The sequence below is a fragment of the Streptomyces sp. NPDC057445 genome (assembly GCF_042802855.1).
Taxonomy (GTDB): Bacteria; Actinomycetota; Actinomycetes; order Streptomycetales; family Streptomycetaceae; genus Streptomyces.
The window spans coordinates 1-57,257 of record NZ_JBHVDH010000015.1 but is presented as its reverse complement, the minus strand read 5'-3'; the positions used below and the strand labels follow the sequence as shown (position 1 = coordinate 57,257).

Genomic DNA, 57,257 nt, shown 5'->3' with positions numbered 1-57,257 from the left:
GAGTGCTGCCCGGGGCGGTGTCCCACACGCGGCCATCGCGCGTGCGGAACACCGCCCGCCCGGGCAGCCGGTCAGTACTTCGGCCCGACGTGCGCGTCCATGAGCTCGACGGAGGCGCGTCGGGCGACGGAGATGTTGTACGGCCTTCCGCCGCGCGTGCACAGCTTCCACTCGACCCCGAGCTTGTCGAGGGTGTCGGTGTAGAGCTGCCGGACGTCGTCCGAGACATTCGTGAACCAGTAGCGCGGGTATTCGTACCGCTTCCGGACGCCGCCCACTATGCGGGTGGTCCAGTTCATGCTCCTGCACCCGTCGGAGTGGACGAGCCCGCGGACGAACTCCCAGGAGTGGGCGTCGACGATCTCCTGCTGCCAGGGTTCGAGGACGATGGGGCGTTCGTGCTTCTTGCCGGGGCCGTGCTGGGGGAAGTAGCAGGGCCAGTGCCGGCTGTAGCTGGTCACGGATACGCAGCCCTGCTTCTGAACGTCGTATGTCCTGGCTCCTGGGAGGGAAGCGACAACTGCCTTTCGGCACTGTTCGATGAGCCCCGGCCACGCGTCGGCGCAGAAGATTCGGAGGACGTAGCCGTCGCGGCGTTGCGGACTGATGCAGCCGTCGCCCAGGTAGAGGCCGAGGAGGTAGGAGTATGCCGCCGGATCTTCCGGAACCGCCTGGTCGGGACCGCATCTTGCGCACGGGGCGACCTGGGTGAGCATACGGGGGAGCGGTTCGATACGAGTGAGCCAGCCACGTATCGCCCAGCGCGAAATGCCGGTCTGTTTACTCACGGAGTTCAGGCTGCGGCCTTGAGCCACGAGTGCCACGGCCTTCTTGCGGGTCTCCAGGTCGTACATATGGCCGAGCTTCGCGCCTCCCTGCGTTGCTCGGTCGATAACCGCGGGTAGCTCACGCGGTCAGGTGAATTCCGGTCGACTTGCAGTGACCTTGGAATCGAAGGAAAAGTGCCCCGGGTCGGACTCGAACCGACACTGTATGGGTTTTGAATCCATTGCCTCATGCCAATTGGGCTACCGGGGCTCGCGGATTCGAAGGTTTTCCCCGACCCGCTGCCCGTCCACCTTACCGCAGCTGGGTAGGCTCATGGGGAGCAGTACCTGCCCCGCACCGAGGAGCCCCAGTGACCGCCCCCGAGTCGCCCCAGCCCGTCGCCGACGACGACAACAAGTCGCACGTCCCGCCGCTGACGACCCGTGTCGTCATCGCCGAGGACGAGGCACTCATCCGCCTCGACCTCAAAGAGATGCTCGAGGAAGAGGGGTACACGGTCGTCGGTGAGGCCGGGGACGGTCAGAAGGCCGTCGAGCTCGCCCGGGAGCACCGCCCGGACCTCGTGATCCTCGACGTGAAGATGCCGGTTCTCGACGGGATCTCCGCGGCGGAGAAGATCGCCGAGGAGTCGATCGCCCCGGTTCTGATGCTGACCGCGTTCTCGCAGCGGGACCTGGTCGAGCGGGCCCGGGACGCGGGGGCCATGGCCTATCTGGTGAAGCCGTTCAGCAAGAGCGATGTGGTGCCTGCCATCGAGATGGCGGTGTCGCGGTTCGCGGAGCTGAAGGCGCTGGAGCAGGAGGTCGCGGACCTCTCGCAGCGGCTGGAGACGCGGAAGCTGGTGGACCGGGCGAAGAGCATTCTGCAGACGCAGTACGGGCTGACGGAGCCGGCGGCGTTCCGGTGGATCCAGAAGACGTCGATGGACCGGCGGCTGTCGATGCAGCAGGTGGCAGAGGCGGTCATCGAGGACGCGGAGGAGAAGAAGGCGGCGAAGGGGCAGTAGCCCCTCGGTGCCCGGCGTCTTCGTCGGAGCGTGTACGTGCGAGAGGCCCGCACCCCGTCGGGGGTGCGGGCCTCTCCCGTGGATCCGTGAGGATCAGTCCTCGCCGAGGTAGGCCTTGCGGACCGACTCGTCGTGGAGGAGGTCCCGTCCGCTGCCGGACAGGACGATCTTGCCGATCTCCATGACATGACCGTGGTCGGCCAGGGAGAGCGCGGCCTGGGCGTTCTGCTCGACGAGCAGAATCGTGGTGCCCTGGGACTTGAGCTCGGCGATGGTCGCCATGATCTTCTGCATCATGATCGGCGAGAGGCCCATCGAGGGCTCGTCCAGCATGAGGAGCTTGGGCTGGGACATCAGAGCCCGGCCCATTGCGAGCATCTGCTGCTCACCGCCGGACAGGGTTCCGGCGGCCTGCTTCCGGCGTTCACCCAGGATGGGGAAGAGGTCGTAGGCGCGCTGGACGTCCCTGGTGATGCCTTCCTTGTCGTTGCGGAGGAAGGCGCCGAGGAGCAGGTTGTCCTCGATCGTCATGCGCGGGAAGATGTGCCGCCCCTCGGGGGAGTGGGCGAGTCCGAGCGAGACGATCTGGTGGGCGGGGACCTTGCGCAGCGACTTGCCGTTGAACTTGATCTGTCCGCCGACGGGCTTGAGCAGGCCGGACAGTGTGCGCAGGGTGGTGGTCTTGCCGGCGCCGTTGGTGCCGATGAGGGTGACGACCTCGCCCGCTTCGACCTTGAACGAGATGCCCTTGACGGCCTCGATCTTTCCGTAGGCGATGCGCAGGTCCTCGACCTCGAGCAGTGCGGTCATCAGTCGTTCTCCTTGCCCGAGCCGGAGGCCTTGGCGGCGTCACTGTCGCTGTCACCGTCGGTCGAGGCTTGGGGCGCGTCGTCCTTTGCCTCGTCCGGCGTTTCGGCCTCGTCCGGGGCCGGGTCGGCGTCGGCCTCGGCGTCGTCGTCACCTTCGGCGTCGGCGTCGGCGTCGGCCTCGGCGTCGGCCGCACCGGCCGCGACAGCGACCCCGGCGGCTGCCTCCGCCTCGGCGACCTCCGCCGCCTCCGCCTCACCGGGCTCACCCTCGAAGGGCTCACCGAGGTACGCGGCGATGACGCGCTCGTCGCTCTGCACGGTCTCGCTGTCGCCCTCGACGAGCTTCTGGCCCTGGACGAGTACGGCGACCCGGTCGCAGAGGTTGAAGATGAAGCGCATGTCGTGCTCGATGACGAGGACGGCGATGCCCATGTCCCGGATCGCGAAGACCAGTTCCTCGGTGGCCCGGGTCTCCTGCGGGTTCATGCCCGCGGTGGGCTCGTCGAGGAGCAGCAGTCCGGGTTCGCTCGCGAGCGCCCGGGCGATCTCCAGCTTGCGCTGCTCGCCGTAGGGCAGGTTGCGGGCGAGGTGCTCGGCCTTGGGGGCGAGTCCGACGAACTCCAGGAGTTCCATGGCCCGCTTGCGCGAGGACGCTTCGGCCTTGTGGAAGCCGGGGCCGCGCAGCAGGGCGGACCAGAGGCCCTCCTTGGTGCGGGTGTGGCGTCCGACGAGCACGTTCTCCAGCACGGTCATGTTGCTGAAGAGCCGGATGTTCTGGAACGTGCGGGCGATGCCGGCGGCCGTGACCTTGAAGGACTTCGGCGGCAGCACCGTGCCCTTGTACCTGACCTCACCCTCGGTGGGGATGTAGAGGCCGGTGAGGCAGTTGAAGAACGTGGTCTTGCCGGCGCCGTTGGGGCCGATGAGACCGACGATCTCGCCGCTGTTGACCGTGAGGTCGACGGAGCGTACGGCGGTGAGGCCGCCGAATCGCATGGTGACGCCGCGCGCGTCGAGGACCGTCTCGCCGGTCGGCGTCGGGGCGGTCGCCTTCGTGGTGGTGTCGGTGGTCATGTTCAGACACCTGCCTTGGTGAGGGTGGCGGGCGCTTCCTCGTTCTCGTGGAACTCGAGCTGGCGACGACGGTTGGGGATCAGGCCCTCGGGGCGGAAGCGCATCAGGAGGATGAGCGCCACACCGAAGGCGAGGAGCTGCTTGTCACCGAGGAACTGCAGCTTGTTCGGGATGAGGTAGAGCAGTGCGCCGCCGACGAGCGGACCGCTGATGGTGCCCATGCCGCCGAGGACGACCGCGGCGAGCAGGAAGGCCGAGTTGGGCGGCACGACGTGGGCGAACTGGTACTGCTCGGGCGTCACGGTGTAGGTGACGTGGGCCTGGACCGCGCCGGCGAGGCCGGCGAGGGCGGCGCCGAGGGCGAAGGCGATGAGCTTGACGCGGAAGCCGTTGATGCCCATGGCTTCTGCGGCGGTCTCGTCCTCGCGGATGGCGACCCAGGCGCGGCCGATGCGGGATTCGGAGCTGCGCCGGAAGACGATGACCACGACGAGCGTGACCAGCAGCATGAGCAGGAAGTAGTTCGCGAACCGGCCGATGGTGAACCCGGCGATGGTGTGTTCGGCACCGAAGTCGAAGCCGAACATGCTGAGGTTCGGGATCGACGAGATGCCGTTGGAGCCGTTGGTGATGTCCGGGCCGGAGGTCCCGTCCATGTTGTTGACGGCGATACGGAAGATCTCACCGAAGCCGAGCGTCACGATGGCGAGGTAGTCACCGCGCAGCCGCAGGGTCGGGGCACCGATGAGGACGCCGAACACCATGGATGCGGCGGCGCCGACAAGGATGGCGGCCCAGAACGGCAGGTGGAGGCCGAACGGTGACGACGGGGAGCCGGAGACCATGGCGGCGGCGTAGGCACCGACGCCGAGGAAGGCGACGTATCCGAGGTCGAGCAGGCCCACGAGGCCGACGACGATGTTCAGTCCCAGTGCGACGGTGGCGAAGATCAGGATGTTGACGCCGATGGTCGCGTACTGGTCGTCCGACTGGGTGAAGGGGAAGGCCGCGGCGGCGGCGAAGGCACCGACCATGGCCACGTTGCGGTGGCGGGCGGCGATCGCCGAGACGCGCTGGGCGAGTCCCGCCTTGCTGAGGGCCGCGAAGCCGAAGCAGGCGGTGATGAAGAAGCCGATGAACAGCTCGTCGTACTCGGTGCCGATGCCGTAGGTGAAGACAGCGAGTCCGAGTGCGAGCACCGCGCTGAGAATGAGGATCTCGACCCAGCCGGGGAGCTTTCGTGCCGGGGTGAGGGTGCCGCTCGCGAAGGCGGCCTTGACCACCGTCCACTTGTTGGCGGCGTTGTGCTTGAACTGGTCCCAGCCGGTGTCCTCGGGGTCGGCGGGCTCGGTCGCCGGCCGCTCGAACGGCAGGGCGAGTGCGCCGACGAGTGCGACGAGCGAGGCAGCGGCGGCCACGAAGCCGCCCGGCTCGAGGTTGACGAGGCCGCCGAGCTGGGTGCTGATCGCGAGGACCGTGTACCAGGCGGTGGCGAAGGTGCCGAGGGCGGCGACCTTGATGGCTGCGTCGGCTCCGGCGGGGGCGAGCCAGCGGGTGCCCTTGACTCCGTACGACGCGAGGCCGAACAGGGCGGTGAGAGCGCCGCCGATGAGGACGAGCCACTGCAGCCCGCCCGGGTAGCCGTAGACCGTGAGGTTGCCGGGGAACGCGGCGGTCCAGGTCCAGGACATGAAGGCGGAGACGACGGCGAGTGCGCCACCGGCCGTGGCGGTGGCCCGGGCGATACGCGGGGGCAGGGCGATGAGGCCGGTGCTCGCCTCGGCCGCGGGGGTGCGCGGGGTGTCCGCGGTGGTGGTCTCAGTAGTCATGTTGATCACGCCCTGTCCGCCACGCGCTCGCCCAGCAGACCCTGAGGCCGGAAGAGCAGCACGAGGATGAGGAGTACGAACGCCCAGACATCGGCCCAGGCCTGGCCGCCGAGCTGCTGCATGCCAGGGACGTCGGCGACGAAGGCGGTGGCCATGGTCTCGGCGATGCCGAGGACGAGGCCGCCGATCATGGCGCCGTAGATGTTGCCGATGCCGCCGAGAACTGCGGCCGTGAAGGCCTTGAGGCCGAGCAGGAAGCCCATCCGGAAGTTGACCTCGCCGTACTTGAGGCCGTACGCGACGGCCCCGATCGCGGCGAAGGCGGCACCCAGGGCGAACGCGACCACGATGATGCGGTCGGTGTTGATGCCCATGAGCTTCGCGGTGTCCGGGTCCTGGGCGGTCGCCTGCATGCCGCGTCCGGTACGGGTCTTCATGACGAAGTAGCCCAGGACGGCCATGGATATGGGGGCCGCGATCAGCAGGAAGACGTCACCGGTCTGGATGGTGACGGAGCCGATGTGGAAGGGGCCGCCGGGGATCTCCGGGAAGGAGAGGGAGGACTTGGCTCCGGGGTACCACGCCCACACCGCCTGCTGCAGGGCGAGGGAGAGGCCGATGGCCGTGATGAGCGGTGCGAGCCGTGGCGCGTTGCGCAGCGGCCTGTAGGCGAAGCGCTCGGCCCCGACCGCGATGGTGGTGGCGACGAGGATTGCCCCGATGAGCATGAGTGGCAGGGCCACCCACATGGTGGTGCCGGCGGGGAGCGCCAGCCAGACCGTGAGGGCACCGAAGCCACCGGTCATGAAGATCTCGCCGTGGGCGAAGTTGATGAGCTGGACGATGCCGTAGACCATCGTGTAGCCAATGGCAACCAACCCGTACATCGATCCGAGTAGCAGGCCGTTGACCAGCTGTTGCGGCAGTTCGTGCACCGCAGGTCCTCCGAAGTCTTTCGCCGGATATGACACCGCGCGGGGCGCTTGGTGCAGCGCCCCGCGCGGCCAGGATGTGATGCGGAGTGGAGATCAGCCGGTGAACGTACCGGACTTGACGGGGGCCCAGGCGGCGCCCTTGTACTGGTAGACGGTGAGCTGCTTGTTGGTGGCGTCGCCGAACTCGTCGAACGAGACCTTGCCGGTCACACCGTCGAAGGAGACGCTCTTCATCGCGTCGAGGACCTTGACGCGGGCGTCCTTGGACTCGGGAAGCTTTCCGTCGTTGTCCTCGACGGCCTTCTTCACGGCCTCGATGATCGCCCAGGCCGAGTCGTAGGAGTAGCCGCCGTAGGCCTCGAAGGCCTCCTTGTAACCGGCCTCCTTGTAGTTCGCGACGAACTCCTTGGCGGACGGCAGGGTCTCGACGGGCGCGCCGACGGAGGTGGCGAGGTCGCCCGCACCCTCCTTGCCGGAGAGCTTGATGAACTCGGCGCTGTAGATGCCGTCACCGCCGACCAGCGGGATCTTGGCGCCGGCCTTCTTGATCTGCTTGCTCAGCGGGCCGGCCGCCGGGTACTCGCCGCCGTAGTAGACGACGTCGGCACCCGAGTTCTTGATCTTGGTGGCGACCGCGGAGAAGTCCTTGGTCTCCGGGTTCACGTGGTCCTCGCCGGCGACCTTGCCGCCCAGCTTGGTGAACTCGGCCTTGAAGGTGGCCGCGAGGCCGGCGCCGTAGGTCTTCTTGTCGTCGACGACGAAGACCTTCTTCTTCTTGGCGTCGTTGAAGAGGTACTGCGCGGCGAAGGGGCCCTGGATGGCGTCCGTGGTGGCCGTACGGAAGTACGAGTTGTACGGGCGCTTCTTGGTGCCGCTGTTCCAGTCCGGACCCTGGGTCAGGGCCGGGTTGGTGTTGGCGGGGGACACCTGGACGAGCTTGGCGTCGTCGAAGACCTTCTGCATCGACTCGGCGACGGAGGAGTTCAGCGGGCCGACGACCCCGAGGACGTCCTTGTTGGCGACAAGCTTGGTGGCGTTCTGCTGACCCGAGGAGGGCTGCGCCTGGTCGTCGAGCGCCTCGACCTTGAAGGTGACGCCCTTGACGTACTTCTTCTCGTTGGCCTGCTTGGCCGCAAGGTCCACGGAGTTCTTGATGCCGAGTCCCAGCGCCGAGAGGTCGCCGGTGAGCGGCGCGTCGACACCGATGACCACGGTGGTGTCGCCACCGGCCGCAGAGTCTCCGCCCTTGTCGTCGCGCGAGCCACAGGCGGTAAGGGTGAGTGCCCCCGCAGCAAGTGCAGCGGTTATGGCTATGAGCGAACGTTGACGCACGAATCTGGTCCTTTCACCTGGCACGGTGTCTCCCTTTGGAGCACCGAGTCGAGCGCTGGAGCCTTACTGGCAAGGATTCCGGTGGCGCGGTGACTGGCCGTGACTCTAAGCGGGTAAATGGGAATTCAGCACTGGTCTGGGCAATGCTGTGACGCTCTTGTTATCCCGAACGGATTTGCGGCATGGAGTGCATGACTGTTCCTGGTTTTTGGTCATGACAGCCGTGGTGGTTGCTCGCAGTAGTCGGTCACGACCCTGGCCAGGTCCCGCGCGTAGCGGTCGCCGAGGATGAAACTCTGGTCCTGTTTTGCGCGGAGATTACGGAGCGTTACATCGAGGAAAGGAAGGGCGGCATTCCGGGGCGCCATTCCGCAATCGCCCACTTTGATCACGATCGACACACTGCGGGCGGACCCGGCCTTCACCGCGAAGGGAGGGCTCGGGGAGGCGGTCAGGCCCAGGGCTCCGGAGGGCTGCCGGATGCTCTCGACCGTGACGGGCGGGCCCTGCCCGGTGGTGACGAGTACGGAGAAGCGCAGGGTCCCGTCCGTGCGGCCGAGGGCCCCGGTGGCGCCCTCGTACGACACGGAGACCACCTGTGCGGGCCAGGGGCCGGGGTCGGGGCGGGGCCGGGTGGCGTACAGCCAGAAGGCACCGGCGCCAACGGCCGACAGCGCGAGAACGGCCGTCAGTGTGCGGCGGTGACGCGCCGTGTGCGGGGCCCACGGTCCGGCCGGTCCACGGCGGTGAGGCGGCGGGGGATTCTCCGCCGCCCAGGTGCCCTCGCCGGGCTCGACGGGACCGACGCCGCTCATTGCCAGGGCCCGTCGCCGGGAACGCCGTCACGGTAGTGCTCCGCACAGCGCTCACGCGCCTGACGGTTGATCAACTTCGCTGCTCCGGCTGTGCCGTTGTGCCTCTTCCTCTCGGCACGGGCGGCGTCCAGGGTGTCGCGCAGGATTTCGTACTGAGCGTCGGAAAGACCCATCGACTGGTAGTCGCCGTAGCCGCTGTCGCCGCCGGCGAGGAGCTGGTGCCCCCACCGGCTGACGATGCGGGTGCACAGGTCCTGGGGTGAGGTCGTACGCGGCGAGGGCGCGGGCCGGGGGGTTTCCCCCGGGTGCGGATCCGCGCAGCCGGCCGACGTGGTCGTCAGTGCGGCGGCCAGCGTGAGCGAGTACAGAAGGGTGCGCCGCATCCGAGGCGGCGCAGCCTTTGTCATGCATCGACGCTAGACCCGGCCGGGCGTCTCCGGCAACGGGCCGGATCCGAGGAGTCGTCCGGACCCCGCCGCCGGGACGGGTGTGGCCGCCGGGGCCGCGTCGGGCCTCCCGGGTGCCGTGTCCGGCGACGAGGAACGAGGGGTCGTCCAGGCCTGGGGGCCGAGCGCGGCGAGCGCCGGGTTTCGGCGGCGGCCTTGTCCGGCCGGGCCCGCACGTCCTGGTCGAGCGAGAGTGAACGGCACAGCGGCAGATGGGGCAAGAGGGCGGGGGGTCACCGGTGTTGCGCTCTGGTGCGGCCGCGGCGCGCGCGGTGGAATGTGTGCGCGCTTCCCGCGTGATCGTCACACATCCCGGCCCTTGGAGGCAGGCACGATGGCGAGACCCTCCCGACTACGCGCGGCCCACGAGGCCTGCACCCGCACGTCGTTCAGATGGGCCACGGCCGCGCTGGCCGTGTCGTTGCTGGCGGCGCTGCCGGTCCCGGCGGCGCATGCGGACACCCCTGCGCTCAGCATCGTGGGCAACGAGACCCAGCCGGTCTTCTCCCGGGCCGACGCGGTGTACCAGCAGGTCGACGTCGAGACCGAGGTGGACAGCGACGGCGACGGCCGGCGTGACACCGTGCGGATGAGGATCCTGCGCCCCGAGGAGACCGACGCCGGTCTCAGGGTCGCCACCATCATCGAGGCGAGTCCTTACTGGGCCGGCGGCAACGACGTGCAGAACCACAACGTCGACGTGGACGAGGACGGGCTCCCGACGGGCAGGCGCCTCGCGCCGGGGGAGCGTGTCCCCGGGCTCGCGGGCACGGACGCACGATCCGGGTCGTCGGCACCGGCCGCCCCGGCCGCCCTGCCGGGATCGACCGCGCCGTCCGGTCCTTCCGTCCCCTGGTCCGGTTACACGGACAACTACTTCCTGCCGCGCGGCTACGCGGTCGCACAGGTCGACAGCCTCGGAACCGGCGGTTCCACCGGCTGCCCGACCTCCGGGGGACGCAACGAGACCCTCGGCGCGAAGGCCGCCGTCGACTGGCTGAACGGCCGCGCCAGAGGCTGGGACCCGGACGGGCGGCCGGTCGGCGCCGCCTGGTCGACCGGCGACACGGCGATGATGGGCATCTCGTACAACGGCACGCTGCCCACGGCCGTCGCGACGACCGGTGTCGAGGGCCTCAAGGCGATCGTGCCGATCTCCGGGATCTCCTCCTGGTACGACTACTACCGCGCCGGCGGCGGTGTGGTGGCACCCGGCGGCTATCAGGGCGAGGACACCGACGTCCTCGCCAAGTACGTCCACACGCGCGCGGACCGCGAGATCTGCAAGCCCGTCATCGACCGGCTGACCGCCGAACAGGACCGGGTGACCGGGGACTTCAGCCGCTACTGGAAGGAACGCGACTACCTCGGTGACGTGCACAGGATCAAGGCCGGTGTCTTCGTCGTGCACGGCGGCAACGACTGGAACGTGAAGACCCGGCACTTCGGCCGGCTGTGGGACGCGTTGAAGAAGTACGACGTGCCGCGCAAGCTGTGGCTGCACCAGGCGGGCCATGTCAATCCCATGCCGCTGCGCATGGAGGAGTGGCTGAGGCAGCTTCACCAGTGGTTCGACCACTGGTTGTACGGACTGGACAACGGCGCCCTCACCGCGCCCCGGGTCGAGGTCGAACAGGCGGACTTCAGCTGGCGGCAGCAGTCGGAGTGGCCCGCCCGCGGCACCCGGGATCTCACCCTGCGGCTGAACGACGACGGCCTGTCGCCGCTGCCCGGGATGCCGGTGCGGCGGACGGTGACGGACACGGGCCGCACGGTGCCCGCGGAACAACTGGTCGCCGCTCCCGATACGTCCCGTCCCGACCGCCTCGCGTATACGACCGGGCCGCTCACGTCCGATCTCCGGGTCAACGGTGTGCCCGAGGTGTCGGTCCTGGCCTCGCTGGCCGGATCGTCACCGTATGTCACCGCGCTGCTGGTCGACTACGGCACCGACACCCGCGCGGTCGCCGGGACGGTCGCCGACACCTCCCAGCAGGTCTGCTACGGCGAGGGCATCCCCGGTGACACCGGATGCGCCTTCAGGACCCGGCACCGGACAGAGACGTCCGACTTCAAGATCGTGTCGCGGGGCTGGCTGGACATCCGCAACCGGCACTCCGTCGAGTGGCAGAGCAAGGTCGTCGAGGGCCGGGAGTACAGCCTGCGGTGGGGGATGCAGCCGCAGGACCACGTGTTCAAGAAGGGGCACCGGCTGGGTGTCGTGCTGATCTCGACCGACCACGACTACACCCTGCGGTACCCGGCCGGGACGGAGCTGTCCGTCCGGGCCGGGGTCAGCAGCATCACACTGCCCGTCAGCAGGTGACGCGCGCCCGTCAGGCCGTGGCCCCCGGGACGTTCTCCGCGTCCTGCGGGCGGACGTCACGCAGCATGCAGGTCAGACGGGCCGTGCAGACCCGCTTGTCCTGCTCGTCGGTGATCACGATCTCGTAGGTGGCGGTGGAACGGCCCCGGTGCACCGGGGTGGCCACTCCGGTGACCTGGCCGGAGCGGACACCCCGGTGGTGGGTGCAGTTGAGATCGACACCCACCGCGATCTTGGAGGTGCCGCCGTGCAGCATCGCGCCGACCGATCCCAGCGTCTCGGCGAGCACCGCGGAAGCCCCGCCGTGCAGGAGTCCGTAGGGCTGCGTGTTGCCCTCGACGGGCATCGTGCCCACCACGCGCTCCGCGGCGGCCTCGGTGATCTGCACGCCCATGCGGGTGCCGAGCGTCCCGGCGGAGAACAGGGCGGGCAGGTCGACGCCGAGCGAGGCGTACTCGTCGATGACCTCCTGCGGGAACTTCACGCTGGTCTGCTCGCCCATGGGCCCGGCTCCGTTCGTGTTCGTACGTCTTCGTACGTCGTCTGGTCGTTCTGTCGTTCCTCAACTGCCTGAGCAAACGCTTAGGCGGACGGTGATTGTTCCAGACGTACGATCACGGACTTGCTGGCGGGGGTGTTACTGGTATCAGCGGTGGCGTCCAGGGGCACCAGGACATTGGTCTCCGGGTAGTAGGCGGCGGCGCAGCCGCGGGCGGTCGGGTAGTGCACCACCCGGAAGCCGGGCGCCCGGCGCTCCACCCCGTCCTTCCACTCGCTCACCAGATCCGTGTACGCGCCGTCCGCGAGGCCCAGCTCGCGGGCGTCCTCCGGATGGACGAAGACCACGCGACGGCCGCCCTTGATGCCGCGGTAGCGGTCGTCCAGGCCGTAGATCGTGGTGTTGTACTGATCGTGGGAACGCAGGGTCTGCAGCAGCAGCCGGCCCTGAGGCACCACGGGGTACTCGACGGGGGCCGCCGTGAAGTTGGCCTTGCCGGTGGCGGTCGGGAAGCGGCGCTCGTCGCGCGGGGCGTGCGGCAGCGTGAAGCCGCCCGGCCGCGCGATCCTGGCGTTGAAGTCCTCGAAGCCGGGGACCACGCGCGAGATCCGGTCGCGGATCGTCGCGTAGTCCCTCTCGAACTCCTCCCACGGTGTCCGCGACCCCGCGCCGAGGACCGCGTGCGCCATGCGTGCCACGATCGCCGGCTCGGAGAGCAGATGCGGACTCGCCGGGGGGAGATTGCCGCGCGAGGCGTGCACCATGCCCATCGAGTCCTCGACGGTCACGAACTGCCTGCCGCTCTCCTGCACGTCCCTGTCGGTGCGGCCGAGCGTGGGCAGGATCAGCGCGCGCGTGCCCGTGACCGCGTGCGAGCGGTTGAGCTTCGTCGAGACATGCACGGTGAGCCGGGCCCGGCGCATCGCGGCCTCCGTGACCTCCGTGTCCGGTGTGGCCCCGACGAAGTTGCCGCCCATGGCGAAGAAGACCTTGGCCTCCCCGTCGCGCAGCGCACGGATGGAGCGCACGACGTCGAAGCCGTGGTGGCGCGGCGCCTTGATGCCGAACTCCCTCTCCAGGGCGTCGAGGAAGGCGGGCGCCGGCCGCTCGAAGATGCCCATGGTGCGGTCGCCCTGCACGTTGGAATGGCCGCGGACGGGGCAGACCCCGGCGCCGGGGCGGCCGATGTTGCCGCGCAGCAGCAGGAAGTTGACGACCTCCCTGATGGTCGCGACGGAGTGCTTGTGCTGGGTCAGGCCCATCGCCCAGCAGACGACGGTCCGCTTCGACGCCAGCACCATCCGCAGTGCCTGCTCCATCGAGGCCCGCTCAAGTCCGGTCGCCGCCAGTGTCTCGTCCCAGTCGGCAGCCTTCGCGGCGGCCGCGAACGCGTCGTATCCGTGCGTGTGTTCCCGTACGAACTCCTCGTCGACGGCGCCGTCCGTCTCCAGGATCAGCCTGTTGAGCAGCCGGAACAGGGCCTGGTCGCCGCCGATGCGGATCTGGAGGAAGAGATCGGTGAGGGACGCGCCCTTGAGGAGGCCGAGCGGCGTCTGCGGGTTCTTGAACTTCTCCAGCCCGGCCTCGGGCAGCGGATTCACCGAAATGATCTTCGCGCCGGATCCCTTGGCCTTCTCCAGCGCCGACAGCATCCTCGGATGGTTCGTACCGGGGTTCTGTCCGGCCACGATGATCAGATCGGCCTGGTGGAGATCCTCCAGCGACACACTGCCCTTGCCGACGCCGATCGTCTCCGTGAGTGCAGAGCCCGAGGACTCATGGCACATGTTCGAGCAGTCGGGGAGATTGTTCGTGCCGAACTCGCGGGCGAAGAGCTGCAGCAGGAACGCCGCCTCGTTGCTCGTCCGCCCCGACGTGTAGAAGAGCGCCTCGTCGGGAGAGCCGAGCGCCGTCAGCTCCTCCGCGATGATCGCGAAGGCCCGCTCCCAGGTCACCGCCTCGTACCGGTCGGCGCCCGCCGGGAGATACATGGGCTGGGTGATACGGCCCTGCTGGCCCAGCCAGTATCCGCTGCGGGCGGCGAGGTCGGAGACCGGGTGCGCGGCGAAGAAATCGGGCGTGACCCGGCGCAGGGTCGCCTCCTCGGCGACCGCCTTCGCCCCGTTCTCGCAGAACTCCGCCGCGTGCCGTTCGTCACCCTCCGGCCAGGCGCAGCCCGGGCAGTCGAACCCGTCCTTCTGGTTCACCTTGAGGAGTGTGCGCGCGGTGCGCACCAGCCCCATCTGGTTCTGCGCGATCCTGAGGGTGTGCCCGATGGCGGTGAGGCCGGCCGCGGCCCGCCGGGGCGCCTCGACCTGCGGTGCGTCCTGCACCGGGTCACCTGCGGGCGGCTTGCTGGCCATCTGCTCCCCTTCGAGCGCGGGATCGAGTCGTAGACAGCGAATCCTGTCACGCGCCGCCGACAACGAGCCCCCTTCCTCCACCGCGAGCGGCATTGTCGGTGGTCCGTGGCAGGATCGTGTGCGTGGCAGAGACAGCATCGAAGAAGACCCCAGACGAAACCCGTCCCCGCCTGCTCCTCATGGACGGGCACTCCCTGGCGTACCGGGCGTTCTTCGCGCTGCCCGCGGAGAACTTCACGACCGCGAGCGGTCAGACGACCAACGCCGTCTACGGCTTCGCGTCGATGCTGGCGAACACGCTGCGCGACGAGGCGCCCACACACTTCGCGGTGGCCTTCGACGTCTCCCGCAAGACATGGCGCTCCCAGGACTTCCCCGAGTACAAGGCGAACCGCTCCGCGACCCCGGACGAGTTCAAGGGCCAGGTCGAGCTGATCGGCGAGCTGCTGGACACCATGAACGCGGTGCGCTTCGCGGTGGACGGCTTCGAGGCGGACGACGTCATCGCCACCCTCGCCACACAGGCCGAGGCCGCCGGCTTCGAGGTGCTGATCGTCACCGGTGACCGGGACTCATTCCAACTGGTCTCCGACCACGTGACCGTGCTCTACCCGACCAAGGGCGTCTCCGAGCTGACCCGCTTCACCCCGGAGAAGGTCCAGGAGAAGTACGGGCTGACCCCGCGGCAGTACCCGGACTTCGCCGCCCTGCGCGGCGACCCGTCCGACAACCTGCCGGGCATCCCCGGCGTCGGCGAGAAGACCGCCACGAAGTGGATCAACCAGTTCGGTTCGTTCGCGGAGCTGGTCGGGCGTGCCGACGAGGTCAAGGGCAAGGTCGGGCAGGCGCTGCGCGACCACCTCGAGGCCGTCAAACTCAACCGTCATCTGACCGAGCTCGTGCGGGACGTCGAGCTGCCCAGGTCCGTCGCGGACCTGGAGCGCGCCCCGTACGACAGGACGGCGCTGAAGGGTTTCCTGGAGATCCTGGAGATCCGCAACCCGAGCCTGCGGGAGCGGCTGCTCGCGGTCGACCCGGGCGCGGAGGAGGAAGACGCCCCCGCCCCGGACGCCGGAGTGGAGCTGGACGGTGCCGTCCTGGGCGCGGGTGAACTGACGCCGTGGCTGGAGCAGCACGGCGGGCAGACGCTCGGCGTGGCGACCGTCACCGCATGGGCGCTGGGAGTCGGCAGCGTCAGTGAGATCGCGCTGGCAGCTGCGGGGACCCCCACGGATGCCGATGGCCATGGCGGAGGGAAGGCCGCCTGGTTCGACACGACCCAGCTGGACGAGGCCGACGAGCGGGCCTTCGCCGCCTGGATCGCCGACCCGGCGCGGCCGAAGGTCATGCACAACGCCAAGGACGCGCTGCGGGTCTTCCCCGAGCACGGCTGGGACATCGCGGGCGTCACCATGGACACCGCGCTCGCCGCCTATCTGGTCAAGCCCGGCCGCCGGTCCTTCGCACTGGACACCCTGTCCGTCGAGTATCTGCACCGTGAGCTGGCGCCGGCCGCCGCCGACGGACAGCTGGCCTTCGGCACCGACGAGCAGGCCGAGGCCGACGCCCTGATGGCACAGGCCCGTGCCGTCCTCGACCTGGGCGAGGCGTTCGGCGAGAAGCTGAAGGACGTCGGTGCGACCGAGCTGTTGCACGATGTGGAGCTGCCCACCTCCCTGCTGCTGGCCCGGATGGAGCGGCACGGCATCGCGGCCGACCGCGCGCATCTGGAGGCGATGGAGCAGCAGTTCGCCGGAGCCGTGCAGCAGGCCGTGAAGGAGGCGCACGCCTCGGTCGGCCACGAGTTCAACCTCGGCTCGCCCAAGCAGCTCCAGGAGGTCTTCTTCGGTGAGCTGAACCTGCCGAAGACCAAGAAGACCAAGACCGGTTACACCACGGACGCCGACGCCCTGGCCTGGCTCGCCGCCCAGACCGAGCACGAGCTGCCGGTGATCATGCTGCGCCACCGTGAGCAGGCCCGGCTGCGCTCCACGGTCGAGGGCCTGATCAAGACCATCGCGGCGGACGCCCGGATCCACACGACCTTCAGCCAGACGGTCGCGGCGACCGGACGGCTCTCCTCGACCGACCCGAACCTGCAGAACGTGCCGGTGCGCACGGACGAGGGGCGGGCCATCCGCCGCGGTTTCGTCGTCGGCGAGGGCTACGAGGCGCTGATGACCGCCGACTACAGCCAGATCGAGCTGCGTGTGATGGCTCATCTTTCCGAGGACGAGGGCCTGATCGAGGCGTTCACCTCCGGCGAGGACCTGCACACGACGGTGGCATCCCAGGTGTTCGGCGTGGGCCGGTCGGCGGTCGATGCGGAGATGCGCCGCAAGATCAAGGCGATGTCGTACGGACTGGCCTACGGCCTCTCGGCGTTCGGCCTGTCCCAGCAGCTGAACATCGAGGCGGCAGAGGCGCGGGCGCTGATGGACACGTACTTCGAGCGCTTCGGCGGGGTCCGCGACTATCTGCGCCGTGTCGTGGACGAGGCCAGGGCCACGGGCTATACGGCGACGATGCTGGGCCGCCGCCGTTACCTCCCCGACCTCAACAGCGACAACCGCCAGCGGCGCGAGGCAGCGGAGCGCATGGCGCTCAACGCGCCGATCCAGGGCACCGCGGCGGACATCGTCAAGGTCGCGATGCTCCGCGTCGACGACGCCCTCCGGGCAGCCGGGCTCACCTCCCGCATGCTGCTGCAGGTCCACGACGAAATCGTCCTGGAACTCGCACCTGGCGAGCGCGACCAGGTCGAGCAGATCGTCCGCCACGAGATGTCGGCGGCGGTGGATCTGCGGGCACCGCTGGATGTGTCGGTGGGCGTGGGCCCGGACTGGGAGTCCGCGGCGCACTGAGCCACGCCGGGGGCCGACCCCGGCCGTCGGTGCCGGCCGTCGGCGCCCCGGCCCGCTACCGGGGGGCGTGCCCGGTAGGTCCGTCCTCAACGGGCCTGGCGCGCCCCTCGGGCTCGACGCCTCGGGTCGGCATCCGTCCCGGCCCCTGCGGCCCGGCGCGATGCCACCCCTTGCGGGGCCGACCTCCACGGCCCCCGGCCTCACGGCGGGCCGTGGGCCGGAAATCCGCCCACCGGGGCGAGCCACCTGCGCCAACCGCACCCGGGACGCCTGGGGGTCGTGTCCGGGACAGCAAAGCGTGATGGGTGGCGCCAGGTACCGGTGCACCTCCCGCGACCGTGCACGCGCCGTGATCACGCCGCCCCGAACGCGAGCCCCGGAGCGGCCCGGGGGCGGCGACCGGTCCGGTGCCGGTGAGCCTTGTGCCCTGGGCCTGTCCGGCGTTCGGGGACGGGCACTCGGGCGGTGCCTGCGGTACGGGCGGCCCCGTCACACCACATGCCTCGCACGGGCCGCGTCCGTGTCCGGCTTCGTGTCCGCCTCGAGGACCGCCGTCGCCGACCGTCGCATCCGGACGCGCACCGCCGCGCCGTACAGGAGGATGCCCGCCGCCAGGCCCGCGCCCGCGCCGAAGCAGGCGGTCGGGACGATGTCGAGGGGTGAGTCGATACGGCCCCAGTACAGATACCAGCGCACACACCGGTGCGCAGTGCCGGCGAGCACACACCCGACGATCAACGCCGCCGCGGCCCACCGCTCCCCGCGGCCGAGCACCGGCACCCCCGTAGGCACCGGCAACGGCATCCCCACCGGCACGCCCACCACCTCCGCACGCGCCGGCGCCCCCGTCGGCATCCGCCGCAGCGACGAGGCCATGAACCAGACGACACCGACCAGCGCCAGCGCGGAACCGCCGTACTGCGTGTACGTATAGAGGGGGAAACCGGCCACGACTTCGCTCAGCACCGGCAGCATCCGGACACCCCAGCGGTCGAAATGGGTGAACGCGTCCCAGACCACATGCGTCGTCGCGCCCAGTACCGCCGAGACGTAGAACCAGAGCACCGCGACCGCCGGCGGCCGGTCGCTCCAGGCGCGGCCCCGCACGAACGCGTACACCCGCCCCCGCCATCCCCCCGGCAGCAGTGCCACCAGCGGCTCACGGACGATCAGCCAGAGCCCCACGAGCACGCCGCTGATGACGGCATCGACCGTCAGCACCCCCACGGGTGCGTGTGTCACGCTGCCGAACTCCATCGCCGAGGGGCGGACACTTGCCGCGAAGTACGTCATGTCCGGAGCGAACGAACCCGCGACGAGCGCCGATGCGAACAGCGGACCGCGTGCCGTGCCGTTCCTCCGGATACCCGGCAGCACCGCCGCCGCATGGCTGAGTGTGAACGGCATGTAGTGCCCCCAGTGACCGTCTTCGAACAACGCGGCCCAGTATGCGCGATGCTGACCGTCCGCCACGCGAACGGGACGCCCGGCAGGTCGCGTGCTGCGGCGGGATGACCGGTTGGTGAACAACGCCCCGGAGCGGCCGGGGGGCCGGTGTCACGGCGCCCGTCGTTGCCGTAGTGTCACCTGGGTCATGCGCGGGGAGCGCGAACAGCCGTCCAGGGGGAGGGGACAGACGTATGGCAGCGCAATTCGGCCGTCGGCTGCGCAAGGGGGCGACCACGACAGCGGTGGCTGCGGCAGCGGTGGCAGCGCTCTCCGCATCTCAGGCACCGGGTGTCATGCCCGCAACCGCCGGAGGCGACGGCGACCCCGCGGGTTCGGGGTCCTCCACCACCCCGTCTTCGAACTCGGCCACCGGCGACTCCCCGTACTACACGGATCTGCCCCCGCTCAACACGCCGAACAAGCCGGGCGCTTCGACCGACCTCCCGGTGGTGACAGGTCCGGCGGATGCGGGCATTCCGGCCACGGTTCTTGATGCCTACAAGCGGGCCCACACATCCCTGGCCGCCTCCGACCCCGCCTGCCGGCTTCCCTGGCAGCTGCTTGCCGCGATCGGCAAGGTCGAATCAGGGCAGGCGCGGGGCGGACGTGTCGACGGAAACGGCACGACGACCTCGCCGATCCTCGGCCCGGTCCTCAACGGCGTCGGTTTCGCCGACATCACGGACACCGACAACGGCGCCTACGACGGCGACGCCACCCACGACCGTGCCGTCGGCCCGATGCAGTTCATCCCCTCCACCTGGGAGGGCTGGGGCCAGGACGCCAACGGCGACGGCCGCAAGGACCCGAACAACATCTACGACGCGGCGCTCGCCGCCGGTAAGTACCTGTGCGCCGACGGCCGCGATCTGTCGCAGCAGGCCGACATGGACCGGGCGGTCCTGAGCTACAACCGTTCCCAGGAGTACCTGCGGACGGTGCTGTCGTGGTTCGAGTACTACAGCCGCGGCAGCCACGAAGTCCCGGACGGCGCGGGCGTCCTGCCGGTCGACCGCAGCGACAACCATGTGTCGCCGGACACCGCGCCGACCGCCCCCGTCACTCCCGGTCCCCGCCCCGGACCCTCGAAGCCCGGTGGAAAGCCCAGTCCGACCCCGCCCCCCACGACGACTCCGCCGCCGTCCAAGCCTGCGCCCGGAGGCGACACGGGAGCGCCGACGCCTGCCCCGTCGCCCACCATGGGCGTGGCGCGCGTCAAGGACGCGGGCAGCGGAGCGCTCACCGCCACCGCGGGCGAGGAGTTCGCCGGGCGGGTCAAGGTCCGTGCCGAGAACCGCATCGGCGCCGGTGTCGCCAAGGCCGAGCTCACCTTCGAGATCGTCGGTGACACCGACTCCCGCTTCAGCGGTGGCCGTACCAAGGCCGTCGCCACGACCGGCGCGGGCGGGATCGCTGTCGCGCCTGTCCTGAAGGCGGGCGAGAAGGCCGGGAACTTCACGGTCCGGGTCACCGTGTCCGGCCGCGTTCTGCCCGGCCTCGACTACGACGCGACCGTCACTCCGCACCAGGCCGACGCGCTGGCCAGGACCGGCGACAAGGAGCTGACGGCCGCGCCCGGTACCGCGTTCGCCGACGCGGTAGAGGTCAAGGCCACCCTCAAGGGTGCCGCCGCCGCGGGAGTGGCGGTCACCGCCACCATGATCACCACCGGCGACGACCCGGTCGAGAACACCAAGGGCCCGTACTTCAAGGACGCCGACGGCAAGACGGTCCGCACTCTGACCGAGCTCAAGACCGGCGCCGACGGTGTGCTCGTCCTCCCGAAGATCTACGCGGACGACCGGTCCGGCATCTTCCTGCTCCGTCTGACCACGGCGGGCGGCGCGACGCTCACCGTCGAACTGAAGGTGGCCTCCCCGGCCGTTCCTACCGACCCGGCCGCTCCTACCGACCCGACCGCTCCGACCGACCCGGCCGCCTAGGCACGCATCGCGTCCACGGCTCCACGGCACCGTCCCTTCACCACCCGGTGAACGGACGGTGCCGTGTCGTGGGCGGTGCTCCGTCGCGTGCGGTCCGACGGTTCCCATCTCGCGGTGCAACGTGTTCTCATCTCGCGGTCGCGTTGCTACGGTGCCCCCGCCATGACGTCTGACGCCACATCAGATCCGCGTCCCCGGGAGGCCGACCATGCGCGCCCTCGTCGCCGCCGCCATCGGACTGGCCCCGGTGGTCCTCCTCGTGCTGCTCCTGTCGTGGCTCGACGTGCCACCGGGCGAGACCTCTCCCCGGCCTCTGCTCACCACCGTCCCCGGCCCCAAGAAGTAGCGGGAGGACCAGCCGCCCATGCGCCGCCGAGCGAGCCTTGTGCTCCTGTCCTTCGCCGTCTTCCTCGCCGCACTGGCGCCGGTCCTGCGCTGGTACGCCTTCCCCCGGCTGGCGAAGATCCCGGCCGGCCAGTATCAGGAGATGGTGCTGGAGGCGAAGCCCGCGACCCTGCTGCAGTACGACACGATGCAGGCGAAGCAGGTGGAGAAGGTCACCATCGTGCAGACCCTCAAGGGCAACGTCGAGGAGTCGGAGAGGATCGAGCGGGACGCCGGCCGTGACGTGGTGGTGTGGGACTCCCTTTCCTACGTCCAGGGCCCCGACGGGAAGACGGTCTCCCAGATCCCCGAGCGCTATGTCTTCGACGCCCACACCCAGGCACCGGTGCACGCGACAGGCGAGATGGTCGACGGTGACGCGGTGAGGCGCGAGGGCATCGAGTTCAAGTGGCCCTTCCTGACCGAGAAGCGGGACTACGAGTACTTCGACGCCCAGACCCGTACGTCGGCGCCGATCCACTACAGGGGGACGAGAACGTTCCGGGGCCTGGAGGTCTACTACTTCGAGCAGACCATCCCGTGGACGAAGGTCCCGTACCCGAAGAAGATGCCGATGCCCGGCATCGACGCGACCACGCTGGAGAAGCAGACGGGCACCACGCGCTGGTACACCACCAAGCGGATGTTCTGGGTCGAGCCGGTCACCGGTGCCCCCGTCAACGGCGAGGAGATCCACACCGAAGAGCTCCGCGGCGGCTCACTGCTGGGCGGCCGGGAGAAGGTCACCGCGTTCTCCGGGCATGTGAGGATGCGCGAGGACTACGTCGACCACACCGTCGCCCTCGTCACCTCCAACCGCACGCTCGTGCTGCTGCTCGTCTCGTATCTGCCCTGGGGCTTCGTGACCCTGGGGCTCCTCCTGCTCGCGCTCTCCCTCTTCCTGGAGGCGCGCTCCCGGCGGCCGGACGGCCCTGCCGAGGTGCGCAGCGAGCCGGAGCCGGTCAGCGCCTGACCCCGCGCGTGGGCTCGGCGGACGTCGGGTCCTCGGGCCAGGGGTGCTTCGGATAGCGTCCGCGCAACTCCGCCCGTACGGCCCGGTATCCGTCGCGCCAGAAGGACGCGAGATCCGCCGTGACGGCCGCGGGACGCCCGGCGGGGGACAGCAGATGCACCAGCACCGGCACGCCCGCGACGGCCGGTGTCTTCGACAGCCCGAACAGCTCCTGGAGCCGGACGGCCAGTACCGGCTGCTCGCCCCTGTAATCCACCCGGACACGGGAGCCGCTCGGAACCTCGATGCGTTCCGGCGCGAGTTCGTCGAGGCGGGCCGCATCGCCGCTCGCCCACGGAAGCAGCCGCCGAAGCGCCTGGCCCGCGGCCAGGCGACCCAGGTCGGCGCGGCGCCGGGCACGGGACAGCTCCGGCTCCAGCCATTCGCCTGCCCGGTCCAGCAGGGCTCCGTCCGACACGTCCGGCCAGGGCTCACCCAGGACCCGGTGCAGAAAAGCCAGCCGCTGCCGCAGAGCCTGCGCATCCCGCGACCACGCCAGCAACCCCGGCCCCTCGCGGCGCAGACCTTCCAGGAGAGCGACCCGTACGAGCGCCGGGTCCGGCTCCTTCAGGGGTCGCACGGACAGCTCCACCGCTCCCAGCCGTTCCACGTGCCGGGCGACGACGTCGCCGTCCTCCCAGTGGGTCTCCTCACCCGTGGCGTGCAGAGGGGAGGCGGCGATACGCGCGGTCCCCTCGTCGGTCACGGCAGCCAGACGCACCCGCGCGGACGCGGCATGCGACGGCCGGTCCGCGACGGCCACCGCCAGCCACGGCGCGCTCCGCAGCCGGGACCCTTCGCCGAGCTCGGCCCCGGTTCCGGACGCCATGAGGAACGCCTGCTTCCCACGTGCCCTGGCGACCCGCTCGGGGAAGGCGAGCGCGGTGACGAAACCGGCGACGGTGTCATCGGCCGTACGGCCCCCGGCGCCGGCCGTGACCGGCGCGGACCGCCCCTCGCGGGGGCCGGACACCGTCCCGGCCGGGGCCGTGTCGCTCAGCGCGCGTGCCAGCCGCCCCGCCTCCGCCCGCCAGCGCGCCCCGTAGGCGTCGCCACCGCGACGGGCCGTGCGCCAGGCGGCGGCGAGGTCGTCGCCGTACTCCCGCGGGGGCTCCTCGCTCAGCAGGGCCACGACCTCGGCCGCCCGGCGTGCACCCACCTCCGTGGCGCCGTCCAGCAGCGCGCGGGCAAGGCGGGGATGAACGCCGAGGCGTGACATCCGCACGCCCCGGTCCGTCGCGCGGCCGGAGGCGTCGACGGCGCCGATCGCGGAGAGCACCGAGCGGGCAGCGGCCATCGCGCCGTCCGGAGGAGGGTCCAGCAGAGCGAGTCCGGACGCCGAGGGGTCGCCCCAGCAGGCCGCCTGGAGGGCGAACGCGGTCAGATCCGCGACCCGGATCTCCGGGGCGGGGAAGCGCGGCAGCCGGGTGTCCTCGGCCTGCGTCCAGCAGCGGTAGACGGCACCGGGCGCCTCACGCCCGGCCCGGCCCGCTCGCTGGCGGGCCGCCGCCTGGGAGGCCCGTACCGTCGTGAGCGAGCCGAGGCCCCGGGCGTGGTCGGTACGCGGCTCCCGGGCGAGGCCCGAATCCACGACGACGCGCACGCCCGGAACGGTCAGGGAGGACTCCGCGACCGATGTCGCCAGCACGATCCGGCGGCCCTGCCCCGGCGAGAGCACCGCGTCCTGCACCGACGCCGGAGCCCGCCCGTGCACCTGCAGCACCTCGGCGTCCACGCCCGACAGCAGTCCGGCGACCCGGGCGATCTCCCCGACGCCGGGCAGGAAACACAGGACGTCCCCCGTCCGCTCGGCCAGTGCGCGCCGCACCACCGACGCCACATGCCCGAGCAGCGCCGGGTCCACCTTCATCCCGTGCGGCGGACGCACCGGCCGGGCCGGCGGGGCCCACACGACCTCCACCGGGTGCGCCACGCCCGCGGCTTCGACCACGGGCGCGTCACCGAGCAGCCGTGCCCAGCCCGCCGCGTCGGTCGTCGCCGACGCCGCCACCAGCCTGAGGTCGGGCCGCAGGGCCGCCCTCACGTCCAGCAGGAACGCCGCCACCGTGTCCGCGTCCAGATGACGCTCATGGCACTCGTCGAGGATCACCACGTCGACGCCCGCCAGTTCCTGGTCCCGCTGGAGCCGCTGGAGCAGCACACCGGTGGTGACGACTTCGACGACCGTGTCCCGGCCGGTCACACGCTCCCCGCGCACGGAGTAGCCGACGCGTCCGCCGACCTGCTCACCGAGCAGCCACGCCATCCGCCTCGCCGCGGCCCGGGCCGCGATCCGGCGAGGCTCGGCGACGACGACCCGCCCGCCCCTCGCCCGGCCGCCGCCCCTGGACGAAGCACCTTGCGCTCCCGTCCCCGACAGCCCGGCCAGGGCCAGCGGCACGAGCGTCGTCTTGCCGGTCCCGGGCGGCGCGCACAGCACCGCTGCCCCGTGCTCGTCCAGCGCCCGCTCCAGCGCGGGCAGGGCGGTGCGTACGGGCAGCCGTTCCAGGGCGTCTTCGCGGATCACCCCGCTAGTCCCTCCCCGGGCCTTCGGCCGCGGGGATCCCCGTCCCGCTCCGCTCGCAGACGAAGACCGCCGTCCCCGGGATGAGGTTCCCGCGCAGCGGCGACCAGCCGCCCCACTCCTGGACGTTCCAGGCCGGCCACTCCGGCTCGACCAGGTCCAGCAGCCTGAAGCCCCCGGCCACCACGTCCCGCACCCGGTCGCCGATCGTCCTGTGGTGCTCCACGTAGACGGCACGGCCCTGCTCGTCCTGCTCGACGTACGGCGTGCGGTCGAAGTACGAGGCCGCGACGCTCAGCCCCTCCGGCCCCGGCTCGTCCGGGAACGCCCAGCGGATCGGATGCGTGACCGAGAAGACCCAGCGGCCACCCGGCCGCAGAACCCGCCGGACCTCGCGGAACACCCTGACCGGGTCGGACACGAACGGAACCGCGCCGTACGCCGAGCACGCGAGATCGAAGGAGGCGTCGGCGAACGGCAGCGCCCCGGCGTCCGCCTCCACCAGAGGGAATCCGCCGCCGATGCGCAGGGCGTGCTGCAGCTGCCGGTGGGACAGATCCAGGGCCACCGGCCGCGCCCCCTGCGCCGCCAGCCACCGCGAGCACTGCGCCGCGCCGGCGCCGATCTCGAGGACGTCCAGTCCCGTCAGGGACTCCGCCGGGCCGAGGAGGCGCGCGTCCGCCTCGTCCAGTCCCTCCGGACCCCAGACGAAACGGTCGTCGCCGAGGAACGTTCCGTGCTCGCTCTGGTACTCGTCCGCGTTCCGGTCCCACCAGCCGCGGCTCGCCCGGCTGCTCTCCGCGTCCCCGGTGTCACGCCGGGTGGCCTCCGGCTCCGTCTCCGGTCCGGCGCCCGTTTCGTACTCTTGGATCATCTCGCCCGTCGTTGTACGTTGCTCGAGCCTCGCCCGGACGTGTCGCCGACGTGTCGTGGAAGGGCGAGGCGCGGCCATTGTGGCCTCGGGAAACCTTAGTTGTGCCGGGTATGGGCCATTCCGCCCCGGGTGGGGGCCTTCGCGCATTGACCGTGCCCTGCCGCCCCCTTATGCTAAAGGTTGCGCTGCGGGCTTGCGCGCCTCAGACGGAGCAGGCCGCGCTCGCATCTGTTGTATGTCCCCTCGGTTTTCGAGGCGCCATTCCTTGTCGGTTTGGCGCTTCCTTGGCTGTCCGGCTTCTTCAGCTGCGATATCGGGCTCTCGGCGTAGCAGTACCTACGACTTCAATGTCCGTACCGGAGCCCTTTCCCACATGACGAGCAGCACCGAGACCACCGCCACCACCCCGCAGGTTGCGGTCAACGACATCGGTAACGAGGAAGCCTTCCTCGCCGCGATCGACGAGACGATCAAGTACTTCAACGACGGCGACATCGTCGACGGCGTCATCGTGAAGGTCGACCGGGACGAGGTCCTGCTCGACATCGGTTACAAGACCGAAGGTGTCATCCCGAGCCGCGAGCTCTCGATCAAGCACGACGTCGACCCGAACGAGGTCGTCAAGGTCGGCGACGAGATCGAGGCCCTGGTTCTCCAGAAGGAGGACAAGGAAGGCCGCCTGATCCTCTCGAAGAAGCGCGCTCAGTACGAGCGTGCCTGGGGCACCATCGAGAAGATCAAGGAAGAGGACGGCATCGTCACCGGCACCGTCATCGAGGTTGTCAAGGGTGGTCTCATCCTCGACATCGGCCTCCGTGGCTTCCTGCCGGCATCTCTCGTCGAGATGCGCCGTGTCCGCGACCTCCAGCCCTACGTGGGCAAGGAGCTCGAGGCGAAGATCATCGAGCTGGACAAGAACCGCAACAACGTGGTCCTGTCCCGCCGCGCCTGGCTCGAGCAGACCCAGTCCGAGGTTCGCCAGACGTTCCTCACCACCCTGCAGAAGGGTCAGGTCCGCTCCGGCGTCGTCTCCTCGATCGTCAACTTCGGTGCCTTCGTGGACCTGGGTGGCGTCGACGGTCTGGTCCACGTCTCCGAGCTCTCCTGGAAGCACATCGACCACCCCTCCGAGGTTGTCGAGGTCGGCCAGGAAGTCACCGTCGAGGTTCTCGACGTCGACATGGACCGCGAGCGTGTCTCCCTGTCGCTGAAGGCGACGCAGGAAGACCCGTGGCAGCAGTTCGCCCGCACCCACCAGATCGGCCAGGTCGTCCCGGGCAAGGTCACGAAGCTGGTTCCGTTCGGTGCGTTCGTCCGCGTCGACGAGGGCATCGAGGGTCTGGTCCACATCTCCGAGCTGGCCGAGCGCCACGTGGAGATCCCGGAGCAGGTCGTCCAGGTCAACGACGAGATCTTCGTCAAGGTCATCGACATCGACCTCGAGCGTCGCCGGATCTCGCTGTCCCTGAAGCAGGCCAACGAGTCCTTCGGTGCCGACCCGGCGTCGGTCGAGTTCGACCCGACCCTGTACGGCATGGCCGCGTCCTACGACGACCAGGGCAACTACATCTACCCCGAGGGCTTCGACCCGGAGACCAACGACTGGCTCGAGGGCTTCGAGACCCAGCGCGAGGCTTGGGAGGGCCAGTACGCCGAGGCGCAGCAGCGCTTCGAGCAGCACCAGGCCCAGGTCATCAAGTCCCGCGAGGCCGACGAGGCCGCTGCTGCCGAGGGTGGCGCCGCCGCTCCGGCCGCCGCGCCGACCGGTGGTTCGTACTCCTCGGAGTCGGACGACAACTCGGGCGCCCTGGCCTCGGACGAGGCCCTGGCTGCCCTTCGCGAGAAGCTGGCGGGCGGCCAGAGCTGAGGCTCTGACCCCACGCAAAGCTGACAGCAGCTGAGCGAGGCCCGCTCCCCCTCCGGGGGGAGCGGGCCTCATCCATGTCCGGGACCTCGTCCGCACTCCCGTGCCGGGGCTCGTCCGGAATCGCTGCCCGGGGCCGGCCGGTGAACCGGCGCGGATGACCACCGCGTTCCGGGAATGAGCGTGCCTGCGGTGATGTTGGTATCGATGAATCGGAGGAGGGGCGGTAATGGTGCTTGATCCGCAGGGTCTGTACGAGTGGGAGCCGAAGGGCCTCGCCGTCGTCGACATGGCGCTCGCGCAGGAGTCGGCCGGTCTGGTCATGCTGTACCACTTCGACGGTTACATCGACGCGGGGGAGACGGGCGAGCAGATCGTCGAGGCGCTGCTGGAGTCGCTTCCGCACCAGGTGGTCGCCCGCTTCGACCACGACAGGCTCGTCGACTACCGTGCCCGCCGCCCGCTGCTGACCTTCCGGCGCGACCGCTGGACGGACTACGAGACCCCGGCGCTCGAGGTCCGCATCGTCCAGGACGCCACGGGCGCGCCTTTCCTCCTGCTCTCCGGGCCCGAGCCCGACGTCGAATGGGAGCGGTTCGCGGTGGCCGTCCGGCAGATCGTCGAGCGTCTCGGCGTCCGCCTCTCCGTGAACTTTCACGGCATCCCCATGGGTGTCCCGCACACCCGCCCGGTCGGTATCACCCCTCATGGCAACCGCGTGGACCTCATGCCGGGCCGTCTGAGCCCCTTCGACGAGGCCCAGGTGCCGGGCAGCGCCGAGTCGCTCGTCGAGTACCGGCTGATGCAGTCGGGGCACGACGTCCTCGGCGTCGCCGCGCATGTGCCGCACTATGTCGCCCGCTCCTCCTACCCGGACGCCGCGCTCACCGCCGTCGAAGCGATCACGGCCGCGACGGGACTGGTTCTGCCCGGTGTCGCGCACGCCCTGCGGGCCCAGGCCCAGCGCACCCAGACCGAGATCGACCGGCAGATCGGCGAGGGCGACGAGGAGCTCGTGACCCTGGTGCGGGGCCTTGAGCACCAGTACGACGCGGTGGCCGGCGCCGAGACGCGCGGCAGCCTCGTCGCCGAGCCTGTCGATCTTCCGTCCGCGGACGAGATCGGCCGCGAGTTCGAGCGGTTCCTGGCGGAGCGGGAGGGCGACGCCTAGGCCCCTCGTTCGGATCTGCCGGGTTCGCGTGCCCTGGCGCCGCAGCTCGCTGCGTTGTCGTCGGTCGCGGACGTCCCCCGGCCATCGCCGGGGGGTGCCCCCACCGCGGGCCGCACGCTTAAGCTTCCGCTCATGCTGAAGGTGGGCCTGACCGGCGGAATCGGAGCCGGCAAGAGCGAAGTGTCGCGACTGTTCGTGTCCTACGGGGCGGTCCTCATCGACGCCGACAAGATCGCGCGAGAGGTGGTCGAGCCCGGCACGCCCGGACTGGCCGCAGTCGTCGAGGCCTTCGGCCCCGAGATCCTCACCGCCGACGGCACCCTCGACCGGCCGGGACTCGGCGCCATCGTGTTCGCCGACCCGGACCGCCTGGCCGAACTCAACGCGATCGTGCACCCCTTGGTCGGCGCACGGTCCGCCGAGCTCGAAGCAGCCGCGGGTGAGGACGCCGTCGTGATCCACGACGTACCGCTCCTCACCGAGAACCGGCTCGCCCCGCTGTACGACCTGGTCGTCGTCGTGGACGCGTCCGAGGAGACCCAGCTTGAGCGGCTCGTACGACTCCGCGGAATGACCGAGTCCGACGCCCGGGCTCGTATGGCGGCGCAGGCCACCCGCGAGGAGCGGCGCGCCGTGGCCGATCTCGTCATCGACAACGACGGATCCCTGGAGGCGCTGGAACCCCAGGTCCGCAAGGCATGGGAGGCCCTCACCGATCGCGCGAGCCGTTAGGACGTGTCTCGCGGATCTTGGCCGGGCTCACGTGCGCGCCAGGTACGTGAAGCCGGCCGGGTCGGACGCCGGGGCGGCAACGATCGTCGTGTACTCGAGGGCACCGGCCTCCACCAGCGCGCCGCGCACGGACGCGACGCACTCCCTCAGAGCTTCGCCTGGGGTGCCCCCAGTCGCATCGTCGTCAGTCGCCGATGTCCCTCGTAGCCCTTCGGGCAAGGGGAGTGCCCCCACCGCGGTGGCTCTCTGCTCCTCCCGGCATCTGTACGCGCCGGGCCCCGCTCGCCGATCCGGCCTGATCCGAAAGGCGCACCCCAGGGCCGCGTCAATCGCGTGGCCGACCCGGCCCGCTTGGCGTCGCGCCGCCGGTGTGGATCGGGTGCGGATCGTCCTCGCGGGCTTCCGCGCACCGGCGGGCTCGTCACCCTGCTCGCGGGTGCGTCCGGCATGAGCCGGACCCGCCGGATCGCGGCCACGGGTCACGCCGCCGACGGACGCGTCGAACCGTTGCACTCCGGCGTGCAGGCGCCCCCGCTGCAGTACGAGGCCCGGGGCGGCCGGGTCCCGGAGATCGCCTCCTCCTCGGTCCGACACTCGCTGTCACCGTGGTCCCACGATCGGAATACCTGTACCGCGGGGGATGTTGAATCGCCGGAGCAAGGGGAAGGATGCGAGCGTGCCCGAGATGAACCCGGAGACTCACGTCATTGATTTCCGTGCGGCCGAGCAACTGCTCGCGGCCCGGGACCCGCGCGGTGCCGTGAAGCTGCTCGACTCGGTGATCGCGGCCCATCCGGAGAACACGGCGGCGCGGCTGCTGCGTGCCCGCGCCTTCTTCGCGTCTGCCCAACTTCGTCCCGCGGAGCTCGAGTTCGAGATCGTCCTGGAGCGTGAGCCGGACAACGCCTTCGCGCATTTCGCGCTGGCCCGCACTTTCCAGCGCTCGGGGCGGCCTGAGCAGGCCAAGCGGCACTTCAGGCTGGCGGCCGCGCTCGACCCGAAGCCGGAGTACCTGGAGGCGGCCCGGTTCGAGGCCTGATGCCCGGCGGCAGGGCACGCGAACCCGGCAAGATCCGAACGAGAGGCCTAGCGCCGTGGCCTGTTGTCGCCCCGGTCGGGCTCGTACGGCGGGATGTCGGGCCCCGGCTGGTAGTGCGGTCCCTGGTGGAGCCGGTGCACCACCATCAGCAGGTCCGTCGCGACGATCAGCACCAGGACCGCGCAGGCGATCGCCCAGCCCGGCCGCTCGGTGAGCGCGAAGGCCGCCGTGCCCGCGACCGCCCAGAGCAGGCCCCATACACTCAGCCAGAACCGCATCCGCAGGGGACTGCGTGCGGTTGTCGGTTCACTCCCAGTGCGCATGGCAATCGCCTCTTCCACTCCAGGATGTACCCGATTCCCGCCGGATACGCCGCGTCGAGCGGACGCGTGAGCCGGAGGTCCGACACCGAGGAGCCCGCGCCGTGAACGTACGGCCCGACAGGTCATCGCGGAGCGCCGCCGTACACCTCTCCCGCGTGCGGGGCTGCCTTCTGGGCGGCGCGATCGGGGACGCCCTGGGCAACCCCGTGGAGTTCCTCTCCCTGGCGGCGATCCGCCGGAAGTACGGGGAGCGCGGCGTCACCGGCCTCGTACCGGACGGTGAAGGTGTCGTCGGCCGGATCACCGACGACACCCAGATGACCCTCTTCACGGCGGAGGGGCTCATCCGTGCCCATGCCCGGGCCACGGGCAAGGGGATCGACGGAGCCGGGACCGCCGTACTGCGCCATGCCTATCTCCGCTGGCTGGACACCCAGAACCACCCCGCACCTCCGGCGACCGGTGTCGCCCGGCGAGCGGGGGACACCTGCACGGGCATCCGCACCGGTTGGCTCAGGGAACAGCCCTGGCTGTATGCGCGACGCGCGCCAGGAAACGCCTGTCTGACCGGGCTCACCCATGAGCATGTGCCGGATCCCACAGGGGAATTGGGAGGGCACGGTCCGGTCAACCCGCAATCCAAGGGCTGTGGCACGGTGATGCGCTCGGCGCCGTTCGGCCTGACGGGTGTCCCGGCGCGCCAGGCCTTCGAACTGGCCGCGCGCTGTGCGCAGATCACCCATGGCCATCCGACCGGCTACTACGCCGCCGGAGCGTTCGCGGCGATCGTCGCGAATCTGCTGGAGGGTGACTCACCGGAGGGCGCTGTCCTCCGGGCGATCGCGCTGCTGACCCGCTACCCCGGGCACGAGGAGGCGGCTGCCGCGCTCGGTTCCGCCGTGGAACTGGCCGCCGGCGGCAGGCCGTCCCCGGAGAAGGTGGAGTCCCTGGGCGAGGGGTGGGTCGCGGAGGAGGCCCTGGCCATCGCCGTGTACTGCCTTCTGGCCCCTACGGCGGATGCCGCGCAGGCGCTGCTGCTCTCCGTGAACCACTCAGGTGACAGCGACTCCACGGGCGCCGTGTGCGGAAATCTGCTCGGCGCGGCACTCGGGGACGTCGGGCTGCCGCCGGAATGGCTGGTGCGCACCGAAGGCCGAGGAGTGATCGCGGAGGTCGCCGACGACCTGTGGCTGCAGTTCGAGCACGGGATCGCCGGACATGGCGGTCCGGTCCATCCGGTGGAGCGTTATCCGCACGTCTGACGTGGTGGAACACCCCGGGCCGGCCCGCCCTGGTGCCCTGGACCGCGATGGACGCGATGGACGCGATGGAGCGGGATGCGGTGCGGCTCAGTGCACGAACGTGTAGCTGCGCCACGTGGGGGATTGGGGGGCGATGTTGTCGAACAGCGTCGTCCCGATGTACGCGGACCGGGGCCCCGCACAGTTGGGTGTCGTGTACATGATCATGTCGATCAGGGTGACGTTCTGGACCCTGTGCGCACCGGGGGGCGCAAGCTTGTGGCAGCCGTTCACCCCGGGGTTCGACACCTTGATGACACGCTCGCCCTCCGTCTCGTAGATGACGGTGCCCACCGCGGTCCGGCCCATGCCGGAGCAGCCCGCGACGGCGAAGGTCAGGAGCAGTGTCCCGGCGGCGATGCCGGGACGCCGGAGAGGGGACATGGCCGGTCCTCGTCTGTCGTCGGTCTTCTGTCTCGGTCCTCGGCCGGCCCTGAGCCGGTTCTCCGGCGTCTGCGGCGGCGGCCTCGTGCTCGCCACCCTGCCGGACATCCGGCGGTGCGGCACCCCATGCGCCGCCGCACAGGGGATCGGGACGCTCGACCCGGGGTCGGGACAGGAATACCGTTGAAGCCGGGGACCGAGGCTGACGGCAAGGAGTGCCGTGATGGTCGAAGAACTGGTGGCGGCGGCCCTGGCGGCGGGAGCCGCCGGTGTCGTGTACGTCCTGGCCGCGGCGAAGGTCGTCAAGCAGTACGAACGGGGCGTGGTGTTCCGCCTCGGGCGGCTGCGTGACCGCGTCCGAGGGCCCGGCTTCACCATGATCGTTCCGATGGTGGACCGGCTGCACAAGGTGAACATGCAGATCGTGACCATGCCGGTGCCCGCTCAGGAGGGCATCACCAGGGACAACGTCACGGTCCGCGTGGACGCCGTCGTCTACTTCAGGGTGGTGGACGCGGCCGACGCGCTCGTCACGGTCGAGGACTACCGGTTCGCCGTCTCCCAGATGGCGCAGACGTCCCTGCGCTCGATCATCGGCAAGAGCGAGCTGGACGATCTGCTGTCCAACCGGGAGAAGCTCAATCAGGGCCTCGAGCTGATGATCGACAGCCCGGCCCTCGGCTGGGGAGTGAGCGTCGACCGGGTGGAGATCAAGGATGTGTCGCTGCCGGAGACGATGAAGCGCTCGATGGCACGCCAGGCAGAGGCGGACCGGGAGCGCCGGGCCCGGGTCATCAACGCCGACGCGGAACTCCAGGCGTCGAAGAAGCTGACGGAGGCCGCGCACCAGATGGAGGATGCGCCGGCGGCCCTGCAGCTGCGGCTGCTGCAGACGGTGATGGCGGTGGCCGCCGAGAAGAACTCCACCCTGGTGCTGCCCATCCCGGTGGAGCTGCTGCGCTTCCTGGAGCGTGGTGCCCAGGCCCCGTCCCAGTCCCTCACCTCGTCCGGATCCGCCCCCGCGGGGAAGGCGGTCGCTGTGCCGGAGCCGCCGGAGACCGCCACGTCCGTCCCCGGCGATGAGGCCGAGCTGCCGCCGAAGGCTCTGGAGGGGCTGGACGGACTGCCCGAGCTGGACCTGCCGCTGCCGCAGGCGCAGCCGGTGCCGCCAGAGGCGCCGGGGGAGCGCGGGCTGGACGGCCACGACGTGGAAGGCCAAAGGTCTCCCGACGGGCAGGGGTGATCCCTGTCCGCGCCGGGACGATCGCTGTCCGCGTGCCGACGTGATCCGTATCCGCGCAGGTCGGATACCGGCCGAGGGGCATTGTCGGACCCCACCCGTATGGTCGTGGGTCCAAGGACACGATCAGTGGGAGGGGAGGTGCGCCGCGCATGCTGCACACGAGTGCGGCGGTGTTCCTCCCGGCCTCGCTGCCGAGGGAGGGGCGGGTCGCCTTCTGGAGCCCGGACGGAGCCGTGCCCACGCTCCCGTCGGACACTGCCGGGGAGTCGTGCGAGCTGACGGTCGTCCGGCCGCACGGCAGGGGGGTCCGCAGCCGTAGTGTCCCCGCGGTGCTGCTGCCCGTCGCCGATGCCCTGCCGCTGCTCGTGCGGGCCCGGCGCGACACCGCGGCGCACCCCGCCGCGGCCTGCTGGGGCGCTGCGGCCCTGCACGCCCTGCACCTCGCCGCGCGCGGCAGACTGCTGCCCGGTCTGACCCGCGACGACCATGACGCCTGGCGGGCGGGCCCGCTGGACGCCGACGACATCGCGCATCTGCGTGCCATCGCCGCCGCCATGCCCCACGAGGCACACGCCACGCCACTGCCCGGCGCGCGTCCCCTTCGGCTGCCCGAGCCCGAGTCGTTGATCAGGGCGTTCCTGGACGCGGTCGCGGACACGCTGCCCCGCACGCTGGCGGCCGAGCACGCGGCAGGGAGGCCGTTCGCCGCGACGGCGCCGCAGCGGCTGCCGGGAGCACGGGAATGGGCGGCGGAGGCCGCGGCCGGCATGGACGCGGGCGTACGGATCTCGCTGCGCCTCGACCTGTCCGCGTACGAGCTGTTCGACCTCGCGGAAGAAGGCGGCGGTGAGCGTCAGGCCGGCGCCGCCCTGGTGCAGGTGCACAGCCTCGCCGACCCCTCACTCGTCCTCGACGCCGCCCGCCTCTGGGCGGGCGACGGCGACGAGCACTTCGGGCCGCGGGCGCGCATCGACGCCGTGCTGGCCCTGCGCCGGGCCGCCAGGGTCTGGCCCGCGCTCGGGCGGCTCATGGAGCGCGAGGTCCCCGATGTCCTGCCACTGACCGAGGACGAGCTGTACGAGCTGCTGGGCGTGGCGGCCGCCCGGCTCGGCGCCGCGGGTGTGGCCGTGCACTGGCCCAAGGAGCTGGCCCGGACGCTCAGCGCTGCCGCCGTCGTCCGCGCGCCCGCGCCCGGATCCGCCACCGACGGCACACCGTTCTTCGAGAGCGAGCAGCTTCTCAGGTTCAACTGGCAGCTGGCGCTGGACGGGGATCCACTGACCGAACGCGAGATGGATGTGCTCGCCGAGTCGCACCGCCCGATCGTCCGGCTGCGTGACCAGTGGGTCGTGGTCGACCCCGATCTCGTACGCAAGGCACGCAAACGCGAGTTGGGGCTCCTGGAGCCCGTGGACGCGCTGGCCGTCGCGCTCACCGGCAGTGCGGAGGTGGACGGCGAGACGGTCGAGGCCGTCCCGGAAGGTGCGCTGGCCGCGCTGCGTGACCGGCTCACCGAGGGCCCGGCCGCCCTGGACCAGCCGGCGGGACTCGACGCCACCCTGCGCGACTACCAGCTCCGTGGGCTGGCATGGCTGGACCTGATGACCTCGCTCGGCCTCGGCGGCTGTCTGGCGGACGACATGGGCCTCGGCAAGACGGTCACGCTCATCGCCCTCCATCTGCACCGCGCCGAGCGCGCCGCACGGCACCGCGCCCGCACGGCGCCCACGCTCGTCGTGTGCCCGGCCTCGCTGCTCGGCAACTGGCAGCGGGAGATCACACGTTTCGCGCCCGGTGTGTCCGTGCGCCGCTTCCACGGGGCGGAGCGCACCCTCGACGGACTCGACATGGCCGGTGAGGGCCCGGGCTTCGTGCTCACCACATACGGCACGATGCGCACCAGCGCCGCCGAACTGGCCGCCAGGGAGTGGGGCATCGTCGTCGCCGACGAAGCACAGCACGTCAAGAATCCCTTCTCGGCGACCGCCAGGGCGCTGCGGACCATCCCGGCGCCCGCGCGGGTCGCCCTCACCGGCACACCCGTCGAGAACAACCTGTCCGAGCTCTGGTCCCTCCTCGACTGGACAACGCCCGGACTCCTCGGCCCGTTGAAGACGTTCCGCGCCCGCCACGCCCGCGCCGTCGAGAACAACGAGCACGTCGAGAACGAGCAGGCCGTCGAGCGCCTCGCCCGCCTCGTCCGGCCTTTCCTGCTGCGCCGCAAGAAGTCCGATCCGGGCATCGTGCCCGAGCTGCCGCCAAAAACGGAGTCGGACCATCCTGTCCCGCTCACCCGGGAACAGGCGTCGCTGTACGAGGCGGTCGTGCGCGAGACGATGGCACAGATCGAGAGCGCTCAGGGCATCGCGCGCCGTGGTCTCGTCATGAAGCTGCTGACCTCCCTGAAGCAGATCTGCAACCACCCGGCGCAGTATCTGAAGGAGGACGCGGCCCGTCTCTCCGCCCGCTCGGGGAAGCTCGCGCTCCTCGACGAACTGCTCGACACCATCCTCGCGGAGGACGGATCGGTCCTGGTCTTCACCCAGTACGTTTCGATGGCCCGCCTTATCTCCGGGCACCTCGCGGCCCGGGGAATCGCCTCCCAGCTGCTGCACGGCTCGACGCCCGTGCCGGAGCGGGAGCGGATGGTGGACCGCTTCCAGGACGGCGGGATCCCTGTGCTCATCCTCTCCCTCAAGGCCGCGGGCACGGGGCTGAACCTGACCCGCGCAGGCCATGTCGTCCACTACGACCGCTGGTGGAACCCGGCGGTCGAGGACCAGGCCACCGACCGGGCGTACCGCATCGGCCAGACACAGCCCGTGCAGGTCCACCGGCTCATCGCCGAGGGCACGGTCGAGGACCGCATCGCCGAGATGCTCGTCTCCAAGAGGGCGTTGGCGCAGGCCGTGCTCGGCTCGGGGGAGGCGGCGCTGACCGAACTCACCGACCGGGAACTGGCCGATCTGGTCTCCCTGAGGAGGCCGTCGTGAGGACGCGTCACGAGGGGCGTCGTCATGAGGGAGGCCGTCATGAGGAGCCGTCACGGGACGGCCGCCGCCATGACATGGCCGTGGTGGCGAGGAGACCGTCATGATCGCCCATCGCCCCGGGGCCGAACGCCGGGACGCTCCTCGCAGGCCGGACGACCGGCGGCGTACGTTCCCGCCGCTCGTCCCCCGGCCCGGTGACGAGCCTTTCGCCGCCTCCTGGTGGGGCAACGCGTGGGTGGACGCGCTGGAGGACACCGCGCTCGACGCGGCCCGTCTCGCCCGTGGCCGGGCGTACGCCGGGCGCGGCCACGTCGACGCGATCACCGTCACGCCGGGCCGGGTCACGGCCTACGTCCACGGCTCCCGCCCGCGCCCGTACCGTACGGACATCAGGCTGCGCACCCTCGGCGACGACGACTGGGACCGGCTCCTGGAGACCGCGGCGGCCCGCCCGGACCACATCGCCGCCCTGCTCGACAAGGACGTGCCGCACGCCCTCGTGGCCGCCGCCGACCTGCTGCCCGTCCCCGGCGATCTGATCCCCGACTGCTCCTGCCCCGACGACGGCTTCCCCTGCAAACACGCGGCCGCGCTCTGCTACCAGACGGCCCGGATCCTCGACGAGGACCCGTTCGTGCTGTTCCTCATGCGCGGCCGGGGCGAAGGGGAGATCCTCGCCGAGCTCACCCGCCGCAACGCCACCCTTTCGGCTGCCGAGCGGACGGCCGCCGAACGGACCGCGTCGGAACGGACTACCGCGGGGGACGGCCCCCCGCTCTCCCTCGCGACGGTCCTCGCCCGTGACGCCCTGGTGGCGCGTACCCTCCCTCCGCTCCCGCCTCCGTTGCCCGTTCCGCCGCAGCCGGGCCGCCCGCCCGTGTACCCCCAGGCGCCCGGCGCCCCCGACCCGCTCGCTCTCGACCTCCTCGCCACGGAGGCGGCGGCGCGCGCCCACACCACCCTGGCCACGGGGCGGGATCCTCTCGCGAGGCTCACTCCCTGGCAGGACGCTGTCAGACTTGCCGCGGCCCACCCAGGATCCGGACTTACCGGTTCCACCCGCGCGTTGTACACCGCGCTGGCTCGCGCCACCGATCGCACCCCGACGGAGCTTGCCCGCGCCGTGGCCGCCTGGCGCCAGGGCGGCCTCGCGGGCCTGGCCGTCCTGGAGGAGCCGTGGGACCCGCCGGCCGGCCCCTTCGACCGGGCCCGCCCTGCCCTGATCGCCGCGGATTTCCCGGACTTCCGGCCAAGGCGCAACCGGCTCTCCACCCCCGCGCTGCAACTGCGCCTGGGCCGGGACGGTTTGTGGTACGGCTACGAGTCCGATCCCGGCCGTGACGACTGGTGGCCTCGCGGCACCCCCGACGCGGACCCTGTCGGAGCGCTCGCCGCGCTGCTCGGCCGCTGATCCCACGCCCCGTTCCCCGTCGGCGTGGAAGAGACCGGGACGAACTCGCGAACATGATCCCGAAGTCGACCGACCGCCGCCACGGGCGTCGAATTCCCGGAACAGCAATACGACGCCGGGCGGTGGGCGTGTGGAACACCCGGACGATGCAAGGCAGTTCGACGCACTGCCCACTCGATCGGGTGAAAGGATTGTCGGCCATAACCCGATTGGCTCCATCGCGTTATTTCCGGTGCGGGCGAGTACCCGTGTTCATCCTCCGGAAGGCAGTAACCAATGAGGCAGATTCGCCGAACAGGCCTGGTCACCGTAATGGTCGCGGGCGGTGCCATCGCCGCGGCCGGGGCCGCCCACGCCGACTCGGGCGCACAGGGAGGAGCCGTCGGGTCTCCCGGCGTGCTCTCCGGCAACACTGTGCAGATCCCGGTGCATGTCCCGGTGAATGTGTGCGGCAACACCGTCAATGTGGTCGGTCTGCTGAACCCGGCCGTCGGAAACAGCTGCGAGAACAAATCAAGCGGCAACCGCGGCAATGGCGGCAACGGCGGCTCCGGCGGGCACGCCCACAGCAGCGACAGGAACGGTGGCGGCGCGGTCGCCCATGGCGAAGGAAAGGATTCCCCGGGGCTTCTCTCCGGCAATGGGATCCAGCTTCCCGTCGATGTTCCGGTGAATGTCACCGGCAACTCGGTGAATGTCGTCGGCATCGGCAACCCGTCGGTCGGCAACTCGTCGTCGAACACGCCGGCGAAGCCTCCGGTGGGGCCGAAGCCCGTCACCCCGCCCTCTCCGCCGAGGACGGAGGAGGTGCTGCCGGCTCATCACGAGCCACAGCAGCTCGCCGAGACCGGCGCCTCCGCGGGCCTCGGCCTCACCGTCCCGGCGGGCGCGGCCCTGGTCCTCGGCGGTGCGGTGCTCTACCGCCGCTTCCGCCCCGCCGGCCACGGCGCCCAGATGCATTGACCTGCAGGTTGTTTACACGGCTGATCGGTGGCTGTGCCTGGCTCCTCCCGGGTACAGGGCCTGTCCTCCGGATCCTGCCGAGTCGCGTGCCCTGGCCGCACACCTGCTGCGTGGTCGGTCGCCGACGCCCGTAGCCTCCGGGGCACGGGTGGTGCCCCAGACGTGTCGGCTTCTCCCCCTGCCTTCGGCGGGGGACCTCCACCCCCGCCCTGCGTCTGCACGCCTCGGACACCGTCGGCCGATCCGGCCTGAACCGGCCTGAACCGGCCTGAACCGGCCTGATCCGAACGAAAGACCCTAGACGCGCCACGAGGCGAGGACCGCCTCGATCGTCGGCGCCACGCGTGCGCGAGCCGCATGACGGGGCACGCCCTGCATGAGCAACGAGTCGTACGGCGTGTCCAGATGGCGTACGGAGGCACGCACCGCCGCCGTGACCGCGCCTTCGTCCAGAGCGCGGCCGGCCGCGGTGCGGCCCACGCGTCCGCTGCCGCGCACGGATGTGTGCGAGGCGACGTCCAGCGCACGGTCGAGCGGGCAGGAGGGGAAGAGACGCAGGATCTCGGCGGTCAGCACGGCGGTGAAGCGCACATCCTCGGCCGCCCGCCGCGCCGCGTCGCGCTCCCGGCGTCGGGCCCTTGCGTCCGCGTCGGCCAGACAGGCCGCCTCCGCCCGCGCGAGGGCCGCTTCCTCGACGAGCAGCCCCTGGCGCTCGTAACGCGTGCGGCGCTTGTTGTGCCGTACGACGACCGCCCAGAGGGAACTCGCCTCACGCGCCCGCCGGGTCAGCGCCGCGTTCCCGCGCGGCAGGAACACAAGATGCCCGAGGTCCGCGCAGTCCAGACAGCGCGGTGAGTTGAACTCCAGGACCATGCGGTCCAGCGGGCCCCGCCGGCATTCGGCGCAGCGCCGCTGCTTCAGCGGCTCGACGACCACCAACGGATCCACCCGGCCCCGCCTCTCCCGCACGCCCGCATCACCCGCATCGCCCGTCCAATATTCGTTCGAAGAAGGGACGTTGATGTTGCTAGGTTCTTGGACGTGGCGAAACTCAATCAGATCATCGCAGTCGAGAAGGGCGTCAAGTCCAAGGCGCACCAGGACCTCACGGCGGCTCATCACGGCCTCCAGAAGCCCGCGCTGCTGGCCGGTATCGCCAGGACCTACCAGCCGAAGGACGAGGAGGGCGAACAGCTTCCTCCCGAGTCCACGCTGGTCCAGGTGAAGGCCGAGGACGTACTGCGCGACACCGCGAGGACGCTGACCCGGCTCTTCGATGTGACCGCCACCAAGGACTGGGCGAACTGCGCGGCCCGCGCCGACATCACGGTCGACGGGCAGGTGCTGGTGGCGGGGGTGCCCGTCGCGTATCTCCTCTTCCTGGAGAAGCAGCTGACGGACATCAACACCTTCGTGCGCAAGCTGCCGGTGCTGGATGCCGCCGAGTCCTGGTCGGGGGACCCTTCCACGGACTCCTGGAAGACCGAGCCGGTCAAGACCGTCCGTACGAAGAAGGTGCCCCGCAACCATGTGAAGGCGGAGGCCACCGAGAAGCACCCGGCGCAGGTGGAGGTGTACTACGAGGACATACCGGTCGGTTACTGGACCACCGTGAAGTTCTCCGGAGCGCTGCCCGCCCGCCGTGTCAACGAGCTGCTGGACCGGGTGGAGAAGCTCCAGCAGGCGGTGAAGTTCGCCCGCGAGGAGGCGAACAGTGCGGAGGTCACCGACCAGAGGGTCGGGGACGCCGTGTTCGGCTACCTCTTCGGTCAGTAGACCAGGAGGGGGTGGCCCCACAGACTCCCCGGCCGCGGCAATGCGGCCGGGGTGCGCGAGGAGCGCAAAGCTGAAGCTGAAGCTTGTCGTGAACCACGCGGTACCAGTGGAGGTTCGAGTCCTCCCCCCGGCACTTCCCGTACGGGCGACCGATACGGGACGCGGGCCGGGGTAGCCCAACACGGCAGAGGCAGACCGCGATGAATCTCAGACTCTCGCTCCAGACTCAGCATTCGCCGCTCATCGCCGGATCGACCGGGCCCGGGCCCTGGTGCGTCGAATTGCCGGTTCAAGTCCGGCCCGCGGAGCTCGATCCGCGGTGGTCCAAAGGAAGGGCGCGACGCAATGACGACTGACCCGGGTTCTCAAGCGTGCCGGCGTGTGATTGTGAGTGGCATCAACAGGGCTCGGGGGCCGGCTACGCCCCCGGGCCCGCTCCCGCTCCCGCTCTCCGGACCTGCGACTGTCCGTCGGGGGCCTCGCTGACAAGATCCACGTCATGCCGGCCTTCTCCGCGCCTGACGGAACCCGGCTCTCCTGCCGCGTACACGGAGAGGGCGATCCGGTCGTCCGCACAGCCGCCTTCGAACCTGAAGCCACTCGTGCGACGCTCGCCGCCTCTGAGTCCCCGTCCTGCTGCTCGCCGGAGAGTTCGGCCTGAACAGCCATCCTGAGCCGGCGACCGAGTTCGCCGGGCCGTTTCCCGACGCCACTCCCGTCGTGCAGCCGGGGGCAGGCCGTTACGCGCGGCTCGACGACGCCGAGCGGTTCGTGGCAACCACCGCGGCATTCCTGGGGCAACCGGTCACAGCACCACGGCCTCGACGACGAGGCCCGGACCGGATCCTGCCCGGCCCCGGCCCCGGACCCGGGCCTTGGCCCCGGCCCCGGCCCCGGCCCCGGCCCGAGCCGTGGCCCCGGACTCGGACCTGCTCCTACTGCCGGTATCCGCTCAGGAAGCGGGCGATGCGGCTGATCGCCGCGTCGAGATCGTCGGCGTACGGAAGCGTCAGGATCCGGAAGTGGTCAGGACGCGGCCAGTTGAAGCCCGTGCCCTGGACGACCTGGATCTTCTCGCGCAGCAGCAGATCCAGCACGAACTTCTCGTCGTCATGGATGGGGTGCACCTTGGGATCGAGTCGCGGGAACGCGTACAGCGCACCCTTCGGCTTCACGCACGAGACCCCCGGGATCTCGTTGAGCCGCTCCCATGCGCGGTCTCGCTGCTCGTACAGCCTCCCGCCCGGCGCGGTGAGCTCATGGATCGACTGGCGTCCGCCGAGCGCGGCCTGGACGGCGTACTGAGCGGGTGCGTTGGGGCACAGCCGCATGGAGGCCAGCATCGTGAGCCCCTCCAGATAGTCGCGTGCATGCTGCCTGGGACCCGTGACGACCAGCCAGCCGGAGCGGAAACCGGCCACGCGGTAGGTCTTCGACAGACCGCTGAAGGTGAGGACGACCAGGTCCGGGGCGAGAGCGGCCGCGCTGTGGTGGACGGCGTCGTCGTAGACGATCTGGTCGTAGATCTCGTCGGCGAACACCATCAGATGGTGCCTGCGCGCCAGATCGAGGATGCCCTCGATGATCTCGCGCGGATAGACGGCGCCGGTGGGGTTGTTGGGGTTGATGATCACGACGGCCCTGGTGCGGTCGGTGATCTTCGATGCCATGTCCTCGAGGTCCGGGTACCAGTCGGCGGACTCGTCGCACAGATAGTGCACGGGCTTCCCGCCGGAAAGGGTGGTGACGGCGGTCCAGAGCGGGAAGTCGGGGGCCGGGATGAGGACTTCGTCGCCGTCCTCCAGCAGGGCCTGCACCGCCATGGAGACGAGCTCGGACACGCCGTTGCCGAGAAAGACGTCGTCGACGCCGACCCCGGTGAGCCCGAGCGACTGGTAGCGCTGGGCAACGGCACGCCGCGCGGAGAGTATGCCTCGGGAATCGGTGTATCCGTGGGCCTGCGGGAGCATCCGGATCATGTCCTGCACGATCTCCTCCGGCGCCTCGAAGCCGAAGAGCGCCGGGTTGCCGGTGTTGAGGCGAAGCACGCTGTGGCCTGCTTCCTCCAGTGCGTCGGCGTGCTCGATCACCGGGCCGCGGATCTCGTAGCAGACCTCGCTGAGCTTGCTCGACTGCCGGAACTCCATGCGACGGCCTCCCCAGAAGTGGTGTTGCTTGGTTTTACCAAGTAACACCTTGGAAAGTCCAACAACATGTCTAGACTGCGTCGTATGCCGTCACGTCCGTCACCTCCGCCGCGCGTTCCGCGCCGCCGAAGCTACGACCAGTACTGCGCCGCGGCCCGCGCCCTCGATGCGGTCGGCGACCGCTGGACCCTGCTGGTCGTCAGGGAGTTGATGGCGGGCCCGCGCCGCTACACCGACCTGCATGCCGATCTGCCCGGTGTGAGCACGGACGTCCTTGCCTCCCGCCTCAAGGACATGGAGCGAGACGGACTGGCCGAGAGGCGCCGGCTCCCGGCGCCTGTCTCCGCCTTCGTCTACGAACTCACCGCCCGGGGAAGGGCGTTGCTGCCGGTGCTCATGGCCCTTGCCGAATGGGGCGCACCGGAGCTGGCCGAGCGCCGGGCCACGGACGCGGTCCGGGCGCACTGGTTCGCGATCCCGTTGCTGCGGAGCCTGGAACGACAGGGGCTCGACGGAATCGTCCAAGTCCGCCTGGACGAAGGTGAGTTCCACGTACGAGTCGGCGGTGACGGGTCCGGGCCGGTGTACGGGGACGGGGCCGCGGCGGCCGTCGGGGGACCGGTCGCGCTGCTGGAGCTCGACGCGGAGACCTGCCTCGCGGTCAGTCGCGGCAGCCTCACTCTCGAGGAAGGCGTGCGGGAGGGCCGCATCCGCGTCGCGGGCGACGGACCTGTGGCAACTGCCCTGTGTCATGTGGCGCCTTCGGCTAGCGTGGGCTCGCTTTGACGACGTGTAGGTGACGTGCGTGCGGAGGGGGTCCTCATGGGAGCGACACGGAGCGGCGTGCGGCGGGGGTGGACCGGCAGGACGGCGAGTCCGGCAGGATGCCTGACGGCACTCGGCGCGGTGCCCTCGGCAGCGAACGCCGCACGCGGCAGCGGAGTCACCGGAACCGTGCTCGCGCAGGGCAGCTCCGACAAGCCCCTGCGCATCAAGCCCCCCAAGGGGAGCACCGATGTGATCGTCCGGACGATCACCGTCGCCCCCGGCGGCTCCACCGGCTGGCACCACCACCCGGGTCAGCTCATAGCCGTCGTCAAGTCCGGGACCCTGACGCGGACTCTGGCCGACTGCTCGGTCGAGACCACACCCGCGGGCACGACCTTCATCGAGCCCGCAGGACACGAGCACCGCCACATCGGGCGGAATCTGGGGAGCGAGCCCGTCGTGCTCTATGTGACCTATCTGCTCCCGGCCGGCGCACCCTTGTCGGTCGACGAGGACGCGCCGGCCGGCTGCGGAAACGTGACGGCCGAGTAGGACCCCGTTCCGGCGTTCTCGCAGGACCGGGACCGGCGACGTCCCCCCCCGGAGCCTTGATCCCGGAGCCTTGACCCCGAGGTCTTGCCGAGCGTCCGGACGCGGTCACTCCGCCGCCGGGCCGGCGACCGCGGCGGGCGGTGTCGTGGACCGCCGGCCATGTCCTGCCGTACGGCCGGGGGAAGACATGATGGACCGGTGCGACTCGAACCGATCACCTGGGAGCGGCTGACCGGAGCTGTCGCCGACCGTGCCATGGAGGCCGAGGCCGGCGACGGCAGCCCCTGGCTGCGTATCGCCGTCGACGGCGCACCCGCCGCCGGAACCGGCGCCGCGGCCGGTGCGCTCGCCGAGGCGCTGCGGCTGCGGGGGCGCTCGGTGCTGGTGGTCGGCACGGACGGCTTTCTGCGGCCCGCGTCCCTGAGGTTCGAGTACGGGCGCGAGGATCCCGATACGTACTACGACGGCTGGTTCGACACGGGAGCCCTCTGGCGCGAGGTGTTCGGGCCGCTGGAGCCCGGCGGGTCGGGGCGGGTGCTGCCCGACCTGTGGGACCCCGTCACCGACCGCGCGACCCGCAGCGCGCCCCACGAACTCCCGCCGGGCGGTGTACTGGTGCTGCACGGGCCGCTGCTGCTGGGGCACTGGTTCCCCTTCGACCTGACCGTGCATCTGCGGCTCTCGCCCGGCGCGCTGCGCCGCCGCACCGACGACGCACAGTGGTGGACGCTGCCCGCCTTCGAGCGCTACGAGCGCGAGGTCGCCCCGGACGCGGCCGCTGACGTCGTCGTCCGCACCGACGACCCGCGTCATCCGGCCTGGAACGCCCCTTGGCGGCCGTAGGGCCCTGCCTCCGGGTCATGCCGGGCCCGCGCCCCGGCACGCACATCCCGCGCGCGTCGCCGGTTCACCGGCTCCCGTTGTCCTCCGGGTACGGGTGGTGCCTCCAGAACGTCGGCTTCTCCCTCCCCTCCGGCGGGCAGGGGCACGCCCACCTGCCTTCTTCCGAGCGTGCCTGACCCCTCTCCCTCGTCCGCGGCCCGAGCGTGCCTGACCCCCGCTCCCTCGTCCGCGGCCCGATCTGCCCGACCCCGCTCCCTCGTCCGCGGCCCGATCCCGGCCCGTGCCGTCCCGGTCAGGGGCAGGCACCCTCGGGTCCCGGCGGGCGACCGCCGTGCAGGGTGACCGCGAGCGCACCCGCGCGGCAGGCCCGGCGGGCGGCGGACCCCGGGTCCGCGCCCGCCAGGAGCGCGCCGAGGAACGCGCCGGTGAAGGCGTCGCCCGCGCCGGTCGAGTCGACCGCCCTCGCCGGAACCGGTGGTACCCGGTCCGTCACCGTTCCCGACTCCGCGACCAGTGCCCCGTCGGCGCCGAGTGTGACGACGGCGAGAGGCACCTGACGGCTCAGCTTGGCGGCGGCGTCGGTGACGTCCGGGATGCCGGTGAGGAGCCGTGCCTCTGCGGCGTTGGGCAGGAGCATGTCGCAGCCCGCCACGGAGGCGAGGAAGCGGTCCACGCCGAGGGCGGCGATGAAGCCCGCCGATGCCGGGTCCACGCTGACCGGGATGCCCCGTCGGCGCGCGTCCGCGAGCGCGAGGACGGCCAGTTCCCGGCTGGGGGCCGAGAAGAAGAGATAGCCGGACAGATGCAGGCGGCCGACTCCGTCGAGCAGGGCGGGCGACCAGTCGGCGGGACCGATCCGCAGCGCGGCCCCGCTGTCGGTGAGGAAGGTGCGCTCGGCATGCGCGTCGACGAGCGCGACGACCGTGGCCGTCTCCGCCTCGTCGTCGGCCACCAGCAGCGGGCGCACCCCCGCCCGGCGCAGGCGGGCCTCGTGCCAGGCCGCGCTCCCGCTGCCGACCCGGCCGAGCAGCCGTACGTCCGGACAGCCCGAATGCGCGGCCCAGCACGCCGCGTTGGCGCCGGCGCCGCCGGGCAGCATCCGTATCTCGGCAGCCGTGTCCGTGCCGTGGGCGAGGCCGGAACCGTGGCGGGCCACGACGTCGGTGGCCACGTCCCCGACGACCAGCAGGGCAGCTCCCGGGGCCGGCCCCTGCCCGGTGCCGCCGCGGTCCGAGCCCTTCGCGGCAGGGTCGTGACCGCAATCCCGTACGGCGTCGCCGCGATCCGAACCCTTGCCGGTGCTGCCGCGGTCCGCACCCTTCACAGCGCCCCCGCGATCCGCGCAGCCAGCCGTACATTGCCGCGCACGGCCGCCAGGTTCGCCTCCAGCGAGGCGCCCTTCGTACGCCGCGTCAGATGGTCGAGAAGGAACGGGGTGACCGCCTGGCCCGTGATGCCCCGCTCCTGGCACTCGTCCAGCGCCTCCGCCAGCACCTGGTCGTGCAGCCGCGGGTCGAGCTGCTCGCCCTCCGGGACCGGCTGGGCGACGATCAGCGCCGTGTCCGGGCCGCCGAGTGCGTCCTGGGCGCGCATCACGTCCGCCACCTCCTCCGGAGTGCGGACCGTCCAGTCGACCGGCTCCCCGGAGGACGCCAGATAGAAGCCAGGGAACCGGTCCGTGCCGTATCCGAGGACGCCGACGCCCAGGGTCTCCAGCCGCTGGAGGGTCGCCGGAACATCGAGGATCGACTTCACTCCGGCGCAGACGACGGTGATCCGGGTCCGTGCGAGCAGCCGCAGATCGGCGGACTCGTCCTGGGAGGCGGTCCACTCCCTGTGCACCCCGCCCAGCCCGCCGGTCGCGAACACCCGGATCCCGGCACGGGCGGCGAGGAACGCGGTGGCGGACACGGTCGTCGCCCCGCTCGCGCCGCTCGCGAGGGCGGGCGCGAGATCGCGGTGGCCGAGCTTGCGCACCTCGGGGTCCGTGGCGATCCGCTCCAACTGTCCCTTGTCCAGGCCCGCATGGGCCTGTCCGTCCAGCACGGCGATCGTCGCGGGTACCGCGCCTTCGCTTCTGACCAGCGACTCCAGCTCCTCCGCGACGGCAAGGTTGCGTGGGCGCGGCAGGCCGTGGGCGATGATCGTGGACTCCAGGGCGACGACGGGCCGGCGCGCGTCGAGCGCCTCCCGTACCTCTTCCGACAACAGCAGTGTGGTCTCGGGCATGTCCCATCCCTGGCACGGCGACGCCCTGCGCAAACGTTTCCGCAGTGACGAGGGCCGGATCACGCCGGGCCGTCCTGATCGCGACATGCCCGGCGGCCCCCGCTAAGGTGACCCGCCATGACGACCTTTGATCACACCGCCGCGGCCCCCGGTTCTCCTTCGTTTGTCGTGCACATTCCGGACGTCGAGCTGGAGGCTGAGCCGCTGGACCCCGGCCAGATCGTTTCCGGGGAGCCGGTCGTGACCGGCAAGGTGCTGTGGGAGTCCGAGGACGGCAAGCAGCTGCGGGGCATCTGGCAGATCACGCCCGGCGTGGTCACCGACACCGAGGCCGACGAACTGTTCGTCGTCGTGAGCGGGCGCGCCACCATCGAGGTGGAGGGCGGCGACACCCTTGACGTCGGGCCGGGCGACGCATGCGTGCTGCGTGAGGGCGACCGTACGACCTGGACCGTTCACGAGACGCTGCGCAAGGCCTACCACATCAGTCTGTGAGGCGCTTCTCCCCGGCCGCCGGTCCTGCCCAGGGCCGGGTGGCTGCGGAGGCCGGCGGAACCGCGGCGTCCGCCAGGGCAGGCAGGTCCGCGAGGGGCGGCGCGTCCGCCGGCCCCGGGGAGTCCCCGGTACCCGGACGGGACCGGACCGTGCGGTGGACGGCCAGGGCGGCCAGGGGAAGGAGCAGGCACGCACCGACCGCGTTGAGGACGCCGTAGCTCGTGTTCGCCACGACGAGGCCTGCCGCCACGCCGCCGATGCCGGCCGAGGCATTCGAGGTGAGGTCCGACAGGCCCTGGACCGCGGCGCGGGCCGGTCCGGGCACCGAGTCGGTGAGAAGCGCGGATCCTGACACGAGCCCCGCGGACCAGCCGAGGCCGAGCAGGAACAGGCCTGCCGCGGTACGGCCGTGGCTCGCCCCCGCCGTACCCGCCAGCAGCACCGCACACGAGAGCAGGCCCACGGCCAGGCCGATCACCGTCAGCCGCCCGAGCCGGTCGGACAGCCAGCCCATCACGGGCGAGAACGCGTACATGCCCGCGATGTGGCCGCTGATGACGAGGCCGATCAACTGGATCCCCGCGCCGTGGTGGCTCAGGGCGACCGGGGTCATCGACATGATCGACACCATCGCGGTGTGCGAGACGGCGATGGTGACGAGCGCGAGCCGGGCAGCCGGGGATTCCCGCACCGCTCGCACACCTGCGCGCAGTGAACGCCCTTCCGGAGTGCGCTCCTCCGCCGGGGCCAGCGATCGTGCCGTCAGCAGGGGGTCGGGCCGCAGCAGCACCCAGACGACGAGCGCCGATATCAGGAACACACCGGCCGACCAGAGGAACGGACCGGCCGCCTCCGGAAGTCCGAGCCCGGCCGCGCTCCGTCCCGCCGGCGCCGCGATGTTCGGCCCGAGCACCGCCCCGATGGTGGTGGCCCACACCACGGTGGAGATGGCCCGTGCCCGCCGCTCCGGCTCGGCCAGGTCCGCGGCCGCGAACCGTGCCTGCAGATTCGCCGAAGAGGCGGCGCCGAACCCGGCCATCCCCAGCAGAAGCAGCGGGAAGTTCCCGATCACCGCGGCCAGGACCACCACGCCCGCACCGGCCGCCCCGATCAGATAGGCCAGGACGAGGCCGGGACGTCGCCCGCGCGCGGTCATGAGTGCCGCCAGTGGCACGGACAGCAGCGCCGTTCCGGCGACGGTGGCGGTCGGGGCGAGTCCGGACAGCGCCTCGCTCCCGCTCACCTCCTGCGCGAGGACCGCGGCAAGGGCGACGCCGGTCGCGACGCCGAGCCCGCCGAGGATCTGGCCGGCGATCAAGACGGCTGTGATCCGCCGACGCAGGGCCGGAAGCCCGAGGGAGAGGCTTTCGGCCTCGCCGGCTGTTGGGAGGTCACGAGATGTACTGGCCACCGGCGAAGTGTGCCAGTCGCGTACGACCGTTCGGAACTGTCTTTCCGGCCCCTCCTCTCAGAACAGCGGCTGCGGCAGTACCCCCTCCAGCGCCAGCAGCTTCCGCTTCGTCTCCAGCCCGCCCCCGAAGCCGCCGAGGCCGCCGTCGCTCTCCACCACCCGATGGCAGGGCACCACCACGGGCAGCGGGTTGGACCCCATGGCCGCACCCACCGCCTGGGCGCCGTCGGGCCGGCCCACGCGCGCGGCCAGTTCTCCGTATCCGACGACCGAGCCGTACGGAACCCCCGACGCCAGCTCGCGCAGCACCTGACGGATGAAGCCGGAGGCCAGCGACCAGTCCAGCCGGAGGTCGAAGTCCCGGCGCGTGCCCGCGAAGTACTCCGTGAGCTGCCGTATCGGCTCGGCGAGCAGTACCGGGTCCGGTGCGCCGCGCGAGGTGTCCACCGACGGCGCCCCGTCCGCCCGACCGTCGAGCCGCGCGGCCAGCCGGACGAGTGCCTTCTCCCGCACCGGCGCTTCGGCGTGGAAGACGACGCTCACCAGTCCTTCCTCCGTGGCGGCGAGCAACAGCGGCCCGATGTCCGAGCCCATGACCGCCCACTCGAAGCTGTTCATGCGCACCACCGTACGACCGCCCACCGACAATGACCCTGACCTGGGAAAACGCAGGAGACTTCGTCGCGGAGCAGGCTCTTGGGAGGTGCCACCTCCTCCTTAATCCGGGCCCGATCGGTCTGCGGATGTTTGCTTGCCGCCCAGCTCGCCCTACCCTCGCCCGGTACGGGCTTCCTCCGCGGGGCCCACGGGGGCACGAGCGGCGCGAGGGGCGAAGGGCACAGAAATATGCACGGCACGGTCGACGGTTTCGGTTATGGCGTCGTCACACCTGTGGTCGCCTATCTCATGGCCTGCCTCGGCGGCGCCCTGGGGCTGCGCTGCACCAGCAGATCGGTACGCGCCGGCGGGGCCGTCAGGCCCGGCTGGCTGGCGCTCGGCGCGGCCTCCATCGGCTCCGGGATCTGGACCATGCACTTCGTCGCGATGATGGGCTTCACCGTCGCGGAGGTCCCGCTCGGCTACGACCTGCCGACGACCTTCGCGAGCCTGGGCGTGGCCGTGGTCATGACCGGTATCGGGATCTTCATCGTGGGGTACCGCGGCGCGACGGCGATGGCACTGGTCACCGGCGGCACCATCACCGGCCTCGGCATCGCCTCCATGCACTATCTGGGGATGGCGGGATTGCGCCTTCAGGGGCGCGTGGAATACGACACCCTCACCGTCGCCCTCTCCGTGGTGGTCGCCGTCGTCGTGGCCACCTCCGCCCTCTGGGCTGCCGTGTCCGTTCACGGATTTCTGCCGAGCGTCGGCGCCGGCCTGGTGATGGGCGTCGCCGTGAGCGGAATGCACTACACCGGTATGGCGGCGGTGAGTGTGCATCTGCACGGCACGGCCGGTCCGGCCACCGTCGGCGACTCGCCGGCCGCGGCCATCGCCCCGCTGCTGGTCGGCCCCGCCGTCTTCCTGGTCCTGGCGGGCGTGGTCGTCATGTTCGACCCGCTGCTCGTCAAGGGAGCACCGGACCACGGGCAGCCCGCGGCCTCGGTGCGGAAGGTGACAAGGCGCGGGCCGCGGGGCGAGAGCGTGTCCGCACTGCGGCAGCTGCCCTCGTACGGGGAGCCCGCGAACCGGTCGGCGCCCTCCCGGCCCGCCCGTCGCGCCTCCCTTCGCACCCGCACCCGCACGCGTACCAGGAACGGCTGATCGCTCCCGCGACCGCCGACCGCCACGGACGACCGCCGAGGCGGGCCGCAGCCCGGTCGCCGCCCGCGGCGCGCCCGCCGATCCCGGGCCGGTGTCCGGGCCGAGCCCGGTTGTCAGTGGTGGGTCGTACCGTTGGTGGCATGCGGCCCGTTTCCCATATCGAACGCACGATGGCGCCCTTCGAGGTCGTCAGTCCCTACCAGCCCAGCGGCGACCAGCCCACAGCCATCGTCGAGCTCGAAAAGCGCATCCGCGCAGGTGAGAAGGATGTCGTCCTGCTCGGTGCGACCGGCACGGGCAAGTCGGCGACCACGGCCTGGATGATCGAGAAGCTCCAGCGCCCCACGCTGGTGATGGCGCCGAACAAGACACTGGCCGCCCAGCTGGCCAACGAGTTCCGCGAGCTCCTGCCGAACAACGCGGTCGAGTACTTCGTCTCGTACTACGACTACTACCAGCCGGAGGCGTACGTCCCGCAGTCGGACACCTACATCGAGAAGGACTCCTCGATCAACGAGGAGGTCGAGCGGCTGCGCCACTCCGCGACCAACTCGCTGCTGACCCGCCGGGACGTCGTCGTCGTCGCATCCGTCTCGTGCATCTACGGCCTGGGCACCCCGCAGGAGTACGTGGACCGTATGGTGCCGCTGAAGGTCGGCGGGGAGATCGACCGCGACCAGCTGCTGCGCCGCTTCGTCGACATCCAGTACACGCGCAACGACCTCGCGTTCACCCGCGGCACCTTCCGGGTCCGGGGCGACACCATCGAGATCTTCCCGGTCTACGAGGAGCTGGCCGTCCGCATCGAGATGTTCGGCGACGAGATCGAGGCCCTCTCCACCCTCCATCCGATCACCGGCGAGGTGATCAGTGACGACCAGGAGCTCTACGTCTTCCCCGCGAGCCACTACGTGGCCGGCCCCGAGCGCATGGAGAAGGCGGTCAACGGAATCGAGCGGGAGCTCGAGGTGCGCCTCGCCGAACTGGAGAAGCAGGGCAAGCTGCTGGAGTCGCAGCGGCTGCGCATGCGCACGTCCTACGACATCGAGATGCTGCGCCAGATCGGCTCCTGCTCCGGCGTCGAGAACTATTCGATGCACTTCGACGACCGCGCCCCCGGCACGCCCCCCAACACCCTGCTCGACTACTTCCCCGAGGACTTCCTCCTCGTCATCGACGAGTCGCATGTGACGGTCCCGCAGATCGGCGCGATGTACGAGGGCGACGCCTCCCGCAAGCGCACCCTCGTCGACCACGGGTTCCGGCTGCCGTCGGCGCTCGACAACAGGCCGCTGAAGTGGGAGGAGTTCCAGAAGCGGATCGGCCAGACGGTCTATCTCTCCGCCACCCCCGGCACCTACGAACTCTCCCGCTCCGACGGCTTCGTCGAGCAGATCATCCGCCCCACCGGCCTCGTCGACCCGGAGGTCGTCGTCAAGCCCACCGAGGGCCAGATCGACGACCTGGTGCACGAGATCCGTGAGCGCACCGAGAAGGACGAGCGCGTCCTGGTCACCACCCTCACCAAGAAGATGGCCGAGGACCTCACCGACTACTTTCTTGAGCTGGGCATCCAGGTCCGCTATCTGCACAGCGACGTCGACACGCTCCGCCGGATCGAGCTGCTGCGTGAACTGCGTGCCGGTGAGTACGACGTCCTGGTCGGCATCAACCTGCTCCGTGAGGGCCTCGACCTCCCCGAAGTGTCGCTGGTGGCGATCCTCGACGCCGACAAGCAGGGCTTCCTGCGCTCCGGCACCTCCCTCATCCAGACCATCGGCCGCGCGGCGCGCAACGTCTCCGGCCAGGTCCATATGTACGCCGACAAGATCACCCCGGCGATGGAGAAGGCGATCGACGAGACCAACCGCCGCCGCGAGAAGCAGATCGCGTACAACAAGGCGAACGGCATCGACCCCCAGCCGCTGCGCAAGAAGATCAACGACATCGTGGCCACCATCGCCCGCGAGGAGGTCGACACCGAGCAGCTGCTCGGTACCGGCTACCGCCAGGGGAAGGACGGCAAGGGTGCCAAGGCGCCCGTGCCCTCGCTGACCGCGCACGGGATCAAGGGCGGCAAGGCGTCCGGCGCTGCCGCGAAGGGCGCGGTCACCGGCGACCGCCCCGCCGAGGAACTGGCGGGGATCATCGAGGAGATGACCGACCGGATGCGGGCGGCGGCGGCGGAGCTCCAGTTCGAGGTCGCGGCGCGACTGCGCGACGAGGTCGGCGAGCTGAAGAAGGAGCTCCGGCAGATGAAGGAGGCCGGGCTGGCCTGATGCGTCGGCAGGTGTGTTTCAAGACCGACACAAAAGCAGCCCAAGTGGCGGCGCGGTGGGCGTGACTGCGTAGGGTACGGGGCAACCGCACACACGGACGGTTGCGGGGGACTGTGAGAGGGGACAGCGCGTGAGCGTCAACTTGTCCAAGGGGCAGGGCATCAGCCTGCAGAAGTCCGACGGGGGCACCCTGAGCGCGGTGCGGATGGGCCTTGGCTGGCAGGCGGCGCCCCGGCGCGGGCTGTTCGGCTCGCGCACCCGGGAGATCGACCTGGACGCCTCGGCGGTGCTCTTCGCCGACAAGCAGCCGGTTGACGTCGTCTTCTTCCGGCACCTTGTGAGCGACGACGGCTCCGTCCGGCACACCGGCGACAATCTGGTCGGCGGCGCCGGCCAGGGCGGCGACGACGAGGCGATCCTCGTCGACCTCCAGCGTGTGCCCGTCCACATCGACCAGATCGTCTTCACGGTGAACTCGTTCACCGGCCAGACGTTCCAGGAAGTCCAGAACGCGTTCTGCCGCATCGTCGACGAGAGCAACGGCCAGGAGATGGCGCGCTACACGCTGGACGGCGGCGGTCAGTACACCGCCCAGATCATGGCGAAGGTGCACCGCGTCGGGTCCGGCTGGCAGATGACCGCCCTGGGCAACCCGGCCAACGGCCGCACCTTCCAGGACCTCATGCCGGCGATCCTGCCGCACCTGTAGGCAGCCGCACCTGCGGCCACCTGACAGACCCTGCCGCAACTGCGGGCGTGACAGGCACGGCCCGCCGCCGTGACCGCCGAACCGTGCAGCTCCCGGAGGGCTCCAGGCCACCGGGAGCTGCACCGCCGACCACCGCTCATCATTCTTCGAGGGGACAGAGCCGATGACGGCCGAGCTGGTCCGCGGGCAGAACCATCCGCTGCCCCACACCCGACTGGAGATCCGGGTGTCGGCCGGCAAGCCCGTCGTCGCGGGCGCCGCCCTCGCCGACGAGAACGGCCGGGTGCCCGGCATCGAATGGGTCGCCCATCCCGCGCAGCCGGCGCTTCCCGGTGTGGAGGTCTCCCGCCAGGCCACCGCCGACCACCGGCTGGGCGTCGACCTGAGCGCCGTGCCCCCCGCCGCGCACCGGGTGACCGTGCTGCTCGCGCTGCCCCCGGGCCCCGCGGTCCCGACGCGCTTCGGCGCCGTCGCGGCCCCGTTCGTCGCGGTCGTGGACCCCCAGGGCACGGAGATCGCCAGCTACACCATCACGGGCCTGGACACCGAGTCCGCGGTCGTCGCCATGGAGCTCTACCGCCGGCAGGGCGCCTGGAAGGTCCGTGCCATCGGCCAGGGCTACGCCGGCGGCCTCGTCGACCTCCTCGCCGACCAGGGCCTGGACGACCCCGGCCTGCTGGCCACCACCATCCACGAGACCGTCGCACCCGGCCTCGCGCGTACCGTCGGGACGCCCCCGCCGCGTACCAGCGAGGTGCGCCATGGCGCACCGGCGGCCGCGACCGGTACCGCGGCGGGTGACACCACCCCCGGGACGGCTGCCGGAGCGCCCACTCCGCCGCAGGGGGTCCATGGCACTCCCGTCGGGGGCCCCGTCCCGGCGGACACCCCCGCCGACGGCATCCCAGGGCCCCAGAGCGAGACCCACGCTCAGGACCGGACCCACGAAGGCCCGGTCAACTACACGCATCCGCGCAGGCAGTCCACCGCGCCTCCGCCGCCGCCACCGGCCGCACCGCCGGCCGCGCCGGGCCGGCCGCCGACGCCGGTCGCAGGAGACGCCACCGGCTGGTCCATGGAGGAGCGGCTGTACAACCAGGTCTGGGGAATGTTCGAGGACCTGGCCCGCACCGCCGCCGCCTACCGCAGCGCCGTCGATTTCGCCGAGTCCAGGCTCGACCAGGAGCTCGACCGCGCCCTTTCCGACCCGCGCAGCCGAATCGCCGGATCGGGTGACACCGCCCGCGAGGCCGCCCGCGCCAAGCACGACCGGCTGACCGAACAGGCCCGCGAGGTCCTCGACCGCGACCTGGCCCAGCTCGCCGCCGAGTCCGATGTCGTGGAGCCCGCCCTGCCGCCCGCCTTCGCCCGCTGGGACAACCCCGTCTGGCACGCCTATCGCGTCCCGATGGAGATCCCGATGGCCCTGCGCCTCGGAGATCTGCACCTCCCCGAGAGCCCCGACCTGCGCATCCCCATGCTGATCCGCCTGCCGCTGGAGCGCGGTCTCTGGGTCGACAGCGGGCGCGGCACGTCCGATGCGGCGTCGACGATGGACGAGGGGCAGGTACGCGGGCTCGCCATGGACACCGCGGTCGCGCATGCCGCACGGCTGCTCGCCGTCTATCCGGCCGGTGAGTTCTCCGTCCATGTCATCGACCCGGCAGGGTCCGCGGCGGCCGCACTGGCCCCGCTGGTGCACTCCGGCGTGCTGGACGAGCCGCCCGCCGCAGGTGCCCAGGGCGTCTCCGCGGTCCTCGGGAAGCTCACGCAGCGCGTCGATCTCGTGCAGATGGCGGTGCGGGGCGGCGCCGCCGACGCCCTGCCGCCGGATCTGGACACCGCCGAGCAGTTGCTGATCGTCAACGACTTCCCGCACGGTTTCGACGACCGGGCCGTGACTCAGCTGCGCTATCTCGCCGACGAGGGACCGGCGGTCGGCGTCCATCTGCTGATGGTCGCGGACCGCGAGGACGCCGGCGCGTACGGCCCGGTCCTCGATCCTCTCTGGCGTTCCCTGCTGAGGGTCACACCGGTCCCGGACGACCACCTCGCCGATCCCTGGGTGCAGCATTCCTGGACGTACGAGCCGCCGCGTGTCCCTCCGGGCAGCCAGGTGCTCCAGCAGGTGCTGACCCAGGTGGCCGAGGCGCGCCGCAACTGGCGGCGGTGACGCCGGGGCGACTCCCGGCCGGTACGCGCCAGGACGGAGAAGGATCGAGAAGGACCGACCACGGCTGCGCCGACCTGCGTACTTGACGTTCTCATTACCCTCCCCTTTACCTTCCTTTGGTCTTTCGTGTAATGTTCTTTACGCGGAGGGGAGTACTCCCACGTCGCGGCGTGCCCGTCAGTACGGACGGTCAGACATGGCCCGGTCCCGGGGCGCCGGCCCGTTGCTCGCTATACGCAGCTCGGGTGGAAGAGACCTCCGGCAGCGACGACGCTGATCAGTAGCCGTACGACGCCGGAGGCGCAGTGGACGTTTCATTGACCATGTGGGTGCTGACCATTCTCGGTCTGAGCGCTCTGATCGCGGTCGACTTCCTCATCGGGCGCAAGCCTCATGATGTGTCGATCAAGGAAGCGGGGATCTGGACGGTCGTCTGGATCGTCCTCGCCGGCCTCTTCGGCCTGGGCCTGCTGGTGTTCGGTGAGAGCCAGGCATCGGGCGAGTTCTTCGCAGGCTTCATCACCGAGAAGTCGCTCAGTGTCGACAACCTCTTCGTCTTCGTCCTGATCATGGCGAAGTTCGCGGTGCCGTCCCATCTGCAGCAGCGCGTCCTGCTCGTCGGTGTGCTGATCGCGCTGGTCCTGCGGGCCATCTTCATCGCGGCGGGCGCGGCGATCATCGCCAGCTTCTCCTGGGTCTTCTACATCTTCGGCGCGTTCCTGATCTACACCGCCTGGAAGCTCATCCAGGAGGCGCGCTCCGACGAGGAGGAGGACGACTTCGAGGAGAACCGCCTCCTCAAGTCGGTCGAGAGGAAGTTCGGCGTCGCCGACCGGTACTACGACACCAAGCTCTTCGTCCGTGTCAACGGCAAGCGTGTGCTGACTCCGCTGATGGTCGTCATGCTCGCCATCGGCACCACCGATGTGCTCTTCGCGCTGGACTCCATCCCCGCGATCTTCGGCCTCACCCAGGACCCGTACATCGTCTTCACGGCCAACGCCTTCGCCCTGATGGGGCTGCGCCAGCTCTACTTCCTGATCGGCGGACTCCTGAAGAAGCTGGTCCACCTGAGCTACGGCCTGTCGGTGATCCTCGGCTTCATCGGCGTGAAGCTGGTGCTGCACGCACTGCACGAGTCCGGGGTGAACGTCCCCGAGATCTCCATCCCGTTCTCGCTGGCGGTCATCTGCGGCGTGCTGATCATCACCACGATCACCAGCCTCATCGCGTCCAGGAAGAAGGAGCGGCGCGAGGCGGCGGAGGCCGCCGGTGAGGCCACGGTCGAGGGCGAGCCGGGCGACACGGCGCAGAAGGACAGCATCGACGCCTGAGGACGTCCGAAGCTCCTGAGGCCCCTCTGTCGGGGGCGCATACGGGCGCCGGCCCGGGCTGCTCAGCAGCCCGGGCC

General features: G+C 70.8%; 46 protein-coding genes and 2 tRNA genes. 26 read left to right on the top strand and 22 right to left on the bottom strand.

The genetic code is table 11. The features are described 5' to 3' along the window. Positions 1 to 71: 71 nt before the first annotated feature. Both ACFU5O_RS26355 and ACFU5O_RS26350 read right to left on the bottom strand, forming a co-directional pair. Positions 72 to 854 carry a transcriptional regulator gene (locus ACFU5O_RS26355; RefSeq protein ID WP_384244337.1) on the bottom strand — a complete coding sequence of 261 codons (783 nt, stop codon included), beginning with the start codon at positions 852 to 854 and terminating at the stop codon, positions 72 to 74. A 109-nt stretch (positions 855 to 963) separates the two neighbouring features. Continuing rightward, positions 964 to 1,038 (bottom strand) — tRNA-Leu (locus ACFU5O_RS26350). 100 nt (positions 1,039 to 1,138) lie between these two features. On the opposite strand from ACFU5O_RS26350, the gene ACFU5O_RS26345 reads away from it, so the two are divergent. After that, entirely contained in the window at positions 1,139 to 1,795 is a 657-nt protein-coding gene (locus ACFU5O_RS26345) for an ANTAR domain-containing response regulator (protein ID WP_384244335.1), read from the top strand. A 93-nt stretch (positions 1,796 to 1,888) separates the two neighbouring features. On the opposite strand, the gene ACFU5O_RS26340 is transcribed toward ACFU5O_RS26345, so the two are convergent. From ACFU5O_RS26340 to ACFU5O_RS26310, 7 genes are all read right to left on the bottom strand, one after another. After that, positions 1,889 to 2,605, bottom strand: coding sequence for an ABC transporter ATP-binding protein (locus ACFU5O_RS26340; protein WP_384244334.1), 717 nt, complete (start codon positions 2,603 to 2,605; stop codon positions 1,889 to 1,891). After that, positions 2,605 to 3,678 carry an ABC transporter ATP-binding protein gene (locus ACFU5O_RS26335; protein WP_384244333.1) on the bottom strand — a complete coding sequence of 358 codons (1,074 nt, stop codon included), beginning with the start codon at positions 3,676 to 3,678 and terminating at the stop codon, positions 2,605 to 2,607. Before ACFU5O_RS26335 ends, ACFU5O_RS26340 begins: the two co-directional genes overlap by 1 nt. A gap of 2 nt (positions 3,679 to 3,680) precedes the next feature. After that, positions 3,681 to 5,507 (bottom strand): branched-chain amino acid ABC transporter permease, encoded by a 1,827-nt coding sequence (locus ACFU5O_RS26330; protein WP_384244331.1) that lies wholly within the window; start codon positions 5,505 to 5,507, stop codon positions 3,681 to 3,683. Between the two features lie 5 nt (positions 5,508 to 5,512). Further along, positions 5,513 to 6,442: a branched-chain amino acid ABC transporter permease gene (locus ACFU5O_RS26325; protein WP_384244330.1), complete on the bottom strand. Its 930-nt coding sequence runs from the start codon at positions 6,440 to 6,442 to the stop codon at positions 5,513 to 5,515. 93 nt (positions 6,443 to 6,535) lie between these two features. Continuing rightward, a complete protein-coding gene (locus ACFU5O_RS26320; RefSeq protein ID WP_384244329.1) occupies positions 6,536 to 7,774 on the bottom strand; it encodes a branched-chain amino acid ABC transporter substrate-binding protein in 1,239 nt (412 codons plus the stop codon). A 212-nt stretch (positions 7,775 to 7,986) separates the two neighbouring features. Continuing rightward, positions 7,987 to 8,589, bottom strand: coding sequence for a Tat pathway signal sequence domain protein (locus ACFU5O_RS26315; RefSeq protein WP_384244328.1), 603 nt, complete (start codon positions 8,587 to 8,589; stop codon positions 7,987 to 7,989). Further along, positions 8,586 to 8,996, bottom strand: coding sequence for a hypothetical protein (locus ACFU5O_RS26310; RefSeq protein WP_384244326.1), 411 nt, complete (start codon positions 8,994 to 8,996; stop codon positions 8,586 to 8,588). The genes ACFU5O_RS26315 and ACFU5O_RS26310 overlap by 4 nt, the downstream gene beginning before the upstream one ends. A gap of 373 nt (positions 8,997 to 9,369) precedes the next feature. Between ACFU5O_RS26310 and ACFU5O_RS26305 the strand changes: the two genes are divergently transcribed. Next, positions 9,370 to 11,361 carry a Xaa-Pro dipeptidyl-peptidase gene (locus ACFU5O_RS26305; protein WP_384244325.1) on the top strand — a complete coding sequence of 664 codons (1,992 nt, stop codon included), beginning with the start codon at positions 9,370 to 9,372 and terminating at the stop codon, positions 11,359 to 11,361. Between the two features lie 10 nt (positions 11,362 to 11,371). On the opposite strand, the gene ACFU5O_RS26300 is transcribed toward ACFU5O_RS26305, so the two are convergent. Together ACFU5O_RS26300 and ACFU5O_RS26295 are read right to left on the bottom strand one after the other, a co-directional pair. Beyond that, positions 11,372 to 11,863, bottom strand: a complete 492-nt coding sequence (locus tag ACFU5O_RS26300; RefSeq protein ID WP_384244324.1) for a PaaI family thioesterase — start codon at positions 11,861 to 11,863, stop codon at positions 11,372 to 11,374. An 80-nt stretch (positions 11,864 to 11,943) separates the two neighbouring features. Further along, positions 11,944 to 14,223: an FdhF/YdeP family oxidoreductase gene (locus tag ACFU5O_RS26295; RefSeq protein WP_384244322.1), complete on the bottom strand. Its 2,280-nt coding sequence runs from the start codon at positions 14,221 to 14,223 to the stop codon at positions 11,944 to 11,946. A 179-nt stretch (positions 14,224 to 14,402) separates the two neighbouring features. Here ACFU5O_RS26295 and polA point away from each other — a divergent pair, with 179 nt between their 5' ends. Continuing rightward, positions 14,403 to 17,087, top strand: coding sequence for a DNA polymerase I (polA, locus tag ACFU5O_RS26290; RefSeq protein WP_384244466.1), 2,685 nt, complete (start codon positions 14,403 to 14,405; stop codon positions 17,085 to 17,087). A gap of 489 nt (positions 17,088 to 17,576) precedes the next feature. Here polA and ACFU5O_RS26285 read toward each other — a convergent pair whose 3' ends face one another. Then, positions 17,577 to 18,494 (bottom strand): DUF4184 family protein, encoded by a 918-nt coding sequence (locus tag ACFU5O_RS26285; protein ID WP_384244465.1) that lies wholly within the window; start codon positions 18,492 to 18,494, stop codon positions 17,577 to 17,579. A gap of 233 nt (positions 18,495 to 18,727) precedes the next feature. Here ACFU5O_RS26285 and ACFU5O_RS26280 point away from each other — a divergent pair, with 233 nt between their 5' ends. The 3 genes from ACFU5O_RS26280 (at position 18,728) to ACFU5O_RS26270 (ending at position 21,836) form a co-directional block, all read left to right on the top strand. Then, the gene (locus ACFU5O_RS26280; RefSeq protein ID WP_384244321.1) at positions 18,728 to 20,479 is read left to right on the top strand and encodes a lytic transglycosylase domain-containing protein; all 1,752 of its coding nucleotides are present in this window, start codon (positions 18,728 to 18,730) and stop codon (positions 20,477 to 20,479) included. 208 nt (positions 20,480 to 20,687) lie between these two features. Further along, a complete protein-coding gene (locus ACFU5O_RS26275; protein WP_384244319.1) occupies positions 20,688 to 20,825 on the top strand; it encodes an SPW_0924 family protein in 138 nt (45 codons plus the stop codon). 18 nt (positions 20,826 to 20,843) lie between these two features. Then, positions 20,844 to 21,836, top strand: a complete 993-nt coding sequence (locus ACFU5O_RS26270; protein ID WP_384244318.1) for a DUF3068 domain-containing protein — start codon at positions 20,844 to 20,846, stop codon at positions 21,834 to 21,836. Here the strand turns inward: ACFU5O_RS26270 and hrpB are convergent. Both hrpB and ACFU5O_RS26260 read right to left on the bottom strand, forming a co-directional pair. Continuing rightward, on the bottom strand, positions 21,826 to 24,402 hold the full coding sequence (gene hrpB / locus ACFU5O_RS26265; protein ID WP_384244317.1) for an ATP-dependent helicase HrpB: 2,577 nt from the start codon (positions 24,400 to 24,402) through the stop codon (positions 21,826 to 21,828). The genes ACFU5O_RS26270 and hrpB overlap by 11 nt on opposite strands. A gap of 4 nt (positions 24,403 to 24,406) precedes the next feature. After that, positions 24,407 to 25,273, bottom strand: a complete 867-nt coding sequence (locus ACFU5O_RS26260) for a class I SAM-dependent methyltransferase (protein ID WP_384244315.1) — start codon at positions 25,271 to 25,273, stop codon at positions 24,407 to 24,409. Between the two features lie 373 nt (positions 25,274 to 25,646). On the opposite strand from ACFU5O_RS26260, the gene rpsA reads away from it, so the two are divergent. The 4 genes from rpsA to ACFU5O_RS26240 all read left to right on the top strand — a co-directional run bounded on the left by rpsA (position 25,647) and on the right by ACFU5O_RS26240 (position 30,079). Beyond that, entirely contained in the window at positions 25,647 to 27,140 is a 1,494-nt protein-coding gene (gene rpsA / locus ACFU5O_RS26255) for a 30S ribosomal protein S1 (protein WP_384244314.1), read from the top strand. 229 nt (positions 27,141 to 27,369) lie between these two features. Beyond that, positions 27,370 to 28,308 (top strand): PAC2 family protein, encoded by a 939-nt coding sequence (locus ACFU5O_RS26250; protein WP_384244464.1) that lies wholly within the window; start codon positions 27,370 to 27,372, stop codon positions 28,306 to 28,308. A gap of 132 nt (positions 28,309 to 28,440) precedes the next feature. Beyond that, positions 28,441 to 29,040, top strand: a complete 600-nt coding sequence (gene coaE, locus ACFU5O_RS26245; protein WP_384244313.1) for a dephospho-CoA kinase — start codon at positions 28,441 to 28,443, stop codon at positions 29,038 to 29,040. 676 nt (positions 29,041 to 29,716) lie between these two features. Beyond that, the gene (locus ACFU5O_RS26240) at positions 29,717 to 30,079 is read left to right on the top strand and encodes a tetratricopeptide repeat protein (RefSeq protein WP_384244311.1); all 363 of its coding nucleotides are present in this window, start codon (positions 29,717 to 29,719) and stop codon (positions 30,077 to 30,079) included. A 47-nt stretch (positions 30,080 to 30,126) separates the two neighbouring features. On the opposite strand, the gene ACFU5O_RS26235 is transcribed toward ACFU5O_RS26240, so the two are convergent. Next, entirely contained in the window at positions 30,127 to 30,402 is a 276-nt protein-coding gene (locus tag ACFU5O_RS26235) for a DUF6343 family protein (protein WP_384244310.1), read from the bottom strand. Positions 30,403 to 30,503: 101 nt separating this feature from the next. On the opposite strand from ACFU5O_RS26235, the gene ACFU5O_RS26230 reads away from it, so the two are divergent. Continuing rightward, on the top strand, positions 30,504 to 31,664 hold the full coding sequence (locus ACFU5O_RS26230; protein WP_384244309.1) for an ADP-ribosylglycohydrolase family protein: 1,161 nt from the start codon (positions 30,504 to 30,506) through the stop codon (positions 31,662 to 31,664). Between the two features lie 87 nt (positions 31,665 to 31,751). Here ACFU5O_RS26230 and ACFU5O_RS26225 read toward each other — a convergent pair whose 3' ends face one another. Beyond that, complete coding sequence (locus tag ACFU5O_RS26225; RefSeq protein ID WP_384244307.1) at positions 31,752 to 32,087, bottom strand: hypothetical protein; 336 nt, start codon at positions 32,085 to 32,087, stop codon at positions 31,752 to 31,754. Between the two features lie 223 nt (positions 32,088 to 32,310). Here ACFU5O_RS26225 and ACFU5O_RS26220 point away from each other — a divergent pair, with 223 nt between their 5' ends. From ACFU5O_RS26220 to ACFU5O_RS26205, 4 genes are all read left to right on the top strand, one after another. Continuing rightward, positions 32,311 to 33,330: an SPFH domain-containing protein gene (locus ACFU5O_RS26220; RefSeq protein ID WP_384244306.1), complete on the top strand. Its 1,020-nt coding sequence runs from the start codon at positions 32,311 to 32,313 to the stop codon at positions 33,328 to 33,330. A 149-nt stretch (positions 33,331 to 33,479) separates the two neighbouring features. Beyond that, positions 33,480 to 36,323, top strand: a complete 2,844-nt coding sequence (locus tag ACFU5O_RS26215) for a DEAD/DEAH box helicase (RefSeq protein WP_384244305.1) — start codon at positions 33,480 to 33,482, stop codon at positions 36,321 to 36,323. 100 nt (positions 36,324 to 36,423) lie between these two features. Then, positions 36,424 to 37,734, top strand: coding sequence for an SWIM zinc finger family protein (locus ACFU5O_RS26210; RefSeq protein ID WP_384244304.1), 1,311 nt, complete (start codon positions 36,424 to 36,426; stop codon positions 37,732 to 37,734). Positions 37,735 to 38,010: 276 nt separating this feature from the next. Continuing rightward, positions 38,011 to 38,697, top strand: a complete 687-nt coding sequence (locus tag ACFU5O_RS26205) for a chaplin (protein WP_384244303.1) — start codon at positions 38,011 to 38,013, stop codon at positions 38,695 to 38,697. Positions 38,698 to 38,994: 297 nt separating this feature from the next. Here the strand turns inward: ACFU5O_RS26205 and ACFU5O_RS26200 are convergent, their stop codons facing one another. Beyond that, positions 38,995 to 39,645, bottom strand: coding sequence for a DUF2293 domain-containing protein (locus ACFU5O_RS26200; RefSeq protein WP_384244301.1), 651 nt, complete (start codon positions 39,643 to 39,645; stop codon positions 38,995 to 38,997). Between the two features lie 93 nt (positions 39,646 to 39,738). On the opposite strand from ACFU5O_RS26200, the gene ACFU5O_RS26195 reads away from it, so the two are divergent. Both ACFU5O_RS26195 and ACFU5O_RS26190 read left to right on the top strand, forming a co-directional pair. Next, entirely contained in the window at positions 39,739 to 40,473 is a 735-nt protein-coding gene (locus tag ACFU5O_RS26195; protein ID WP_384244300.1) for a hypothetical protein, read from the top strand. A 45-nt stretch (positions 40,474 to 40,518) separates the two neighbouring features. Continuing rightward, a tRNA-OTHER gene (locus ACFU5O_RS26190) sits at positions 40,519 to 40,606 on the top strand. A gap of 802 nt (positions 40,607 to 41,408) precedes the next feature. Here the strand turns inward: ACFU5O_RS26190 and ACFU5O_RS26185 are convergent. After that, on the bottom strand, positions 41,409 to 42,620 hold the full coding sequence (locus ACFU5O_RS26185) for a pyridoxal phosphate-dependent aminotransferase (protein WP_384244299.1): 1,212 nt from the start codon (positions 42,618 to 42,620) through the stop codon (positions 41,409 to 41,411). 84 nt (positions 42,621 to 42,704) lie between these two features. On the opposite strand from ACFU5O_RS26185, the gene ACFU5O_RS26180 reads away from it, so the two are divergent. The 3 genes from ACFU5O_RS26180 to ACFU5O_RS26170 all read left to right on the top strand — a co-directional run bounded on the left by ACFU5O_RS26180 (position 42,705) and on the right by ACFU5O_RS26170 (position 44,783). Further along, positions 42,705 to 43,406, top strand: a complete 702-nt coding sequence (locus tag ACFU5O_RS26180; RefSeq protein WP_384244297.1) for a winged helix-turn-helix transcriptional regulator — start codon at positions 42,705 to 42,707, stop codon at positions 43,404 to 43,406. Positions 43,407 to 43,442: 36 nt separating this feature from the next. Beyond that, entirely contained in the window at positions 43,443 to 43,940 is a 498-nt protein-coding gene (locus ACFU5O_RS26175; RefSeq protein WP_384244296.1) for a cupin domain-containing protein, read from the top strand. A 198-nt stretch (positions 43,941 to 44,138) separates the two neighbouring features. Beyond that, positions 44,139 to 44,783 carry a uridine kinase gene (locus ACFU5O_RS26170; RefSeq protein WP_384244295.1) on the top strand — a complete coding sequence of 215 codons (645 nt, stop codon included), beginning with the start codon at positions 44,139 to 44,141 and terminating at the stop codon, positions 44,781 to 44,783. A gap of 292 nt (positions 44,784 to 45,075) precedes the next feature. Here ACFU5O_RS26170 and ACFU5O_RS26165 read toward each other — a convergent pair whose 3' ends face one another. Both ACFU5O_RS26165 and ACFU5O_RS26160 read right to left on the bottom strand, forming a co-directional pair. Then, positions 45,076 to 45,972, bottom strand: coding sequence for a carbohydrate kinase family protein (locus ACFU5O_RS26165; RefSeq protein ID WP_384244462.1), 897 nt, complete (start codon positions 45,970 to 45,972; stop codon positions 45,076 to 45,078). Positions 45,973 to 46,103: 131 nt separating this feature from the next. Further along, positions 46,104 to 47,012: a pseudouridine-5'-phosphate glycosidase gene (locus tag ACFU5O_RS26160; protein WP_384244294.1), complete on the bottom strand. Its 909-nt coding sequence runs from the start codon at positions 47,010 to 47,012 to the stop codon at positions 46,104 to 46,106. Positions 47,013 to 47,129: 117 nt separating this feature from the next. Here ACFU5O_RS26160 and ACFU5O_RS26155 point away from each other — a divergent pair, with 117 nt between their 5' ends. After that, positions 47,130 to 47,507, top strand: coding sequence for a cupin domain-containing protein (locus ACFU5O_RS26155; protein WP_384244292.1), 378 nt, complete (start codon positions 47,130 to 47,132; stop codon positions 47,505 to 47,507). Here the strand turns inward: ACFU5O_RS26155 and ACFU5O_RS26150 are convergent. Together ACFU5O_RS26150 and ACFU5O_RS26145 are read right to left on the bottom strand one after the other, a co-directional pair. After that, the gene (locus ACFU5O_RS26150; protein WP_384244291.1) at positions 47,497 to 48,918 is read right to left on the bottom strand and encodes an MFS transporter; all 1,422 of its coding nucleotides are present in this window, start codon (positions 48,916 to 48,918) and stop codon (positions 47,497 to 47,499) included. The genes ACFU5O_RS26155 and ACFU5O_RS26150 overlap by 11 nt on opposite strands. A 57-nt stretch (positions 48,919 to 48,975) precedes the next feature. Beyond that, positions 48,976 to 49,536, bottom strand: coding sequence for a methylated-DNA--[protein]-cysteine S-methyltransferase (locus ACFU5O_RS26145; protein ID WP_384244290.1), 561 nt, complete (start codon positions 49,534 to 49,536; stop codon positions 48,976 to 48,978). 228 nt (positions 49,537 to 49,764) lie between these two features. Here ACFU5O_RS26145 and ACFU5O_RS26140 point away from each other — a divergent pair, with 228 nt between their 5' ends. The 5 genes from ACFU5O_RS26140 (at position 49,765) to ACFU5O_RS26120 (ending at position 57,180) form a co-directional block, all read left to right on the top strand. Further along, the gene (locus tag ACFU5O_RS26140) at positions 49,765 to 50,685 is read left to right on the top strand and encodes an MHYT domain-containing protein (protein ID WP_384244288.1); all 921 of its coding nucleotides are present in this window, start codon (positions 49,765 to 49,767) and stop codon (positions 50,683 to 50,685) included. 140 nt (positions 50,686 to 50,825) lie between these two features. Next, the gene (gene uvrB, locus ACFU5O_RS26135) at positions 50,826 to 52,964 is read left to right on the top strand and encodes an excinuclease ABC subunit UvrB (RefSeq protein WP_384244287.1); all 2,139 of its coding nucleotides are present in this window, start codon (positions 50,826 to 50,828) and stop codon (positions 52,962 to 52,964) included. 130 nt (positions 52,965 to 53,094) lie between these two features. After that, on the top strand, positions 53,095 to 53,673 hold the full coding sequence (locus tag ACFU5O_RS26130; protein WP_384244286.1) for a TerD family protein: 579 nt from the start codon (positions 53,095 to 53,097) through the stop codon (positions 53,671 to 53,673). A 163-nt stretch (positions 53,674 to 53,836) separates the two neighbouring features. Further along, positions 53,837 to 55,846 carry a TerD family protein gene (locus ACFU5O_RS26125; protein ID WP_384244285.1) on the top strand — a complete coding sequence of 670 codons (2,010 nt, stop codon included), beginning with the start codon at positions 53,837 to 53,839 and terminating at the stop codon, positions 55,844 to 55,846. Between the two features lie 323 nt (positions 55,847 to 56,169). Next, positions 56,170 to 57,180 carry a TerC/Alx family metal homeostasis membrane protein gene (locus ACFU5O_RS26120; protein WP_384244461.1) on the top strand — a complete coding sequence of 337 codons (1,011 nt, stop codon included), beginning with the start codon at positions 56,170 to 56,172 and terminating at the stop codon, positions 57,178 to 57,180. Positions 57,181 to 57,257 lie beyond the last annotated feature (77 nt).

Excerpts from the sequence above, each read along its gene's own strand:
- ACFU5O_RS26355 (WP_384244337.1), bottom strand. The coding sequence starts at position 854 with ATGTACGACCTGGAGACCCGCAAGAAGGCCGTGGCACTCGTGGCTCAA.
- ACFU5O_RS26340 (WP_384244334.1), bottom strand. The coding sequence starts at position 2,605 with ATGACCGCACTGCTCGAGGTCGAGGACCTGCGCATCGCCTACGGAAAG.
- ACFU5O_RS26335 (WP_384244333.1), bottom strand. The coding sequence starts at position 3,678 with ATGACCACCGACACCACCACGAAGGCGACCGCCCCGACGCCGACCGGC.
- ACFU5O_RS26330 (WP_384244331.1), bottom strand. The coding sequence starts at position 5,507 with ATGACTACTGAGACCACCACCGCGGACACCCCGCGCACCCCCGCGGCC.
- ACFU5O_RS26315 (WP_384244328.1), bottom strand. The coding sequence starts at position 8,589 with ATGAGCGGCGTCGGTCCCGTCGAGCCCGGCGAGGGCACCTGGGCGGCG.
- ACFU5O_RS26310 (WP_384244326.1), bottom strand. The coding sequence starts at position 8,996 with ATGACAAAGGCTGCGCCGCCTCGGATGCGGCGCACCCTTCTGTACTCG.
- ACFU5O_RS26305 (WP_384244325.1), top strand. The coding sequence starts at position 9,370 with ATGGCGAGACCCTCCCGACTACGCGCGGCCCACGAGGCCTGCACCCGC.
- ACFU5O_RS26300 (WP_384244324.1), bottom strand. The coding sequence starts at position 11,863 with ATGGGCGAGCAGACCAGCGTGAAGTTCCCGCAGGAGGTCATCGACGAG.
- ACFU5O_RS26295 (WP_384244322.1), bottom strand. The coding sequence starts at position 14,223 with ATGGCCAGCAAGCCGCCCGCAGGTGACCCGGTGCAGGACGCACCGCAG.
- polA (WP_384244466.1), top strand. The coding sequence starts at position 14,403 with ATGGACGGGCACTCCCTGGCGTACCGGGCGTTCTTCGCGCTGCCCGCG.
- ACFU5O_RS26285 (WP_384244465.1), bottom strand. The coding sequence starts at position 18,494 with ATGCCGTTCACACTCAGCCATGCGGCGGCGGTGCTGCCGGGTATCCGG.
- ACFU5O_RS26280 (WP_384244321.1), top strand. The coding sequence starts at position 18,728 with ATGGCAGCGCAATTCGGCCGTCGGCTGCGCAAGGGGGCGACCACGACA.
- ACFU5O_RS26275 (WP_384244319.1), top strand. The coding sequence starts at position 20,688 with ATGCGCGCCCTCGTCGCCGCCGCCATCGGACTGGCCCCGGTGGTCCTC.
- ACFU5O_RS26270 (WP_384244318.1), top strand. The coding sequence starts at position 20,844 with ATGCGCCGCCGAGCGAGCCTTGTGCTCCTGTCCTTCGCCGTCTTCCTC.
- ACFU5O_RS26260 (WP_384244315.1), bottom strand. The coding sequence starts at position 25,273 with ATGATCCAAGAGTACGAAACGGGCGCCGGACCGGAGACGGAGCCGGAG.
- rpsA (WP_384244314.1), top strand. The coding sequence starts at position 25,647 with ATGACGAGCAGCACCGAGACCACCGCCACCACCCCGCAGGTTGCGGTC.
- coaE (WP_384244313.1), top strand. The coding sequence starts at position 28,441 with ATGCTGAAGGTGGGCCTGACCGGCGGAATCGGAGCCGGCAAGAGCGAA.
- ACFU5O_RS26235 (WP_384244310.1), bottom strand. The coding sequence starts at position 30,402 with ATGCGCACTGGGAGTGAACCGACAACCGCACGCAGTCCCCTGCGGATG.
- ACFU5O_RS26225 (WP_384244307.1), bottom strand. The coding sequence starts at position 32,087 with ATGTCCCCTCTCCGGCGTCCCGGCATCGCCGCCGGGACACTGCTCCTG.
- ACFU5O_RS26220 (WP_384244306.1), top strand. The coding sequence starts at position 32,311 with ATGGTCGAAGAACTGGTGGCGGCGGCCCTGGCGGCGGGAGCCGCCGGT.
- ACFU5O_RS26215 (WP_384244305.1), top strand. The coding sequence starts at position 33,480 with ATGCTGCACACGAGTGCGGCGGTGTTCCTCCCGGCCTCGCTGCCGAGG.
- ACFU5O_RS26210 (WP_384244304.1), top strand. The coding sequence starts at position 36,424 with ATGATCGCCCATCGCCCCGGGGCCGAACGCCGGGACGCTCCTCGCAGG.
- ACFU5O_RS26205 (WP_384244303.1), top strand. The coding sequence starts at position 38,011 with ATGAGGCAGATTCGCCGAACAGGCCTGGTCACCGTAATGGTCGCGGGC.
- ACFU5O_RS26185 (WP_384244299.1), bottom strand. The coding sequence starts at position 42,620 with ATGGAGTTCCGGCAGTCGAGCAAGCTCAGCGAGGTCTGCTACGAGATC.
- ACFU5O_RS26180 (WP_384244297.1), top strand. The coding sequence starts at position 42,705 with ATGCCGTCACGTCCGTCACCTCCGCCGCGCGTTCCGCGCCGCCGAAGC.
- ACFU5O_RS26175 (WP_384244296.1), top strand. The coding sequence starts at position 43,443 with ATGGGAGCGACACGGAGCGGCGTGCGGCGGGGGTGGACCGGCAGGACG.
- ACFU5O_RS26160 (WP_384244294.1), bottom strand. The coding sequence starts at position 47,012 with ATGCCCGAGACCACACTGCTGTTGTCGGAAGAGGTACGGGAGGCGCTC.
- ACFU5O_RS26155 (WP_384244292.1), top strand. The coding sequence starts at position 47,130 with ATGACGACCTTTGATCACACCGCCGCGGCCCCCGGTTCTCCTTCGTTT.
- ACFU5O_RS26145 (WP_384244290.1), bottom strand. The coding sequence starts at position 49,536 with ATGAACAGCTTCGAGTGGGCGGTCATGGGCTCGGACATCGGGCCGCTG.
- ACFU5O_RS26140 (WP_384244288.1), top strand. The coding sequence starts at position 49,765 with ATGCACGGCACGGTCGACGGTTTCGGTTATGGCGTCGTCACACCTGTG.
- uvrB (WP_384244287.1), top strand. The coding sequence starts at position 50,826 with ATGCGGCCCGTTTCCCATATCGAACGCACGATGGCGCCCTTCGAGGTC.
- ACFU5O_RS26125 (WP_384244285.1), top strand. The coding sequence starts at position 53,837 with ATGACGGCCGAGCTGGTCCGCGGGCAGAACCATCCGCTGCCCCACACC.
- ACFU5O_RS26120 (WP_384244461.1), top strand. The coding sequence starts at position 56,170 with ATGTGGGTGCTGACCATTCTCGGTCTGAGCGCTCTGATCGCGGTCGAC.